The following is a 57,440-nucleotide window of genomic DNA, read 5'->3' on the forward strand; positions in this document are numbered from 1 at the left end:
GCCGAGTGCAACAGCACCAAGGCCGCCTGGAGCGCCGTCAGCGTCGCCGCCGCCTCCGGCGAGCCCGCCTGCGGCACCGCCGGCCCGGACTTCTCGCTGTCGCTCAACCCGTCCTCCGGCAGCGCCCAGCCCGGCGCCACCGTCACCACCACGGTCAACACCCAGACGACCTCGGGCAGCGCCCAGACCGTCAACCTGACCGCCTCCGGCCTGCCCAGCGGCACCACCGCCAGCTTCAACCCGGCCTCGGTGACCTCCGGCAACTCCTCCACGCTGACCCTGTCCGTCGGCGCCTCCACGGCCCAGGGCACCTACCCGATCACCATCACGGGCACCGGCTCGACCACGCACACCGCGACGTACACCCTGACGGTCGGCGGCGGCGGCCCCGGCGGCCAGGACCCGCCTGACGTCAGCGTCGCCAACGTCAAGACGCACCTGGCGCAGTTCCAGAGCATCGCCACCGCGAACGGCGGCAACCGCAGGTCCACCGGCCAGGGCTACCTGCAGTCGGTCTCCTACGTCGAGCAGAAGCTCCAGGCGGCCGGGTACACCGTGACCCGACAGGCCTGCAGCGTCTCCTACTGCACCAGCGGCGCCGGCCCCAACCTGATCGCCGACTGGCCCGGCGGCGACGCCAACCAGGTCATCATGTCCGGCGCCCACCTGGACAGCGTGTCCGCGGGACCGGGCATCAACGACAACGGCTCCGGCTCGGCCACCCTCCTGGAGGTCGCGCTGACCCTGGCCCAGAAGAACCCCACGCTCACCAAGCACGTGCGGTTCGGCTGGTGGACCGACGAGGAGCAGGGCCTGAACGGCTCCGAGGCCTACGTCGCCTCGCTCAGCTCGACCGACCGGTCCAAGATCAAGGTCTACTACAACTACGACATGGTCGGCTCGCCCAACGGCGGCTACTTCATCAACAACATCACCACCACCGGCGCGTCCTACCTGAAGGAGTTCTACGACAAGCTGAACCTCCAGCCTGAGGAGAACACCGAGGGCGCCAACCGGTCCGACGACGCCTCCTTCCGCAACGCCGGCATCGCCAGCTCGGGCGTGGCGGCGGGCGCGAGCGCCACCAAGACCTCGGCGCAGGCCACCAAGTGGGGCGGCACGGCCAACCGGGCCTACGACTCCTGCTACCACTCCTCCTGCGACACCACCTCCAACATCAACGACACCGTCCTCGACCGGGCGGCGGACGCCGCGGCGTACGCGGTCTGGAAGCAGGCGGTCGGCGGCACCACCCAGCCGCGTGACTTCTCGCTCACCGCCAACCCCGGCTCGGGCACGGTGCAGGCCGGCGCCACCGCCACCACGACGATCGGCTCGACCACCACGAACGGGACCGCCCAGACGGTGAACCTGTCCGCGAGCGGCCTGCCGACCGGCGCCACGGCCTCGTTCAACCCGGCCAGCATCACGTCGGGCGGCTCGTCCAGCCTGTCGATCGCGACCTCGCCCACCACCCCGGCGGGCAGCTACACGATCACCGTGACCGGCACCGGCGAGACGACGACGCACACCGCGTCGTACGCGCTGACCGTCCAGGGCACCTCGGGCGGCCGGACGTTCACCAACGACACCGACTACCAGATCAGGGACTACTCCAACACCCAGAGCTCGATCACGTCCACCGCGACGGGCACCGCGGCCTCCCCGGTCAAGGTGTCCATCACGATCAGCCACACCTGCGCCGAGGACCTCGACATCTGGCTCCGCGGCCCGAGCGGCACCTGGTACGTGGTCGACGCCTACGGCGGCACCACCTGCACGCAGTACGGCACCAGGACCTTCTCGATCCCGGTCAGCCAGCAGGCCGCCGGCACCTGGACGCTCGACATCGAGGACGTCTACGCCGGTGACACCGGCTTCCTGGACTCCTGGAGCATCACGGTCTAACCATCGGAATCAGGGTTGACGAGCCCCGGCCGGTCGTCCGGCCGGGGCTCCTTCACGTCGTTGCGGGTGCGCACGCCGAGCTTCTGCAGCACCCGCGCGACGTGCGTGTCCACCGTCCGCCGGGACAGGAACAGCACCTCGGCGATCTCCCTGTTCGTCCGGCCCAGCGCGACCAGCCTGGCCACCTCGGCCTCCCGCGGCGACAACACCCCGCTGCGGCCCTTCCTGCCCCGGCGCGGCGCGCTGCCCGGCCCGATCTCGCGCATCAGGTGGCGGCAGCGGGCGGCGTCGTGGGTCGCGCCCAGGCCGGCGTACCGCTCGCAGGCGTCGGCGATCAGGTCGGCGGCCCGTGCCCGGTCGCCCGTCGCCAGCCGGGCCGCCGCCTCGGACTCGGCCGTCCTGGCCACGCTGTAGGGCCTCGGCATCGCCTCGTACGCGGCCCGCGCCCTGGCGAAGCACCTGGCCGCCTCCTCGTACGCGCCCCGGTCCAGGGCCAGCGCGCCGGCCGCCGCGTCGAGCCCGGCGTGCGCGGAGGGCGCGTCGCGGCCCTCGATGCCCGCCGCGAACTCGGCCACCAGCTCCTCGGCCTCCTCCGCCCGTCCGGCCCTCAGCAGCGCTGTCGCGGCCGGGAGCACGAGCTGGTCGCCCCACACCCACATGCCCTTGCGGCGCAGCCTGGCCACCGCCCGCTCGGCCTCGGCCAGCGCCTCGTGCGGGCAGTCGCGGGTCAGGTGCAGCTCGATCAGGCCGCCCGAGGCCACGGCGGCGACCGGCAGGAACCCCGACTCCACGTCGTTGACCCCCGCCGCCACCAGGTGCTCGGCGGCCTCCTCCCACTCGCCCCTGGCCAGGGCCAGCATGCCCAGCGCGAGCCGGGCGTCCACGGCCAGCAGCGGCGCCTCGGCCGTCATCTCGACCGCCGCGACGGCCCGTTCCCGCAGGCCCTCCCAGCGGCCGGTGAGCAGGGCGAGCCGGATCGAGGACATCTCCACCAGGAACACCGGGTACTGCGCGCCCGTCTCCTCGGCGATGCGCCTGCTCTGGTCGGCGAAGCGCTCGGCCGCCGCGTAGTGGCCGAGCGCGATGGCCGAGTCGAACAGGTTGGCGTAGCCGCGCGCCACCTGCCTGCGCACGGCCGCCGACGGGTCGTTGGCGGGCAGCGTCGCGGCCAGGTCGAAGGCGTCCGGCGAGCCCAGCATCATGGCCAGGCTGATCTTGTTGGCGTGCACGGCGGCGGTCAGCTCGGGATCCTGGTCCTCGACCGTGGCCAGCAGCTTCTCCGCCCGGTTCATCCACTCCTCGTGGACGGCCAGCGGCTCGTCGCCCCAGGCCGGCATCGCCAGCAGCGCCAGCCCGCGCGCGGCCAGGCTCGGCCGGTCGTGCAGGTCGGGCAGGGCGAGCAGGATCTCCTGACGGCCGGCGGCGACCACGCCCGCCTGGTTGGACAGCAGCACGCCCAGGTTGAGCCTGGCCTCGCCGCGTACGTGCCGGGACAGGAAGTCCTCGGCCAGCAGGTGGCGCAGCGAGCGCACCACCCGCCGGTAGGACAGCCCGATCGCGGCCACCCGGCTGAGCCGCAGCGCGAGCGGGCCGCGCGCGTCGTGCGGCAGCTTCGGGTCGGCCAGCATGCCGGCCAGCACCTCGACGGCGAGCGGGATGTCGCCGATGGCGGCGGCGTGATCGGCCGCCGCCGGGCCGTGCCGCTGCCAGGACTCGAAGTCGCCCGCGCGCCTGGCGTGGTAGGCGAGCTGGACGAGCGGCGGCGGTTCGAGGGCGGACAGCGCGGTCACCGCCCGCTGGTGGGTGAGCCGCCGGTCGGGGCCGGGGATCGCGTCGTAGACGGCCTGCTGGGCGAGGGCGTGGCGGAAGCCGTACTGGCCGTCGTGCTGTTCGAGCAGCACGCCGGCCTTCAGCGCCTGGCTGAGCCCGTCGCCGAGGGGGTGGCCGGAGACGGCGGCGATGAGCTGCTCGTCGGCGGGCAGCCCGAGCACGGCGGCGGCGTGCACGGCGTGCAGCGCGGCCGGCGAGAGCCCGGTGAGCTGCTCGGCCATCGCCTCGCGCAGCAGCAGCGGCACCGCCATGCGCTCCAGGACCTCCGGCTCCTCCTCGCCGCCGAGTAACTGGCCCTCGTCGTCGAGCAACGAGCGCACCACCTCCTCGATCACGAACGGCACCCCCGCCGTGCGGTCGCGCAGTTTCGTGACGAAGTCGGCGGTCAGCGTCGAACGGCCGAGCAGCGCCCCGGTCAGGCGGCGCACCCCCTCGACGTCCAGCGGCGTCAGCGAGATCACCTCGCTGCGCACCCCCGGCGGACGCCGGTACGCGCGCCCGAACGGCAGCCCCGGCACCGGCAGCCCCTCCCGGCGGAACGTCACCACCAGCGCGAGCCCCGCCGGCGGCTGGTCGGTGAGGAAGCGCAGCAGGTCACGGGTGCCGTCGTCGGCCCAGTGGAGGTCCTCGATCACCAGCACCGCCGGGCCCGCGGCGGCCAGCAGCGCGTGCACCCCGCGGAACAGGCGGTGGCGCTCGGCGCGCGGGTCGTCCAGCGGGGGCGGCGACGGCGCCGGCGGCAGGTGCCCGGCCAGCTCCGGCAGGTAGCCGCGCAGGGCCCCGGTGACCGGGTTGAGCGTGCCCGTCTCCGGCAGCGCGCACCCGACGTGCCGCAGCGCGTCGAACACCGGGCCGTACGGGAACGGCTCGCGGATCTGGTGGCAATGACCGATCAGTACGGTGCGTTCGCCGTCGGGCAACAGGTCGAGCGCGGCCCTGACCAGCCGGGTCTTCCCGATGCCCGCCTCGCCCTGCACGAGGATGACGGCCGGAGGGCCGGTGATGGCGTCGACGAGTGAGCGTAACTGGGCGTCACGCCCGATCAACCCAGGAGAAGCCAGGCTTGTCATCGGGGTCTCCGTAACAGTGCAGGTTTACTCCCCCTGTCGGAATACTGTTATCCATCACGGGTCAGCGCGGGTCAACCCTCTGTTTTCCGGTCAAATGCCGTGCCCTGGGCGGCGCCTCAGGAGGCGACGGGGGTCCTGCCGTCTCCCGCCGGGGCGGGTTCGGCCAGGTCCACGCTGTCGCGGAGCTTGGTCGGCTTGAGGAACAGGGTGGCGATCACGCCGATCACGGCGATGCCCGCCGAGATCAGGAAGATGTGCCCGGTGGCGTCGCCGTACGCGGCCCGGACGATGCCCTTGAACGGCTCCGGCAGCGCCGCGATGTTGAGCGTGCTCTTGCCGCCCGCGGCCGCCTTGGCCGGGTCGATGCCCACCTTGGCCAGCCCTTCGGCGATGCCGGTCGCGACCTGGTTGGCCAGCACCGCGCCGAGCACCGACACGCCGACCGTGCCGCCCAGCGAGCGGAAGAACGTCACGGCCCCGCTGGCCGCGCCCAGCTCGCGCAGCGGCACGGTGTTCTGGATCGCGAGGACGAGGTTCTGCATCGACATGCCGACGCCCGCGCCGACCAGCACCATCGCGCCGGCGATGAGCACCAGCGAGGTCTGGTGGTCCATCGTGGACAGCACCAGGAACCCGGCGGTCAGCACGATCGCCCCGGTCACGATGTACGGCTTGACGTTCCCGCTCCTCGACACCATGCGCCCGGAGATCGCCGAGGACAGCAGCACGCCGAGCATCATCGGGATCGTCAGCAGCCCCGCCTCGGTCGGGCTGTAGCCGCGGCCGATCTGGAAGTACTGGCCGAGGAAGACCGAGCCGCCGAACATCGCCATGCCCACCGCGAGGCTCGCCAGGATGGCCAGCGCCGGCGTACGGCGGCGGATGACGTGCAGCGGCACGACCGGCTCCTTGACCACGGTCTCCACCCAGGTCGCGACCGCCAGGAGGGCGACGCCGCCGAGCACCATCGCGGCGGTCTGCCAGGACAGCCAGTCGAAGGAGTTGCCGACGAAGGTCACCCAGATGAGCAGCACGCTCACGCCGGCCGCGATCAGCGTGGCGCCGACGTAGTCGACCTTGACGCCCTCGCGGCGCACGTGGGTCACCCGCAGGGTCTTCTGCAGCAGGAGGAAGGCGACCACGGTGAACGGCGCCGCCACGAAGAAGCACCAGCGCCAGCCGAGCCAGGAGGTGTCCGCGATCAGGCCGCCGAGCAGCGGCCCGGCCACGGTCGCGACGGCCATGACGCCGCCGAGGTAGCCGTTGTACTTGCCCCGGTCCTTGGGGCTGATCATCGCCGCGATGATCACCTGGACCAGGACCTGCAACGCGCCCATGCCGAGGCCCTGGAGGGCGCGGAAGGCGATGAGCTGGCCGGTGTCCTGGGCGAAGCCGCAGGCCACCGAGCTGACCATGAAGATCACGATAGAGATCTGCAACAGCAGCTTCTTGCTGAACAGGTCGGCCAGCTTGCCCCAGATCGGGGTGGAGGCCGTGGACGCCAGCAACGAGGCGGTGATCACCCAGGTGTACTGCGACTGCGTGCCGTTCAGCGCGCCGATGATCTGCGGCAGCGCGACCGACACGATCGTGCCGCTGATCATCGCCACGAACAGGACGAGCAGCAGCCCGCTCAGGGCCTCCATGATCTGCCGATGGCTCATCTGACCCGGCGGCGCGGCCGGGACGGTCGGTGCGCTCATGCGCGGCCTCCTCCTACGTAAAACAATGCCCAATGGGAAAGTTTGCTCGCTGAGCATATATTCCCGGCCGGTAGGCTTGGCGCATCATGGACAGCACCGGCGGGCTGCGCGAGCGCAAGAAGGCCGAGACGCGGCAGGCCGTGCACGAGGCGGCCATGCGGCTGGTCGGGGAGCACGGCCTCGACGCCGTCACGGTCGAGACCATCGCCGACGCCGCCAACATCTCGCGCCGCACGTTCTCCAACTACTTCGCCGGCAAGGAGGACGCCGTCCTCTACGGCGAGGAGCAGCGCATCCGCGACCTGGTCGAGAAGGTGGGCGCCCAGCCGGCCGGCCGTACCGCCTGGCAGGCGCTCTGCGGCGCGATCGACGACGTGTTCGAGGAGGTGGGCGAGCCGGCGCGGGAGTGGGCCGTGCGCGCCCGCCTGGCCAAGCGGCACCCGTCGCTGCTGGCCCGGCAGCTCGCCAACCACGCGGCGCTGGAGCGCGACCTCGCCCAGGCGATCTCCGAGCGGGACAGCCCGGTGCGGCCGCAGGTGATGGCGGCCGGGTTCCTCACGGCGTTGCGGCTGGGGTCGCACCTGTGGGTCGAGGAGCGCCAGTCGCGCTCGTTGCGGGAGGTCATGGCCGAGATGCTCGACGAGATGTCCCGCCCGTTCAGCTGACCGCCCGCGGCCCCGGCAGGGGAACGCGGGCGGGAAGCGGGAGATGGAGTCAGGAGCAGGTGGTGTTCCCGGGGGTGGCGGCGGGGCCGTTGGCGGTGAAGCCGATCACCACCGACGCGCCCGGCGCCAGGTTCCGCGCCCAGTCGGGCCCCTTGGCGGTCCACGTGGTGCCCGAGACCGTCACCACCGCGTTCCAGGCGTTGTTCAGGGTGACGCCCGAGGGCAGCGTCCAGGTCGCGGTCCAGGCGTTGATCGGGGACGTCCCGGTGTTCTTCACCGTCACCTCGCCCTGGAAGCCGCCCTGCCAGGCGTTGGTCTGCTGGTAGCCGACCGTGCACTGCCCCGGCGGGTTCGCCGTCGGCGACGTCGTGGGGTTGCCCCCGCCCCCGGCCGGCGGGATCAGGTACGGCTGCAGGATGTCCTGCTTGGCCTGGTTGATCGTGGTCCAGTCGTCATTGGCGATGCCGCCGGTGTCGCCCGAGTTCGGGTTCCACGACCAGTACGTGAACGACATGCCGTTCACCCCGGTGCCGGTGTACTTCATGAGCTCCTGGAGCCAGATCTTGTCGACGTTCGAGGCCAGCGTGGTGCCGAACTCGCCCATCATGATCGGCGCGATGTTCTGCCGGTAGAGGTATCCCCAGTACTTGTCCCAGATGGCGGGCATGTTGGCGGGGTAGTCGGGGGCGTCGAACCAGGTCTGGTGGTAGACCGAGGTGGCGTACTCGTGCGGTGAGTAGACCAGGCGGTTCGCGACGTTCAGCCGTACCGGGTACTGGCCGGCCTTCGACAGGTTGCCGCCCCACCAGCCGCAGTCCTCGTCGTTGCTGGGATCGTTGTCCCAGACGTTGGACAGGCCGCCGCTCGGGCAGCTCACGCCCTCGACGAAGATCAGCCAGTTGGGGTTCACGCCCAGGACCGCGTTGCCCGCCCGCTCGGCCGCCAGGCGCCAGTCGCGGGCCTGGTCGCCGCAGCCCCAGCAGGCGCCGGTCGCGTTGGGGTTGGTGCCCTCGGCGTGCGGCTCGTTGTGCAGGTCGGCGCCGATGACCGTGGGGTTGTTCGCGTAGTGCTGGGCCAGCGTCTTCCAGTCGTTGATCCAGGTGCTCTCGGGCGTGGCGCTGACGTACCAGAGCGGCGACTGGCCGGCCGAGGTCGGGCGGTGGCGGTCGAGGATGATCCGCATGCCCTTGACGCCCGCGTAGTCCACGACCTTGTCGAGGATCTGCATGGGGGACAGGCCGACCAGGTCGGGGTTGACGTAGTCGTTGATCCCGGTGGCGGTGGCCCCCGGCTTGAGCGCGTCGTTGGAGTACGGCACCCGCAGCGTGTTGTAGCCCAGCGAGGCCATCTTGTCGATCTGGCTCTTCCAGGGGTTGCTCGACCACAGGCCGTGGAAGGTCTTGTTGTCGGTCTCCATGCCGAACCAGTTGATCCCGGTCAGCCGGACGGTCGCCCCGGTGCTGTCGAGGATCTTGTTGCCGCTGGTGTGCAGGTAGCCGGTCCCTGTTCCGGTCGCCGCGCCCGCCGGGCTGGTGGTCAGCGCGACGGCGACAGCCGCTCCGGCCACCACCGTGGCCAGGGCGGTCAGTGCCGCCTTCGAGGTCTGCATGGGGGGTGCCCTTTCCGCGAGGGGGAACGCGGCGTCATGCTCGGCCGCCGCGTTCGGGCCCGTCAATGCGGGCACCCCGGTCAACCCCGCTGACCTGCGGGAACGGCTGAAACTTTCATGCCCTGGTAGTGCCAGGTGGAGTGCGGGCCCTCGCGTCCGCGCCAATGTGCCCGGACGCGTCCGTCACTTGAATGGCGGGCATGACGATCACACGCATGACGATCCCCGGACGCTGGGTGGAGGGGGCCGGGCTGGTGCTCGGACCGGCGCTGCTGATGGCCGGAGTCCTCGTCCGCCTCGGCGCCGACGACTTCTTCCCCGGCCAGCTCGCCGCCTACGCCGCCGACCCGGGCCGCATGGCCCTGTCCTACAGCCTGTACGCCGCGGGCGCCGTGCTGCTGTGGCCGGCCGTGACCGCGCTCGGCCGGGTGATCGCCGCCACCCATCCGGTTCTGGCCAGGTGGGGCGTGACGCTGGCGGTGCTGGGGCTGTTCGGCAGGGTGTTCCACGCCGGGGTGAGCCATCTGGCGTTCCAGCTCGTGGACGCCCTCGGCCCGGAGGCGGCCGAACGGGTCGTCGCCGGCACGTACGGGGCCTTCCACGTGTTCAAGGCGGTCAACGTCTGCATCATGGGCGGCTGGGTCGTGCTGGCCGCCGGCGCCTTCCGCGCCCGGGCCTTCGGGGCCGGGCCGGCCGGCGTGGCCAGGTGCGTGGCGCTGGCGCTGGCCGCCGGGCTGCCGCTCGGCGTGCTCAAGGGCGGCAGCGACCCGGTCTCGCTGGCCGGGCTGGCCGGGCTCGCCGTCGCGCTGGCGCCCATGGGCGTCGCGGTGCTCCGGACGGGCCCCGCGCCCCGCTGGTGGGCGCTCGTCCTCACGCTCGCGCTGGTCCCGGCGGCGTTCCTGGTGGGGATGGCGGGCTGACATCTCTATAGTTGACATCAACTAGCCGACTATGGATAGTTGACATCAACTAAGGAGACTCGGATGGAGAAGCGCCGCAAGGTGGCCAACCCGCTCGCGCTGGCGGTGCTGGCGTTCCTGCTGGTCGAGCCCATGCACCCGTACGAGCTGGGCCGCCGCCTGCAGGAGACCGACAAGGACAAGAGCTTCAGGTACAACCGCGGCTCGCTCTACATGGTCGTCAAGCAGCTCGCCAAGGCGGGGTTCATCGCCGAGCGGGAGACCGTCCGCGACACCGAGCGGCCCGAGCGCACGCTCTACGAGCTCACCGGCGAGGGCCGCGAGGAGCTCTACGACTGGCTGCGCGAGCTGGTCTCGACGCCGCAGGAGGACTATCCGCACTTCGGCGTCGCGTTGTCGCTGATCAGCGTGCTCGACCCGGCCGAGGCCGTCGGGCTGCTGGAGCGGCGCGCGGCGGCGATGACCGCCCAGCGGGCCGAGCTCGCCCGGACCGCCGACGCCGCCCGCGCGGGCGGCCTGGCCTGGGTGTTCCTCGTGGAGGACGACTACCGCCTCGCGGTGCTCGACGCCGAGCTGGCCTTCGTCGGCCGCCTCATCGAGTCCCTCGGCGCACCTGACTACGCCAGGACCTGGCACGAGATGTTCGGGAGTCGGCAATGACAGCAGTGAACACGGCACTGGTGATCGGCGGGGGCATCGCCGGCCCCGTCACCGCGATGGCGCTGCGCCGCGCGGGGATCGAGGCGACCCTGTACGAGGCGTACGACCGCGGCGCGGAGGGCGTCGGCGGCACCCTCACGATCGCCCCGAACGGGCTCGCGGCGCTGCGGGCCGTCGGCGCGGAGGAGACCGTCCGGGCGGTCGGCCAGGCGGTGGCGCACACGGTCGTCCGCGACGGCGCGGGCAGGCGCGTGGGCGAGCTGGCCGGCCTGCCCGACCTGCCGCCCAGCCAGGCGATGTGGCGCTCGCAGCTCTACGGCGCGGTCCGCGACCGGGCCCAGGCCGCCGGCATCCGCACGGAGTACGGCCGGCGCCTGGTCGGCGTCGAGGAGCACCCCGGCGGCGTGACCGCGCGATTCGCCGACGGCGGCAGCGCGAGCGCCGACATCCTGGTGGGGGCCGACGGCATCCGTTCCGTGGTCCGGTCCCTGATCGACCCGGCCGCGCCGGGGCCGCGCCACGTGCCCCTTCTGAACTTCGGCGGCCTGGCCGACGTCGCCGTGCCGGCCGGGAGGCAGGCGGCCTACTTCGTGTTCGGGCGGCGGGCGTTCCTCGGCTACTGGGTGCAGCCCGACGGGCGCACGGCCTGGTTCTGCAACGTGCCGCACGCCGAGCCGACGACGTCCGCGCAGGCGCGCCGGGTGCCGGCCGGGGAGTGGCTGCGCCGCCTGCGCGAGCTCTTCGCGGGCGAGGAGCCGGGGCAGGAGCTGGTGCGGCACACGTCCCCCGGGAACCTGGCGGCGCTCGGCACGGTGGAGATCATGCCGAGCGTCCCGCACTGGCACCGCGGCAGGATGGTACTGGTGGGCGACTCGGTGCACGCCCCCTCGCCCAGCTCGGGCCAGGGCGCCTCGCTGGCCGCCGAGAGCGCCGTCCAGCTCGCCCGCTGCCTGCGCGACCTGCCCGCCGTGCCCGCCGCGTTCGACGCCTACGTACGGCTGCGCCGCGACCGCGTCGAGCGGGTCGCCGCCCGCGCCTCCCGGACGAACAGCAGCAAGACCCTCGGGCCCTTCGCCGTCACGATGATGCGGCTGATGATGCCGCTGGCCACCCGGACGTTCCTCGCCCCCGAACGCGCCCTCGGCCCCGAGCAGCGCCACCACCTCGACTGGGACGAGCCGGTGACCGCCTAGGCGGTCAGCAGCTTGACGATCGCCACCACCCCGATGCAGACGACCGCGCCGCGCAACACCGGCGCGGGCAGCCTGCGTCCCACCCGCGCCCCCAGGAACCCGCCGACCGTCGAGCCCAGCGCCACCAGCAGCACGGCCCACCAGTCGACGTCGGCCACCAGCGTGTACAGGACGGCGGCCGTGGCGTTGACCACGAGCGACAACACGTTCTTGGCGGCGTTGACGCGCTGCAGCTCCTCGTCGAGGAAGATGCCGAGCAGCCCGATGAGCAGCACGCCCTGCGCCGCGCCGAAGTAGCCGCCGTACGCCCCGGCGGCCAGGACGCCCAGCCACAGCCAGGGTCCGCCGTGCACGTGCCGCGGACGGCTGGCCAGCAGCCGGCTGATCCTGGGCTGGGCCAGGACCAGCACGCACGACAACCCGATCAGCACCGTCACGACCGCCGTGAACGTGCGCTCCGGCAGGTTGAGCAGCAGCAGCCCGCCGATCAGCGAGCCCAGCGCGGAGGCCGAGGCCAGCCGGAGCAGGCGGCCGCGCTGACCCTGGAGCTCGGCGCGGTAGCCGAGGACGCCGGTCACGCCGCCGGGCACCAGGCCGATGTTGTTCGAGACGTTGGCGGTGACCGGCGGCAGGCCGACGGCCAGCAGCGTCGGGAACGTGATCAGCGACCCGGAGCCGACGACGGCGTTGATGCCCCCCGCCCCGATGCCCGCCGCGAAGACCGCGGCCATCTCCCAAGGTGTCATGGCGGGTGACTCTAGTGCGTGGCCCTGGTGCGCTCGCTGGTCAGGTGGGGGTCAGCGGGTGAGGGTGCCCGCCCGGACCAGCCAGTCGACCGCCTCGGCGACCGCCTCCAGCGAGGTGTGCCGGGGGCGGTGGCCGAGCAGCCGCCCGGCCTTCTCCATGCTGCAGTGGGGGCTGTGCGCGATGTGGTCATAGGTGACGCGGGCGTGGTGCTCCGGCACGGTCTCCCGCCACTGCTCCCACGGCAGGTACGACAGCCGCGCCTCCCGGCCGGACCAGCCCGCCACCGCCTCGGCGTAGCCGCGCAGCGTCAGCGCCGTCACGGCCACCGAGTGGAAGCTCTCGCCCCTGGCGGCGGCCGGGTTGTTCATGGCGTCCACGAACAGCCGGGCGACGTCGTCGGCGTGGACGTGCTGCACGGTCTCCATGCCCAGGTTGGGCAGCCGCACCTCCTCGCCGTCGGCCAGCGCCTGGAAGACGGCCGGGTCGAGGTTGCCGGCCGGGTTGACCGGGATCCAGCCGGGGCCGGTGATGTGGCCGGGATGGACGATCGTGGCCGGGAAGCCCTCCCGCGCGGCCAGGTCGAGCAGGTACGCCTCGATCGCGGCCTTCTGCCGGCCGTACTCGCCGATGGGGCGCTTCGGGCGGTCTTCGGTCGTCGGGACGCGGGTGCTCGGGCCGTGCACCCAGATCGTGCCGCAGTGCAGGAACTGCCGGACCCGGCCGGCCAGCGCCCCGGCCAGGTGGCGGGCGCTGGCCTCGGTGAAGCAGATGAGGTCGACGACGACGTCGGGCTCCAGCTCGGCGATCCGCCGTCCGAACGTGCCCGCGGCCTCCTCGGCCTCCCGGTCGGCGGCCACGGCGGCGACCCGCTCCCACGCGCCGTGCGGCGTGTACGGCTCCCGCCTGCCCCGGCTCACCGCGACCACGTCGTGGCCCGCGTCCACCAGGCGCGGGACCAGATAGGTGCCGATGTGCCCACTCGCCCCGATCACCACTACGCGCATGCACCCACCCTAGACCGGCTGGTTCCGGCCGCCCGGGCGCCGGGCCCGGGGGGGCGAGTCAGGCGGGACGCCCGATCGCCAGGTCCAGGGCGTGGGCCGCGTCCTGGCCCGGCGACGGGCGCCAGGCCACGTGCTGGTCGGGGCGGACCAGGGCCAGCGTGCCGGCCGGGTCCGGCAGGTCCACCTCCCGCAGCGGCACGCCCAGCTCGGCCGCCCGCTCCGTCAGCACCTTGGCCTCCGGCGACGACAGGTCGCCCACCAGGCTGAACCCCGGCCCGAGCCGGTCGTAGAGCGACTCGCCGGGAGCGAGCCACCGGTGCGGCAGCCGCTCGCCACACCCCCCGGCCACCACCGGCGACCCCGCGTACGTGTACCCCAGCACCAGGTCCAGGCTGTGGAACTCGCTGTCCTTGGTCCGCCGCACCGCCTCCGCGACGGCCGGGCGCACCCGCTCGAACTCCGCGTCCGGGCCCATCAGGGCGGGATCGGCCAGTTCGGGCGCGAGCGTGGCCATGTTGGCGGCGGCGGCCTCGATCGTGGCCGCCGCGACCGGCCGCCGTTCGGCCTCGTAGCTGGCCAGCAGGGTCGCGGGGGCCCATCCGTTCAGCACGGCGGCCAGCTTCCAGCCGAGGTTGACCGCGTCCCCGATGCCGGTGTTGAAGCCGTGGCCGCCGTAGGGCGGGTTCTGGTGCGCGGCGTCGCCCGCCAGGAACACCCGCTCGCCGGCGTACCGGTCGGCCAGCAGCATGCGCGCGGTCCACGGGTCGGTGGCCAGGATCTCGACCTCGACGTCGGCCCCGACCAGGTTGCGGACCAGGCGCACCGGATCGGTGCCCTCCGCCGGGACGCCCTGGGCGATGCACCACCACAGGTCCTCCAGGTCGAGCCGGCCGAGCATGCCGGGCTGGGCCGGGTTCAGCACCCAGTAGTGCACGGCGGGACCGTGGGGCACCCGGCCGGCCAGGCCGGGCGCGCGGAAGACGACGTTGAAGTTGGGCCTGGCGTCCTGGCGGCCCTCGTAGCGGGCGCCGATGGCCGGGCGCGTCACGCTGCGGGCGCCGTCGCAGCCGACGACGTAGGCGGCGCGCACCTGGCGGGTGCCGCCGTCCGCGGCGGCCAGGTCGGCGGTGACGCCGTCGGCGTCCTCGCGCAGGCCGGTCACCCGCCAGCCGGTGAGCAGCGCGTCACCGACGGCCTCGCGCAGCACCTCCTCGACGATCGGCTGCGGCACCTGCTGGCCCGGCTCGGCGGCCAGGTCGGAGCCGGTCAGGTCGAGGCCGAAGCAGCCGCCGATCCTGGTGATCTCGCGGCCGAGCAGGCCGGTCGTGAACACCGCCTCGTCCGACCAGGAGACCGCGAGCGGCGCGCGGGCGCGCACCGTCTCGGCCAGCCCCCACCTGCGCAGCAGCTCCATCGACCGCGCCGACGTGGTCTTGGCGCGCGGACGCAGCCACGACACGCTCTCGCGCGGCTCGACGACCATGCTGCGCACCCCGTGGTGGGCCAGCTCCACGGCCGTCGCCAGCCCGACGGGCCCGCCTCCGGCGATCAGTACCGGTATGTCGGTCTGGCGCACGCTTGCTCCCATTCGTCATGGTGATCAGCGGCATACTCCAAGCGCCGCGCGTCCCACGTCAAGCTCGGGCCGAAACCGCCGGCCGGATCACCGATCGGGAACGATCTAGAGGACGGCCGCCGGACTTGTTACGGTCGTTCCATGACTGAGTCCTCGGCGGTGCCGCTGCACATGCGGCGGGTGGAGTTCGACCCGGCCCCCGAACTGGGCGAGGTGCGCGACCAGGAACGGATCAAGCGCATCGACACCCTCCTCGGCCTGGAGGCATGGGTGGTGACCCGGTACGCCGACGTCCGCGAGGTCCTGGGCGACGCCGACCGGTTCAGGCTCGCCAGGCAGGGCTCGGCCCGCATGCCGGGAGCGCCCGAGCTGACCGAGGAACAGCTCGCCGAGCTGCGCGCGGGCAACCTGCTCGGCCAGGACCCGCCCGAGCACACCCGGCTGCGCAGGATGCTGACGCCCGAGTTCACGATCCGCCGGATGAAGCGGCTGGAGCCCCGCATCAGGGACATCGTGCACGAGCACCTCGACGCCATGGAGGCCGCGGGCTCCCCGGCCGACCTGGTGTCGTCGTTCGCGCTGCCGATCCCGTCGCTGGTGATCTGCGAGCTGCTGGGCGTGCCGTACGAGGACCGCGCCGACTTCCAGCGGCGTTCCGGGCGCATGCTGGACCTGTCGCTGCCGGTCGAGGAGCGGGTGGCGGCCAGCTTCGAGTCGCGGGCGTACATGCGCGACCTGGTCACCCGCATGCGCACCGACCCGGGCGAGGACCTGCTCGGCATGCTCATCCGCGAGCACGGCGACGACCTGACCACCAGCGAGCTCGTCGGCATCGGCAACCTGCTGCTGCTGGCCGGGCACGAGACCACCTCCAACATGCTCTCGCTCGGCACGCTGGCCCTGCTGCGCAACCCCGGGCAGCTCGAACTCCTGCGCAAGGAGCCCGAGCGCATCGACGCGACGGTGGAGGAGCTGCTGCGCTGGCTCAGCATCGTCCACTCCGGCACGGTCAAGATCACGTCCAGGGAGGTCGAGCTGGCCGGGCGGACCATCGGCGCGGGCGAGATGATCCTTTGCTCGCTGCCCGCCGCCAACCGCGACCCCGCCTTCATCGCCGACCCCGACACCCTCGACATCACCCGCGGCGCCCCCGGCCACGTCGCCTTCGGCCACGGCGTCCACCACTGCCTGGGCGCGCCGCTCGCCCGCATGGAGATGAAGATCGCCTTCCCCGCGCTCTTCGAGCGCTTCCCCGGCCTGCGCCCGACGGAGTCCACGCCGGAGTTCCGGTCCTTCAACGTCGTCTACGGCCTGACCGAGCTGGAGGTCGCCTGGTAGCGGCGTACACGCGGATTTTGTCGGCGGCGGCGGATAACGTGCGGGTGTCATGCCAACCGAAGCCAGGCCACACGAGCTGATCGGCAGGGACCACCCCGCCGCGCTGCTGCGCGCCGAGGTCGCGCGGGTGGTCGACAGCCACGGCGGCCTGGTCCTGGTCACCGGCGAGGCCGGCATCGGCAAGACCACGCTCGTCACCAGCGCCGCCGCCGAGGCCAGGCGCAGGGGAGCGCTCGTGGTCGGCGGCGCCTGCTGGGACTCCGGCAGCGCCCCCGGCTACTGGCCCTGGGTCCAGGTCATCCGCGCCCTGCGCCGCTCGGCCGCCCCCCACGAGTGGGCCGAGGCCGAGCAGTCGGCCGGCGGCAGCCTGGCCGCCCTGCTCGGCGAGGCGGCGGCGCTCGCCCAGCCGCACCTGGAGGTCACCGCCGACCCCGACCCCGCCTCCGCGTTCCAGATCTACGACGCGGTCACCACCGCCCTGGTGTCGCTCTCCCAGCACCACCCGCTCGTGATCGTCATCGACGACCTCCACGCGGCCGACCCCGCCTCGCTGCGGCTGCTTGAATTCGCGGCCCGCCAGACCTGGTTCGAGCGCCTGCTCCTGGTCGGCACCTACCGCGACGCCGAGGTCGAGCCGGTCGACCACCCGCTGCGCGACCTGCTGTCGCCGCTCGTCGCCAAGGCCACCACCATCACGCTCACCGGCCTCGACCAGGCCGGGGTGGGCGCCCTCATGGCCCGCACCGCCGGGCTCGACCCGCCCGCCGACCTGGTGGCCGAGGTCCACGTGCGCACGGGCGGAAACCCGTTCTTCGTCGAGCAGACGGCCCGGCTGTGGCGCAGCGGCGGCTCGGCCACGGCCGTGGCGCCCGGGGTCCGCGACGCGCTGCTGCGCCGGCTGTCCCTGCTGCCGCGTCCGGTGTCGGAGCTGCTGCCCGCCGCGGCCGTGCTCGGGCGCGAGTTCCACCGCCAGGTGCTGGCCGCCACCGTGGCCGCCCCCGTCGCGCACGTCGACCGTCTCCTCGATCTCGCCGTGATCGCCAGGCTGGTGGTGACCAAGGGCGGCGGCCGGTTCGCCTTCGCCCACGACCTCGTCCGCGAGACCCTCTACGACGCCGTCGCCGACGTGCGCGACCTGCACGCCGCCGTGGTGCGCGCCCTCGACGGCGCCCCCGACCTGGCCAGCCGCATGCTGCCGAGCGACCTGGCCCGGCACGCCTACCTCGCCGGCGACCGCGTCGACCCCGAGCGCGCGATCGACCTGCTCCAGGCCGCCGCCCGCGCCGCCCGCAGCCGGCTGGCCGGCGAGGAGGAGCTCGGCCACCTGCGTCGCGCCCACGAGCTGAGCGCCGCCGCCGCGCCCCGCCGGCGCGTGCTGGTCTGCCTCGACCTCGGCCGGGAGCTGCACCACCGCGGCGAGCGCGACGCGGGCCGCCGGCTGTTCGAGGAGGCCGCCGCCGTCGCCGCCGAGCTCGGCGACCCCGAGCTGACCGCCCGCGTCGCGCTGGTCTTCCGCTCCCACCACGGCCACGACGACTCCCTCGACCGGCTGCGCCGGGCCCACGCCGCGCTCGTCGGCGAGCCGGCCCCCGACGACCGCCTGGCCCTCGACCTGGTCTTCCACCTCACCGCCCGGGCCCGCAGGGGAGGCGACGACGACGTCCTGGCCTTCAGCCTGTGGGCCCACCACGACATCATCTGGGGCCCCGGCACGGCGGGCGAGCGCGTGGCCCTGACCGGCGAGCTGCTCGACGTCGCCCGGCGCACCTCCGACCGCGAGCTCGAACACCTCGCCGGCGCCCTGCGCTGGGTGGCCATGATCGAGGAGGGCGACCCCCGCTACCTCGACCGGTTCCACGACTACGCGGCCAGGGGCCGCAGCACCGACGACGCCCACCTCAACCTCACCACGTCCGTCGACGCCAGCATCGTGGCCGCGCTCGCCGGCCGCTTCGCCGAGGCCGAGTCGCTGATGACGGGGCTGTCCCTCGACGGCAAGGACCACGACTTCGACGTCATGCTCGACCACCACCGCTGGGCGATCCGCTGGCTCCAGGGCAGGGTGGAGGAGCAGGAAGACGTCCTGCGCAGGCTCAGGGCCGGCCGCCACCCCGACCGCGGCCTGCTGGAGGCGCTGACCGCCCTGCAGGCCGGCGACGTCGGCACCGCGCTGCGCCACCACGCGGCCGGCGCGCGGGTGGGTCGCATGGCCGAGCCGCTGTGGCTGCGTTTCCAGGCGGAGCTGGCCGCCGCCACCCACGACCGGGAGCTGGCCGCCGGGGCGCGGGCCGCGCTGCTGCCGTACCGGGGCAGGTGGGCGGTGTCCTACTACGGCTGGGACATCAGCGGCCCCTACGACCTGTGGATCGCCCTGCTCGACCTGGCCGAGGGGCGGTGGGCGGAGGCGGCCGAGGGGTTCGCGCGGGCGTACCGGTCGGCCGACCGGATGCGGGCCCGCCCGTGGTCGGTGCTGGCCCGTGCCCGCCTGGCCGAGGCCCTCCTGGCCGGCGGCGACACCGACGGGGCCCGTCCCGTGCTGGCGGAGGTCCGGCGCGAGGCGGCCGAGCTCGGCATGCAGCACGTCCTCGACACCCTCCCGCCGCCGGGGAGCGCCGCCGCCGAGCCCGCGCCCCCGCAGGCCCCGGCCCGCGCCGACGGCCCCGAGCCGGCCACGGGCGACTTCCGCAAGGACGGCGAGGTCTGGGCCCTCAGGTTCGCCGGGCGGCTGGCCCACATGCCCGACGCCAAGGGCCTGCGCGACCTGCACCACCTGCTCGGCCACCCCGGCGCCGACATCCCCGCCGTCGCTCTGCTGGCCCCGGAGGGCGGCGACGTCGTGCTGGCCGCCCGCGCGATGGGCGGCGACGCCGTCCTCGACGAGGAGGCCAAGGCCGACTACCGCCGCCGCCTGTCCGTCCTCGACGACGAGATCGACCGGGCCGCCGCCCGCGGCGACGACGACCGGGCGGCCGAGTACGACCGCGAGAGGGCGGCCCTGCTGGAGGAGCTCCGCACGGCCGCCGGGCTGGGCGGCCGCTCCCGCCGTCTGGGCGACGAAGCCGAACGGGCCCGCAAGACGGTGACCGCCCGAATCCGCGACACCCTCCGCAAGCTCACCCAGACCCACCCCGAACTCGCCACCCACCTCCGCGCCACCATCTCCACCGGCGCCACCTGCCGCTACCAGCCCACCACGCCCATCACCTGGCGCCTGTAACCGGGCATTCGCAACCGCATCGAGACCTCGGGCCATCGAACCTCTCCCGCGTCAGGCGGATCTCATCCCGCAGACCGCCCCAGCAGAGGAGACGCCTGATGCCGCCGGCCTCCGGAACCACGATCGGACGACGTCCACGGCGGCGTGCCCTCGCCCTGCTCGCACTCACCGCCGCGACCGGATGCCTGCCGTTCCCGACCACGCCGAGCCTCGGCGGCCTGACCGGCGTCACGGTCAACGCCGAGGGCAGGCTGACCCTGGTCCTGGCCTGGTGCGGACGGCCGCCGGACGGTGTGGCCGTCTATCACCGGAGCGACGAGAGCCTCGTGGACCAGGCACGCCTCACCGCACCGCCGCTGCCCGGATCCATGGCCTACCTGGACCTGGAGAAGATCTCCCCGGGATGGTCGGTGGCCGAGGGCGACCTGGAGTTCCCGCGGGAGCGGAAGTACATGGCGGCCGGCTACGACGCCAAGAGGAACGCCCGCATGTACGGCGTGGTCTTCACCGGTGAGAGCGGCGAGAAGGTCCGCCCTGGGCAGGTCATCGTCACGGAGTACCGCGAGCCGGAGAAGGACGGCCACGACGTCCTGCTCTCCACCGCCGAGTTCACCGCCCGGGTCCCGCACTACTGCTAGCCCTGGGAGGGCCCGGCGCAGCGCGGATCGGGCGCGCAGGGCAGGGGATGCCTGCTCTGCGCGCCCGATCCGTGCGATGGCGGTTATTTGCGGTTGTAGAGGCGCATGGTCAGGGTGCCGAAGACGGCGATGAGCAGGACGGACGCGATCAGGACCCAGGTCAGCTCGCCCACGTCCGGGGTGCCCGCCATCAGGGAACGGACGGCGGCCACCAGCCGGGTGATCGGGTTGACGTTGACGAAGATCTGCAGCCAGCCGGGCATCGTGGCCGGGTCGACGTACACGTTGCTGAGGAAGGTCAGCGGGAACAGGACGAGCATGCTCATGCCCATCACCGACTTCTCGCTCCGCATGAGCAGGCCGAACATCGTCCACACCCACGAGAAGGCGAAGGAGAAGCCGAGCAGCAGCACGATCCCGGCCAGCACGCCCGTGACGCCCCCCTGCGGACGGAACCCCAGCGCCAGGCCGACGGCGAGGATGACCGTCGAGGCCAGGGTGTAGCGCAGGACGTCGCCGAGCAGGTAGCCCACCATGGTCGAGGGACGCCAGATCGGCAGGGTGCGGAAGCGGTCGAACACCCCCTTCTCGATGTCCTTGTTGACCTCCACCCCGGTGTACATGGTGATCATCACGACGCTGCTCACCATGATGCCGGGCAGCAGGAACTGCAGGTAGTCGGTCGGGGAGCCGGCCAGGGCGCCGCCGAACAGGTACGTGAACATCAGCGTCATCATGAGCGGGAACGCGGTCACGTCGAAGAGCTGCTCGGGCACGTGCTTGATCTTCAGGATGGCCCGCCAGCCGAACGTGACCGACGCCGACCACGCGCTCGGCCGGGGCGGCTTCACCCCGGGGGCCAGGACGGTGCCGAGCACGTCGGCGGCGGGGGAGTAGGTCGTGGCGGTCTCGGTGGTGGCGGTCATGCTGCGGCCTCCTGCGCGGTCGCGGACTCGGTGGTGCCGGTGGCGGGGTGGTCGGTGAGGGCGAGGAAGACCTCGTCCAGGCTGGGCTGGCCGAGGGAGAAGTCGTCGACGACGATCCCGGCCTCGGCCAGGCGGCCGAGCGCGCGCGAGGCCTGCTCGGCGGCGGCGGCCTCGCGGCCGTGGCCGGTGATGCGGGCGGTGAGCGACACGGGGTCGGCGTCCAGGTAGACGGGCGCGTCGAGGATCTGCGACAGCAGCCGCTCGGCTTCGGGACGGGTGGCCGGGTCGCGCAGCCGCACGTGGACCGAGCCGGCGCCGACGGACGACTTGAGCTCGCCCGGCGTGCCCTCGGCGATGACCCTGCCGTGGTCGATGACCGCGATGCGGCCGGCCAGGCGGTCGGCCTCCTCCAGGTACTGGGTGGTGAGCAGCACGGTGGTGCCGTGGGCGACGACGATGCGGACGATGTCCCAGACCTGGTTGCGGCTGCGCGGGTCGAGGCCGGTCGTCGGCTCGTCGAGGAAGAGCAGGTCGGGCGTGTTGAGGATGCTGGCGGCGATGTCGATGCGCCGCCGCATGCCGCCCGAGTACGTCTTGACCTGCCGTCCCGCGGCCTCCGTCAGCCCGAACGCCTCCAGCAGCTGCGCCGCCCGCTCCCGGGCGGCCGGCTTGCGGTGGCCGAGCAGGCGGCCGAGCAGGATCAGGTTCTCGGCGCCGGTCATGTCCTCGTCGACGGAGGCGTACTGGCCGGTCAGGCTGACGCGGCTGCGCACGGCGTCGGCCTCGCGCACCACGTCGTGCCCGAACACGGTGGCCTCGCCGCCGTCCGGCCGCAGCAGGGTGGCCAGCATGCGGACGGCGGTGGTCTTGCCCGCGCCGTTGGGGCCGAGCACGCCGTAGACGGTGCCGGCCGGCACCTCCAGGTCGAGGCCGTCCACGGCGCGGTTGTCGCCGAAGACCTTGACCAGGCCGGAGGTCTGTATCGCCAGGTCTCGCATGGGTGTTCCTCTCATGAGCAGTACGGCTGGGCGCGCCGGGCGTCGCGCAACGCCCGGCCCCACCAGGTGAGCTGGTCGAGCATGGTCGCGACCGCACGCGCGCGGTCGTCGGTGTCGTACGGTTCGCCGCTTCCGGCCACGTCGTCCCCGAGCAGGTCGAGGCCCACCCAGTCGCGCATCGTCACGACGTGCAGGGCGGAGAAGACGGTACGGAGCTGCTCGACCGCGTACAGGCCGGAAGATCCCGAGCCGTAGGCGACGAAACCGGCCGGCTTGGCCTGCCATTCGTCGTAGGCGTAGTCGATGGCCTGCTTGAGCGAGGCCGGGAAGCTGCGGTTGTACTCGGGGGTGACGACGGCGAAGGCGTCGGCCTCGCCGACGGCCGCGGTGAAGCGGCGCATCGAGGGGGTCTCGCGCTCCGGGTAGCGGCCGGGGAAGGCGTAGTCGGCCAGGTCGAGGAGGCTGACCGCCAGGTCGGGACGGTCGCGGGCGCGCCCGGCGAACCACTTCGCCACCGTCTCGCCCATCCGCCCGACGCGGGTGCTCGCGATGATCACCGCGAGGCGGAGCGGTGCGGCGCTCCCGCCGGCGGTGTCGTCCCTGCCCGTCATCGTCCACCTCCCTCGGCCCGTTCCGGGCTCTCACCAAGGAGGCGCCAGACGGCCGCCAGACGGCCGCTAGACGGGATCTAGCGGGCCGTCAGGCGGCCGGTCTGAGCACGTAGCCGACGCCGCGCAGGGTGTGGATCATCGGACGGCGGTCGGCGTCGATCTTGCGGCGCAGGTAGGAGATGTACAGCTCGACGATGTTGCCCTGGCCGGCGAAGTCGTAGGCCCACACCCGGTCGAGGATGTGCGCCTTGCTGAGCGCGCGTCCCGGATGGCGCATGAGCAGCCGCAGCAGCTCGAACTCGGTCGGGGTGAGCCTGACCTGCTGGCCGGCCCGCCGTACCTCGCGGGTCTCCTGGTCCAGGGTGAGGTCGCCGACCGACAGGGCGGCGGACAGTGCGCCGGCCGAGCGGCGCAGCAGGCCGTGCAGCCTGATCACGACCTCGTCCACGCCGAACGGCCGCATCACGTAGTCGTCGGCGCCCGCGCGCAGGCCGAGGGAGGGGTCGGGCAGGGCGTCCGGCGCGGTCAGGAAGAGGACCGGCACGCCGGGCAGCGCGGCCCGCAGCCGGGGCAGGAAGCGGCCGCCGCCGCCCCTGACGTCCAGGACGATCGCCCCCGGACGGAACCCGCGCACGGCCCTGACCGCCTCGCCGCCGCCGAGGCTGCGCACGTCCCAGCGGCGCATCGCGCGGGAGAGGGACTGGCCGAGTGGGCGCTCGTCCACGACGAGGACGGCGTACGAGTCGCGCGCGGATCCGGGCGTGACGGTCGAACCGGTCGGGTGCATGCCGGAGACGATGCCGGTCGTGCATGAGGTTTGTCTGAGGACGGCTTGTGACGCGCCTGAGGATGCCGACGCGTTGTCCCTGGAACAAGCGGAAGGGCCCGGCCGCCGGCCGAGCCCTTCCCATCCCTTGAAGCGCGATCACCGTTCCTGCCGCTACCCGGAATGTGCGGCTTATCACTCTGAAGAGTCGGTTCTTTCACTAGACCTTGACTGTTGTTGAGGTTCTAGGCTGCCTTTCATGAGCGGAATTCTGGTGACCGGCGCGACCGGCAACGTGGGCAGGCATGTGATCTCCTCCCTGGCGGAGGCCGGGCACGAGGTGCGGGCGCTGGTCCGCGACCCGGCCCGGGCGGTGCTCCCGGAGGGCGTCGAGGCCGTACGCGGCGACCTGGCCGACCCCGGCAGCCTTGAGACCGCCCTGCGCGGCGGCGACCGGGTGTACCTGATGTGGCCCGGCATCCCCGTGGATCCCCGGGTGGTGACCACGGTGGCCGGGCGCGCCGAGCAGGTCGTGTACCTGTCGGCGGACGTGCCCGACCTGGCGGACGGCGAGCCCGCCACGAGCTACCACCAGGAGATCGAACGGCTGATCAGGGCGTCCGGGACGCGGTGGACGTTCGTCCGGGGCATCGACTTCGCCACGAACACGCTGGCCTGGGCCGCCCAGATCCGGCAAGGCGTGGTCCGGCTCCCGTACGGAAAGGCCGCCAGATCGCTGATCCACGAGCGGGACATCGCGGACGTCGTCGCCCACGTGCTCACCACCCCCGGCCACGACGGCGCCAAGTACCTGATCACCGGCCCCGAGTCGATCACCCAGGAGGAGCTGGCGCGGACCGTCGGCGAGGAGATCGGCCGCGAGGTGCGCTGGGAGGACCTGCCGCCGGAGGTCGCCCGCGAGCAGCTGACGGCCGCCTGGGGGGATCCGGCGTTCGTCGAGGCCCGGCTCAGGGCGTGGGAGTCGTTCACGCACACCCCGGAACGCGTGACCGGCACGGTACGGGAGCTGCTGGGCCGGCCCGCGCGCACGTTCCGCTCATGGGCCCGCGACCACGCGCCCGACTTCCGCACGCCCTGAGGCCCGCGCCCACGGTGGCGCACGCCGGCGCGCCTAGAGGCGTGGGCGGCCCGAGACGCAAGGCGCGCCTACGCGGTCAGGCTCACCGCCGCGATCGTCTCGCCCATGTCGTCGAGCAGGTCGGCGACCACCGGCCCGGCCTGCAACCGCCAGGCGAGCGCCTGCAGGCCGTGGCCCGGCACCGGCACCTCCCGCCCGCCCAGCCTGACGGTCTCCACCTCGGCCGACAGCCGCAGCAGCCCGTAGGCCACCCACCGCTTCGGCCGGGGTAACCAGCGACCCGCGTTGGTGTCGAGACGCCCGTTCTCGTCGGTCAGCCCGTGCTCCTTGAGCACCGAGACGCCCTGCCGGTGGGCCAGCAGGTCGTCGCTGCGCGCGGCGGACATGCTGTCGCCGGCGCGCAGCGCCCAACGACCGCGGCGGAACGACAGCAGCCAGACGTCCACCCAGGACAGGCCGAAGCCGTCCAGGCGGGCGAAGGCGGTCGCCGCGATCCGGTCGCCGACGTACAGGGAGGCAGGGGTGAAGCGGAAGCGTCCGCTCAGGTTGCCGGGAAGGGACCTCGGCAGCCCGTGATCGATGAGTCGCAGGCTCTCGACGGCGGGGTTGTACCCAAAATCATGAGTACGTTCCACAGGCTCACCATACACACGGACGCCCCGGATGAAAGGCACGCTTTGTTCCCAGTTGGTGAATGATGATGCTCATGGACCGAATTGAAGCTTCTGACCGTCGCCGGGCCCTGGTGCTCGGTGGCGGCGGCGTGGCGGGCATCGCCTGGGCGACCGGCGTGCTGGCCGGGCTGGCCGACGAGGGCGTGGACGTACGGGACGCCGACCTGATCGTGGGCACCTCGGCCGGCTCGGCGGTCGGCGCCCAGGCTCGCAGCCGGCTCACCGTCGAGGAGCTGTTCCAGCGGCAGGTCGATCCCGCGCTGCAGGCCAGGGAGATCCCCGCGGTGTTCGACGCGGCCTCCTTCGCGGCCGCCCTCCAGGGCATCCTGGCCGGCGCCCACGACCGGGACGAGCTGCACCGGCGCATCGGCGCCTGGGCGCTGGAGGCCCCCACGGTCGGCGAGGCCGAACGGCGTGCGGCGGTGGCCTCCCGCCTGCCCGAGACCGACTGGCCGCAGCGCCCGCTCGTGCTGGTCGCGCTCGACGCGGCGACCGGTGAGACCCGCCTGTTCGACCGGGCGTCCGGGGTTGACCTGGTGGACGCGGTGACGGCCAGTTGCGCCGTGCCCGGGGTCTGGCCGCCGGTCACCATCGAGGGCCGCCGCTACGTCGACGGCGGCGTGCGGTCCAGCGACAACGCCGACCTGGCGGCGGGCTTCGAACGCGTGCTGGTGGTCTCGCCCCAGCCGCCCGGCGCTCCCGCCTCACCCTGGACGTCGCTCGAACAGGAGGTGGCCCTGCTGCGCAAGGAGGGCTCCGCGGTCGAGGTCGTCAGCCCGGACGAGGGCGCCGTCGCGGCCATGGGCGCCAACCCGCTCGACCCCGCCGTACGGTCACCGGCGGCCCACGCCGGCCGCGAGCAGGGCCGGCGGGTGGCCGCCGTCGTCCACAGCCTGTGGACCTAGCCGGCCGCGGCGCGCTCGGCGAGCGGGCGGCGGCGCAGCGCCGGGTCGGTCAGTGACGCCGGACGCCACGCGCCGTCCGGCTGGTACATGTCACGCCCCGGCGGGACGATCTCGTCGATCCGGTCGAGCGCGGCGTCGTCGAGCGTGAGCGCGGCGCCCTTCAGCAGGTCGTCGAGCTGCGCCATCGTCCGCGGCCCGGTGATCACCGAGGTGACCGCCGGGTGCGCGGCGGCGAAGGCCACGGCGAGCTGGGGGAGCGTGCAGCCGAGGTCGTCCGCGAGCTCGACCAGCTTCTCGACGGCGTCGAGCTTGGCGGCGTTCTCCGGGATCGACGGGTCGAAGCGGTGGGGGGTCAGCGCGGCCCGGCCGGTGGTCAGGTCGATGTCGCCGTTCTTGCGGTAGCGGCCGCTCAGGAAGCCCGACGCGAGCGGGCTCCAGGTCAGGACGCCCATGCCGTACCGGCGGCAGACGGGCAGCAGGTCCTTCTCGACGCCGCGGGCGAACAGCGAGTACGGCGGCTGCTCCGTCCTGAACCGGTGCAGCGCCCGCCGCTCCGAGACCTGGTGAGCCTCGACGATCTCCGCCGCCGGGAACGTCGAGCAGCCGAACGCGCGGATCTTGCCCTGCCGCACGAGGTCGGTCAGCGCCGACAGCGTCTCCTCGATGTCGGTCGTGTGGTCGGGCCGGTGGATCTGGTAGAGATCGATCCAGTCGGTGCCGAGCCGCCGGAGGCTCTGCTCGACCTCCTTCATGATCCACAAGCGCGAGTTCCCGGACCTGTTCGGCCCCTCGCCCATCCGGAAGTGCACCTTGGTGGCCAGCACGACGTCGTCGCGGCGGCCCTTCAGCGCCTTGCCGACGATCTCCTCGGACTCGCCCGCGGAGTACATGTCCGCCGTGTCCACGAAGTTGACGCCCTGGTCGAGGGCGGCGTGGACGATGCGGGCGCAGTCGTCGTGGTCGGGGTTGCCGACGGCGCCGAACATCATCGTCCCGAGGCAGTGGACGCTCACCTCGATGCCGGTGCCGCCGAGTACGCGGTAGCGCATTGTCATAGTCCGCGACTTTAGGTCCTGGAGTCCACTCCACCTCAAGGGCTCGACGGCAGGTGTGACAGGGGCGGCCAGGGGCACCGGAGGCGCATGGGGATGGTGACGGTGTCGTCCTGGCGCGAGCTGGACGACGCGATCAGCGCGGCCGGCCACACCGAAGGCCCGGCCCACGCGCACTCGACGCTGGTCTTCCGTGGCCTGGCGAAGAGCACGTACTCGCACGTGCACAGCCTGGCGCGGCTGGCGGGCGACTACGCCACCCTAGAAACCCACTTGATACGAAATTTCAGAAAATATGCGCACAGGGCCGCCCCTGGCCCTTCTGTCTGGGACTGGCTGGCTCTCGGCCAGCACCACGGCCTGCCCACCCGCCTCCTGGACTGGACGTTCTCCCCACTGGTCGCGCTGCACTTCGCCACCGCGTCCTGGCCCGGCGACGACGCCGTGCTGCTGGCCGTCGACTGCGCGGGCGCGCACCGCCTGCTGCCCAGGCCGCTGCGCGAGGTGCTCGACGGCGAGGGCGCGCTGCTGTTCAGCACCGAGATGCTCGCCGAACGCGCCGCCGGTCTGGCCGGCTTCGACGCGCTCGGCCGCGACCGGCCGTTCGTCGCCTTCTTCGAGCCGCCGTCGCTGGACGAGCGCATGGTCAACCAGTCGTCGGTGCTGTCGGCGATGTCGGGGGCGACGTACCAGCTCGACGACTGGCTGGCCGAGCATCCCGGGCTGTGGCGGGGCTGGTCGATCCCGGCCGGGGTCAAGGTCGAGATCCGGCGGCGGCTCGACCAGGCCGGGATCACCGAGCGGGTGCTGCTGCCCGGCCTCGACGGGCTGGCCGAGTGGCTGCGCCGCTACTACTCGCCGGGCAGCGTCGACGTGCCGGCCGGTGGCTCCAGCATGTCCGGGCCCGAGCGCCTCGGCCAGCAGGAGGGCCGCATGAACGACTGACCGCCGGGCCCGCCGCTCACCCGGGCAGCGTGCCGCGCACGGCGTCCTGGCCGGGCAGCGTGCCGCGCACGGCCTCCTCGGTGCGGCCGATCACGGTGCGCCCGTCGTCGGCGGTGATGATCGGCCGCTGGATCAGGATCGGGTGCGCCGACAGCGCGGCGATCCAGCGCTCGCGGGCGTCCGGGTCGCGCGGCCAGGCGTCGAGGCCCAGCTCGGCCGCGACCGGCTCGCCCGTACGGGTGATGTCCCATGGCTCCAGCCCGAGCCGGGCCAGGACGGCGCGCAGCTCGTCCGGCGACGGCGGGTCCTCCAGGTAGCGGCGGACCTTGTAGTCGGCCGACTCGGCGTCGAGGATCGACAGGGCCGAACGGCACTTGGAGCAGCCGGGGTTGATCCAGATTTCCATGACGCCGAGGCTCTCACGCCCGGACGCCCGGCGCGGGTCAGCCGGCCGACGAGTCGAGCCGGGCCTGCAGGCCGTCGAGCACCCGGTCGAGGCCGTAGCGGAAGTCCTCCTCCCGGACGCGCTCCGGGTCGTCGAACCCCTTGGCCTCGTACTCCGCCCGCATCCACGGGTGGTCCTCGAACGCCTGCTCGGTGATCGGCCGGACGGCGTCGATCCACTCCTGCTCGGTACGGCCGCTGCGGGCCAGCGTCGACAGGTAGGCCGCCTCGCTGATGGCCACGCCGACCACGTACGCCAGCACGGTGTTGACCGCCCGGTCGGCCTCGCCGGGGACGAACCCGGCCGAGTGCGCCAGCGCCAGCAGGTCCTCCGAGCGCCGCATCACGTTGGGCCCCAGGTTGGTGAGCCCGACCTGGCCGAGCACGGACCCCATCCACGGGTGGCGCAGGATCACCGACCGCAGGCTGTGGGCCGACCCGGCGAGCCCGTCGCGCCAGCCGCCCGCCTCCTCGACCGACGGCACCCGCAGCTCGCCGTAGACCTCGTCGACGACCAGCTCGATCAGCTCGTCCTTGTTGGCGACGTGGCGGTAGAGGGAGGTCGCGCCCGCGTCGAGCCGGGTGCCGAGGCTGCGCATGCTCAGCGCCTCCAGCCCCTCCTCGTCGAGCAGCGCGACGGCCTCGGACACGATCCGGCCGAGGCTGAGCGCGGGCCGCTCCCGCTGCCGGCGCTGACGGACCCAGACCGAGGGGACAGGAGGCTGCGATGCTGGCATGACCCGACCCTAGCGCACGCTGTACGCATCAGCGAACACCTGCTTGCGTACATCTCTTTCGTCTGCGTACAGTGTGCGCATTCTGAGAGCGACGTACGCAAGTCGAAGGGGAGAGACCCATGAACCGCCGCTGGTGGATCCTGGTGGTGTTGTGCCTCAGCACATTGGTGCTGGTCGTGGACAACATGGTGCTGACGGTGGCGGTCCCGCCCCTGGCGGCCGACCTGGGCGCCGACGCCCAGGACCTGCAATGGATCCTCGACTCCTACATCCTGGTCTTCGCCGGCCTGCTGCTGACCGCGGGCAGCCTGTCCGACCGCTACGGCCGGCGCGGGGTGATGATCATCGGTCTGGCCCTCTTCGGCGCCGCGTCCCTGCTGGCCGCCTACGCCGCCGATCCGGCGCAGCTCGTGGCGGCCCGCGCCGCGATGGGCGTCGGCGGCGCGCTGATCATGCCGAGCACGCTGTCGATCCTGATCACCGTGTTCGACGAGGCCGAGCGCCGCAAGGCGATGGCCGTCTGGAGCGCGGTGGCCATGATCGGCATGATCGGCGGCCCGGTCCTGGGCGGCGCGCTGATCGCCTGGTTCTGGTGGGGCGCGGTGTTCCTGATCAACGTGCCGGTCGCGCTGCTGGCCATCGTCGCCTCACTGCTGCTCATGCCCGAGTCGAAGGGCCCCTGGACGAAGCCCGACCCGCTGGGCGTGATCCTGTCGGCGACCGGCATGTCCGCCCTGGTGTGGACGATCATCGAGCTGCCGCACGGCGTGTCCTGGCCGGCCCTGGCCCTCACCGTGCTCTCCCTGGCCGGCTTCGTGATCTGGGAGCTGCGCACGCCGCATCCGATGGTCCCGCTCGCCCTGTTCCGCGACCGCACGTTCAGCGGCGGCAGCTTCTCCCTGACCCTCGTCCAGATCGGCAACGGCGGGCTGCTGCTGGTGCTCACCCAGTACCTGCAGTACGTGCTCGGCTACACGCCCACCGCGGCCGGGCTGGCGTTCCTGCCGATGGCGGTCGCCTCGCTGCTGTTCAACGGCCTGGGCGCGAGCCTCGGCGCCCGGCTCGGCAACCGTCCCATGATCGTCACCGGGCTGCTCGTCTGCGCCGCCGGGTTCGGCCTGCTCGCCACGGTCTCCGCCGGCAGCGGCATCCTCCTCACCGGCACGGCCCTGTTCGTGATGGGCGCGGGCGGCGGTCTGGCGATGCCCGCGGCCATCGCCGCGCTGATGGGCACCATCCCGCCCGAGCACGCCGGCGTCGGCTCGGCGCTCAACGACACCATCCAGCAGGCGGGCGCGGCGCTCGGCGTGGCCGTCCTCGGCAGCGTCCTGGCCGGGGCCTACACGCGGGGGATGCCGGCGGGCGCGCCCGAGGCGGCCCGGCGCTCGATCGGCGACGCGCTCGCGCTCGGCGACGCCGGTCTGGCCCAGGCGGCCCGCGAGGCGTTCACCTCGGCCATGTCGGCCGCCTTCGGGATCAGCGCGGCCGGGGTGGTCGCCGCCGCCGTCCTGGCGCTGGTCGTGATGCGCGGCGAACGCGAGCCGGCCCAGGAACCGTCCCTCACCGCGACCCACTGAAAGGAAGATCCTCATGAACGACGCCCCCGTCACGCTTCCCGTCACCCGCTCCGCGGGCTGCCCCTTCGACCCGCCCGCGGGCCTGGCGGAGCTGCGCGAGCAGGCGCCCGTCACCCCGCTGGCCTTCCCCGACGGCCACCGCGGCTGGCTGGTGACCGGCCACGCCGAGGTCAGGGCGGTGCTGGCGGACCGGCGGTTCAGCTCCCGCTACGAGTTCCTGCACCACCCGACGGCCGCGATGGGCCCGCTGCCGGCCGCCCCGCCCGGCGACCTCACCGGCCTCGACGCCCCCGAGCACACCCGCTACCGCAGGCTGCTCACCGGCAGGTTCACCGTCCGCAGGATGAACCTGCTCACCGAACGCGTACGCCAGATCACCGCCGACCATCTGGACGCCATGGAACGCCTCGGCCCGCCCGCCGACCTGGTACGCGTCTTCGCCCAGCCCATCCCCGCGCTGATGATCTGCGAGCTGCTGGGCGTCCCGTACGCCGACCGCGACAACTTCCAGCACCACGCCGCCGCGCTGACCGGGGTGGACACCGACGAGCAGGAGCAGTTCGCCGCCTACGGCGAGCTCCAGCGGTACATCGACGGCCTGGTCCAGGCCAAGCGCGACCAACCCGCCGACGACCTGCTCGGCGACCTGACCGCCACCGACCTCACCGACGGGGAGCTGGCCGGCGTCGGCACCTTCCTGCTGGCCGCCGGGCTCGACACCACCGCCAACATGCTCGCGCTCGGCACGTACGCGCTGCTCAGCGACCCCGCCCAGCTCGACGTGCTGCGGGCGGAGCCGGAGCGGGCGCCCCGGGCCGTGGAGGAGCTGCTGCGCCACCTCACCATCGCCCACACCGTCGTACGGGCCGCGCTGGAGGACGTCGAGCTGGCCGGCCGGCTGATCAGGGCCGGCGAGTCGATCGTCGTGTCCCTGTCGGCCGCCAACCGCGACCCCCGCAGGTACGCCGACCCCGACCGCCTGGACCTGCGCCGCGACGCGACCGGCCACCTGTCCTTCGGCCACGGCATCCACCAGTGTCTCGGCCAGCAGCTCGCCCGGGTGGAGCTGCGCACGGCACTGCCCGCGCTCGTCACCCGCTTCCCCGGCCTGCGCCTGGCCGTCGCGCCCGAGGAGGTGCCGGTGCGCGCCGGCACCGACGTCCACGGGGTGCTCAGTCTCCCGGTGCGGTGGTGACCGCACGGACTATCATCGTGATCATCCTGGCCGGGTACCACTGCGCGTCACCGAGGCGAAAGGACCGCCATGTCCGGGGAGACCAGCAGGCGAGAGCAGACCGAGGTCGTCGTCATCGGAGCCGGTCCGGCCGGGCTGACCCTGGCGAGCCTGCTCCGCCAGGCCGGCGTCGGGTGCGTGGTGCTCGAACGGCAGAGCCGCCCCTACGTCGAGCAGCGCCAGCGCGCGGGCATCCTCGACCACCACGGCGCCCGCGTCTTCGAGGAGTGGGGCCTGGCCGACGCCGTCCTGGCGGGCATGCCGCAGGAGACCAGGTTCGAGTTCCGCGTCGACGGCGAGCGGCGCTTCCTCGACGTCCCCGCGATCACCGAGGGCAGGACGGGCCGGCTCGTGCCGCAGCAGGTGCTCGTCGGCAGGCTGCTGGCACGGCTCCTGGAATCCGGCGGCGACCTGCGGTTCGAGGCGGCCGAGGTGACCCCGCGCGGCGTGGACGGGCCCGCGCCGGCGGTCACCTACCGCGACGCGGGCGGCGTCACCCACGAGATCGCCTGCTCCTACGTCGCCGGCTGCGACGGCCACCACGGCGTCAGCCGGGCCGGCGTGCCCGCGCACGCCCTCACCACCTACTCCCACGACTACGGCATCGGCTGGCTGACGGTGCTCGCCGACGTCCCGCCGCCGGGCTACCCGCTCATGGCGATCACGGCCCACGGGTTCGCCGCCCACTTCCCGCGCGGCCCGCGGGCCAGCCGCTTCTACCTCCAGTGCACCCCCGACGCCACCGCCGCCGACTGGCCCGACGAGCGGATCTGGGCCCAGTTGCGGCTGCGCCTGGCCGACGACGGCCTGCCGGACGGCCCGATCGGGGAGAAGGCGTTCGTCGAGATGCGCAGCCACGTCGTCGACCCGATGCGCTACGGCCGGCTCTTCCTGGTCGGCGACGCGGCCCACATCATCACGCCCATGGGCGGCAAGGGCATGAACCTGGCGGTGGCCGACGCCGACGTGCTGGCCCGCGCGCTGCGCGCCGCCCTGCGCGAGGGCGACGAGGAGCCGCTGGCCGCCTACTCCGCCACCTGCCTGGAACGGGTGTGGCGGCACCAGGAGTTCTCCCGCTGGATGACGGAGATGACCCATGAGGCCGGCGACGAGACGCTGGCCGGGCCGTTCCGCCGCCGGCTGGCCAGGGCGCGGCTCGACCGGCTGTTCACCTCGGGCCCGGCGGCCCGCGCCTTCGGCGACATGATGGCGGGCGGCTGAAGTTGACTTGAACCGCGGTTCAAGTACGACGATCGTCCCCATGAGGATTCATCACCTGAACTGCGGATCCGTGCGGACGATCGAAGCCACCTACGACGGCCCGCCCGCCACCCCCGCCGTGAACCACTGCCTGCTGGTGGAGACCCCGGCCGACGGGCTCGTGCTGGTCGAGACCGGGCTCGGGCTCGGCGACGTGCGCGACCCGGCCGGCACGCTGGGCGCCGACTGGGTGGCCATGGCCGAGCCCGCACTGGACGAGGAGGAGACCGCCGTACGCCAGGTCGCCCGGCTCGGCTACCGCCCGGACGACGTGCGCCACGTCATCGTCACCCACCTCGACGTCGACCACTGCGGCGGGCTGCCCGACTTCCCCGGCGCGCGGGTGCACCTGCTGGCCGCCGAGCTGGAGGCGGCGCTGGCCGAGGCCCCGAGCTTCCGCTACCGCCCGGCCCACTGGGCGCACGGCCCCGACTGGGTCACCTACACCCCGGAGGCGAACGACGACTGGTTCGGCTTCGCCTCGATCAAGCTCGACGGCCTGCCCGAGGACATCAGGCTGGTCCCCCTCGGCGGGCACACCGCCGGGCACACCGGCGTCGCCGTCCGCGACGGGGACCGCTGGCTCCTGCACTGCGGCGACGCCTACTACTACCACCGCGAGCTCCGGCAGGACCCGCATCCGCACCCGCTGATGGACGTCGTGCAGACCCGCTCCGAGGTCCATCACGACCTGCGGCTCGGCACCCAGGCCCGGCTGCGGGAGCTGGTACGGGACCACGGCGACCAGGTGAGCGTCTTCTCGGCCCACGACCCGTGGGAGCTGGCCGCCGCGGTGGCCGGTTGATCAGACGCGGTCGGCCGCGATGAGCAGGTACTGGAAGCTGCCGTTCTTGTAGGCGTCGAGGAAGGACTGCTCGATGCCCGTGGCCAGGTGGGTGCGGGCGCGCAGCTCCCAGTACGGGATCGTGGCCGCCGTCAGGTCGACGACGCTGACCGGGACCAGCCGGTTGGCCGCCATCTGCTCGAAGTACGTGCTGCGGGGGTGGATGTCGCAGATGTAGTGGGCGTTGATCTGGCTGACCGCCCGGGACGGCAGGCCGTAGGCGTCGTTGTAGCAGCCGGTGACGCAGACGTACCGGCCGCCCCGGCGCAGCAGCCGGGCGTGCTCGGCGAACAGCAGGGACAGCTCGACGTACATGGTGCTCTCGTTGTTCCAGCTCGCCTGGAACGATCCAGTCTCGAAGCCGGTCTCCAGCATGTTGCGGAAGTGGAAGCGCACCTTGTCGTCGACGCCGCGCTTCTTGGCCTGGTCGTTGGCGAAGGCGACCTGCGACTCGGAGATGGACACGCCGTCGACCTCGCAGCCGTACCGCATGTTGACCAGGAGGCTGCTGCCGCCGCGGCCGGAGCCGGCGTCGAGCACCCGGTGGTGGGGTTCGAGCGGGCCGAGATGGCTGATCAGCAGGTCGGCCTGGGCGGTCTCCAGGCGGTGGAGCTCCTTGACGATGCGGTCCTCGCGGGTGTCCTCGGGGCCGTCGAGTACCGTCCAGTTCACCTCGCCGATGCCGTAGTGGTGGTGGTACAGGCCGTCGACGTCGCCCAGGCGCAGGTTGACCGGGTTCTTCTCGGCGTTCCAGTAGCTGGCGACGGAGTGCTGGTAGTGGCTCGTGAGGACGGGGGACTGGGTGTTGACGGTCACCTGGGAAGAGCTCCTTTCCGGCCGGGGGCGGCCGGTCGTCATGAGTGGTAGCGGCTGCTGCTGCCGTGCCATTCGAGGCAACCGGCCATCCAGCCCTGGGCGCCGCGCAGGAATCGCTGCAGTTCCACGGACGGAACGGCGGCGAGCTCGCGCTGGCTGGTCTCGAAGCCTTTGACGAAGTCGTTGTGCAGCGCGACGGCGCGTTCGGTGGCCTCGCGCGCGGAGCACTTCTCCTCACCCGCGATGAGCAGGACGATGTTGGAGTCGGGCAGCTCGTCGGCCGCCTCCCGCGCGACCGAGTGGAGGTCGTTGACGATGACGCTGGCCGTGCCGGCCTGCATGAGCGCGGTGTGGAAGCGCCGGTCGTAGAACAGGTTGGCGGGCAGCTCGTAGGCGGCGACGACGTCGATGAGGGTCATGGAGGTGTAGAAGCTGTCGTGCTGCCGGGCCGCGAGGTAGCGCCAGACGGGCGGCGGGGTCTCCAGGTAGCGCCAGGCGGCGTAGGCGGTCCAGCTCACGTACATCTGGAAGGTGGTGTTGCAGGCCCGCATGACCTGCGACGGGGTGCCGTGGCGGGACAGGTGGCCGGTGGCCGAGCGCAGGGCGACCAGCACGGGGTCGGCCTCGATCGCCGCTTCGAGCTGCTCGGTGTACACGCCGGCGGGCGGGGGCGGGTCCATGGCCGACATGACGAGCGCCAGGCGCGGCGGCAGCTCCGTCGGGCTCGCGCCGAGGTCGGTCTCATCGGCGTAGTAGTCGTCGGCCGCCCACCAGGCGGTGTTCAGCTGCGCCGCGATCAGCAGCAGGTCGGGGTCGTCGCTGTCGGGGTGGGCGAGCATCGCCAGCCGGCCGAACCCGGTGGCGGCGAACTCGTCCATCCGCCCGGCGTGCAGGCCCACCTTCTCGGCCCACGCCACGAGCCGCCGGTCGACCTCCGCGCCGAGCGCCGGGTCGTCGCGGACCGTCTCGGGGCAGTAGAGCGGCGGGTAGGAGCCGTCGCCCCACTCCCGCTCGACGTAGGGGACGGGCGCCGGGAGCTGCCGCGGCGCGGGGACCGGCGCGGGGATCGATGCGGGGGGTGGAAGGTGGAGCGCGGAGGTTCCGAGGCCGGTGGGGCCGGTCGGGAGCCGCGGGACCGCGGCGTGCTGGGGCATGGCGCGCCTTCCCTGAGGAGGAGCAGGACATTACCGAAAGTAGTTATTCAGCTACTAAAAGTAGAGTAGCCAATCGGTAATGAGAGCCTTACCCTCCGGGAGGCGCACTCTGCCGGTCAGGGCCTTGCGTGCAGGCTTTCGAAGTCTTCGAGGCTCTTGCGGTAGAAGGCCAGGTCGTCCTCCAGCTTCGCCCGGGTCAGGCGCTGCGGCTCGCTCTCGCGCACGGTCCTGCCCAGGTCGCTCCAGAAGGCGTCGGGCGGCAGCTCGGCGGCCCCCGGCGGGAAGAACTTCAGCGCCTCGGCCAAGGCGTCGGCGGCGAAGCGCCAGCCGGTCGCCACGGCGTCGTACTGCTCGGGGGAGGCCGGGCCGGCGGCGTAGAACAGGCCCTCCTCCAGGGCGCGGCTCGCGTACGTGGTGGCGATCAGCACCCACTGGCCGGGGTCGAGCAGCTCCGACAGGCCGGTGCCGAACGTCGCGCCGGTCTCCCTGGCCCCGCGCTCGGCCTCGACGGGGACCTCGACCTCCACGTCGCCGAGCCGCACCCGCAGGCTCTCGGCGTCCTGGGTGACGGTGGCGCCGCGCGAGGCGCCCGGCGTGCCGGAGTGGGCCACCAGGTCGATGTAGACGTACGCCTCGACGAGCGAGCGGCCCAGACCCTGCTCAGGCATACTCACCCGCCAGCGACTGGTAGGTGTCGCGGACGACCAGCAGCCGGTCGAGCTGGAACCTGCCGGGCTCGGCCGCCCGCACCCCCTGCCCGCGTTCGGACCAGAACCCGTCGTCGGGAACCGCGTCCGCGCCCGCCGGCACGAACTTGACGACCTCCTCCACCGCCGCGGCGGCGATCCTCAGCGTGCGCAGGGCCTCGGCCCGGTCGGCCACCGGCACGTCGCTCGCCGTCAGGTCGGCCACCCACAACCACTCGCCCGCGTCGAGCAGCTCCGACGGCTCGGGGCCGCCGAACGTCGGGAACCCGGCGGGCATCACCGGACGCTCCGGCAGCCCGAACACGAACTCGCGCGGCGTTCCGCATTCCTCGCACGAGCCGAAGTAGCGGTTGACCAGCTCGCCCTCGACGTCGACCAGCCCGTTGCGCCAGGTCGTGTCGGTGGACCCGCAGGCGCAGGGGTTGAGGTCGAGGTAGAGATGCGCCTCGTCCCTCGTCCGCGCCACCGCGAAAGTCATAGCCGTCCTCTCCTCGGGGTTCTCATGATGCCCGACGTCCCGCCTGTCACACCGCCACCGCCTCGGGATCCGGCGTCACCGGCGGGGTGTCGTTCAGCCGGAGGCCGCACACGCACGGGCCGTCGTCCGGGCACACGCACTCCGCCTCGGGCCGGTGCCAGCCGGTCGCGTTCGCCAGCACGCGGATCCGGTCCAGCAGGGCGGGCAGGTCGCGGGGGCGGCGGCCGTCCGCCAGGGTGGCCAGCTCGGTGGCCACCTGCGGCGGGAGCAGCCGCAGGATCTCCGGGCGGGCCTCGGTGACCAGGTCGAACAGCACGCCGAGGCGGCCCGGACGCTGCCTGGTGTTGGCCACGCGGGCCTGGCGCACGGCCTCGTGCAGCTCGGCCAGCTCCTGGCTGTCGGCGGGCGGCAGGCCCAGCGCGCGGGCGACGGCGGCGGCGGCCGTCCCTGCGGCGGCCCGCTCGTTCGCGCCGACCGTGCGGGCCGGGTCCACGTCGTAGGTCAGCGCGCCGGGGTCGGGCTCGCCGGATCCGGGCCGCCGGACGTCCACGGTGATGGGCGCCCGGCCGGGCAGCACGATGTCGAGCAGGCCGGGGCCGTGGATCACGGCGCGCCCGCCCATGAGGGCGGCGGCCCGTGCGACGGCTCCGGCGGCGGCCGTCTCGGGGAGCGTCGCGTGGCCGCGGATCGCCGTGACGTGCGCGGGCGTGAGGTCGCCCGAGCGGGACAGCTCCGCCAGCCTGGACGGCGCGCCCTGGTGGTCGCCGGTCAGCCCCAGCCGCCGGGCCTCCTCCTGGAGCGCCGCCCGTTCGGCGCGCGAGCGGGTCGGGCCCGCCTCGGCGACCGCCCGCGCCAGCCCGCGCAGCCGGGCCAGCGCCGCCGCCTCGGCCGGTCCGGGCCGCCCGCCCTCGGCGGGACGGTTCTGCGCCGGACGGCCGGTGGCCGGGTCGCCCGCGAGCGTGGCGGCATGGGCCGCGACGTGCTCGGCCACGGCCGTCGCGGCCCGGGAGCCGGCGTCGGCGGGCACCCGCAGCGTCAGGTGGCCGGGAGCGCTCGACTCGACGGTCACCCCGGTCGCGCCGGGCGCGGCCTCGGCCAGCGTCAGCGTGAACTCGCCGCCGGGGGCGGTCACCGTGAACGTGTCCGCCGGCCCCGCGTGCGGGGTCGCGCCGGTGACGGCGCCCGGCGTGATGGCGGGCACGCCGGCGATCTCGGCCAGCTTGCCCAGGCCGGGCGGCGAGGTGTCCAGGCCGGTGGCCGAGCCGCCGCTGAGCAGGCGGGCGATCCGGCTCTGCGGCTCGGCGGCGACCGGCGCGCGCGGCCCGGTGCCCCACGGCGGGGCCGGCGGGGTGTGGCCGCGCCGGCGGATGTCCTCGGCGACGGCGTCGATCGCCGCCGCCAGGCGCTCGCGCCGGGCCGGGTCGGTGGTGGCGTGCCACTTGTCGGACAGGTGGGCGTGCTCGTCCATGCGGGGGAGCAGGCACAGGTCGGTGCCCTCGGTCTGCTCGCCCTGCGGCGACGTCCTGAGCACGCCCTGCGGCATGCCGGCGGCCGCCGCGGTCGCCGTCTGGACGACGTGCGAGAGGTCGTGGACCAGGACCGACGACACCAGGTCCGGGTGCACGCGCCCCCAGATCCGCAGCAGGTGCGGCTCCTCGGCGGTGCCCGCGCGCGGCACGGTGACCGCGTTCAGGCCCTCGCCCGGCTCCCCGACCTCCACGCGGACGTGCTGGTCGGGCGCGCCGGGCACCTGGACGGTCAGGACGTCGCCCCCGGTCCAGCCCACGTGGGCGGCGGCGCCGCCGAGGTCGACGGCGGACAGGGGCTGGCCGCGCAGCTCGTCCAGGCTCAGGTCGGGAACCCCTTCGGGGCGGGCCGACCTGCTGAACGGCGTGTTCTCGATCGCGGGGGACGGCATCCCGGCGGCCGGCGTCACGCCCTGCGCCACGCTGCCGCCCACCGGGTTCGTGTGCTCGGCGGCAGCGGCGGCGGCGGGGGCGGGCCAGGCGGGCGGCGGGGCGGGCGCGGGGAGGGCGTCGAGGGCGGCGAGCGCGGCCTGGACCTGCTCGGTGAATGTGCCCTCCGTGCTCGGGTTCATGTAGACGTCGCGCAGGTTCAGCCCGGCGCCGGCGGCCGCGTCCAGCAGGTCGGGCGCCAGGCCCGCGAACGCGTCGGCGTAGCCGCCGTCGGCCGTCTCGCTGTACAGGGAGCCGTCCGGCAGGACGCGGTAGCGGTGCAGGCCGTCGGCCTCCCGGACCGCCACCCTGGCCACCTCGCCGCGGTCGCGGGCGGCCAGGCGGGCCGCCTGGAGGGTCTGGATCGGGTTCTGGTTGTCGGAGGCGGGCACGAAGGTGAACGTCGCGGGCGGCGGGCCGCCGGGGCGCGGCGGCCCGAGCCGTACGCCCGCCGCCATGCGCTCGCGCAGCTCCTCGATCTCCTCCCCGAACATGACCACGTCCACCTCGCCGGTCGATGCGCCCGGCAGGTGCACGGGGTCGCCGACCGGGTGCTCGTTGCCGTCGCGCAGCCGCGCCATGTACTGGAAGTCGAGGTCGTAGTCCACCCGCAGACGTACGGTGTAGAGCTTGCCCTTCTCGAACATGCTGCGCTCGCGGCGCGCCCCGTGGTGGTCGCTGACGTTCTCGGACGTCTGCTCGCCGCCTTTGACGCCGCCGTTCACCCCGGTCGACTTGTCCGACCCCTTGACGCCCCAGCCCACCGGGGTCGTGTGCCCGCGGGAGACGGTCACGTTCTGGGCGTCGGCCTGCCGGTCGACCTGCCCCTTCTCCCCGTCGTACGGCCCGGCCACGATCGTCAGGTCGGACGTGCGGGCGTGGACGGTGACCGTCGCGCCCTGGTCCTTGAACTTCTGCCTGGACACCGGGACGAGCGGCTCGCCGGCGGGGTCCGTCATCCGTTCGAACGCGGTCAGCAGCGCCGACGGCGCCAGCCGCCTGATCAGCTCGGGACGGCGTTCCTGGACCGCCGCCGCGCCCAGCATCTTGGTGAGCTGGGCGGTGACGACCTCGTACAGGCTGGGCTTGGCCGGGTCCTCCCGCAACGCCTGCGTGAAGAAGCCGGGGTGCAGCTCGGCCTGCCGGGGGTCGGTGTTCCTGACGACCGGCCCCGGGTCCTCGGCGGCGGGCCTGGTCATGCCGGTCGGGACGCGCCGCACCAGCGTGGCGTTGTAGACGACCGGCGGCGTGGCGCGCGGCCTGCGCCGGAGCCTGTCGGCGGTCTTCTTGGCGCCGGCCGGGATCCTGCCTCCCCGTACGGGACGGCGCTCCACCTCGATGACGACCCGCATCTGCTGCTCCACCTGGGTCAGCCCGTTGAACAGGCCGATCCGCTGCAACCGCGTGTTCTGGTGGTTGGTGGAGCCGGAGTACCCGCGTCCGCGGTCGGTGGACAGGCCGCCGCCCTGGCCGCCGGCCGGATCGCCGGTGCTCGAATCCAGGCCGGCCGAATAGGACCCGTTGTACGACTCCGAATGCGTCTGGTCGGTGTACCGGTAGTGCTGGACGATCAGGCCGGCCTGCGACGTCTGGCTGAGGAGCCTGGCCGTGCGCGGGTCGCCGACGGGTTCCAGGCGTACCCTGACCGTCACCTCCTCGGCCTGCGTCACCTGCGCGCCCTGCTGGACGTGGTAGCTGCGTTCGAAGCCCCGCGACGACCACATGTCGGTGACGTGGATCACCGCGGCGTCCTCGGAGAAGTCGACGTTCAGCTCTTCGCCGAGGGTGGTGCTCTCCTCCAGCGCCCCGGGCACGGCGTCCTGCACGGCGCTCCGGACCGCGTCGATCACGTCGACCGGGTTGCCGTTCTCGTCCGTCAGGGTCAGCGACTCGGTCGCGCTCGCGCCCACCGACTGGTCGTACGGCGGTGCGAGCACCACGTCCCTGGAGCGTTCGAGCTGCTGGGCGGCGTCGTCCAGGGCCTGGTCGAGCTTCTCCTGCGGGCTTCCCGGGGCGGGGGAGCCGAGCCCGGCGACCTCCTTGAGCTTGGTCAGCAGGGCCTGCGGGGTATGGCGCTCGGTGTACTCGTTGGTGACCCCCGACTGCGCCATGTCCTTGACGTAGCGCTGCACCAGCGGGACCGCGATGCTCCGGTCGAGGGCCAGGCTGCCGTTGAGGAACCGCTCGACCGCGTCGCCGACCAGGTAGAGCGGCAGGTCGAGGTCGCCTTCCCCGTACATCAGCAGCGCTTCGTCCTCGGCGACGGCGAACAGCGCGGTGCCGGAGACGGTCTGCGTCCTGGGCCCGCTGACGGGGATGCGCTCGCCGGTCGGCACCCCGTGCTCGGCGCTCTCGGAGCCGGTGAGGGTGAGATCGACGGTGCTGCGCAGCATGTAGTGGCGGCCATACTTGATCACCAGTTCCTCGCTGCCCCAGATGTCCAGGAGCGAGGTGGACTCGGACGTGCCGCCGGACCGGGAGGGCAGCGAGAGCGAGCCGCCGTCGCTGGTCGTGCCGCCGTCGTCGAGGTCGGAGGCGCTCGTCGACATCCCCGCGGACAAACCGGACGAGCCGCCCCACGAGATCCCCGCGCTGCCGAGCCCGAATTTGATCTTGCCGGTGACGGGGTCGAAGAGGCCCAGCACCTCGGTCTCGCCGATCTCGCCGGACACCGACAGCGACGAGCGCGTGGGGCCGCCGTTCGGCCGGATCGCGCCGTCCGTGGTGAACGGCCGGTTCAGCAGCTTCGGATGGGCGACCAGGTTGCGCACGTTCAGGAACGTCATGAGGTGCTGGAGGGCCACGGAGTCGGCGGTGGTGCCGCGTGGCAGCACCTGGCGGGCCGCGTCCAGGGGACGGCCCACGTCCACGTGCAGCACCTGTGCGATGGACCTGAGCTTCGGGGTCATCCGCCCGATCGGCGTGGGCGGCGTCTCCTTCGTCGACGGGAGCAGGTCGGCGGCGAAGACGAGCCGGGCCGAGCCCTCGGTGGTCGCGATCGTCGTCGTCGTGCCGTTGTGCAGCAGGTCGGCGGTCATGCGGTGGCCCAGCTTCAAGATCGCGACCGGGCCGCTGCTCTCCTCCAGGGTCACGATGTTGGTCGTGCCGCCGGCGCTGGAGCCCGCCGTACGGGTGCGGTTGCCGCCGCCGTTGACGCCGACCTCGTGCGTGAGGCCGTCCTGACCCTTGTTCGGGCCGTCGCTCTCGCTGACCGACGCGCCGCCGCTGTACGTCCTGGACCTGCTGATGCCGCGGGCCGAGGTGTCGGAGCCGATGTCGAGGTTGACCACCGTCTGGGTGTCGGTGTGCCCGACGTAGGTCACGTCGTCGAAGTCCTGCTGCAGCGACAGGTGCAGCATGTAGTGCTCGGGGGCGGCGTTGAGACCGTGCAGCGTCAGGTCGAGGACGATGCCGTCCTGAGCCAGGGAGTCGTAGGCGGCGCGGATCCGCTGCTCCGACAGTTGCTCCATGAGCTCCTGCCGGTTGAGGATCTGGCTGGCGCGGGCGAGATCGTTGGTGGCGTACTCCGGCACGCCGTTCACGACCTTGGGGATGACCCCCCGCTTGGCCAGCTCCTCCAGGACCTTCTCCCGGAATTCCGCCAGCCCCTCGATCTCCTCCACCAGCGCCGGGCCCGCGCCGCGCATCTTCCCCGGCCCCTCGCCCAGCCATACGGGCAGCTCCGGCTTGCGGCCGGGCGGCGGGGCGGGGTTGGGGTCGCCGCGCAGGACCGGCACGCCGTTGGCGTCGGTGACCGGCTGTCCGTTCTTGCGGACCAGCGCGGCGCTGTCCACGGGCAGGCCGAAATCGAAGGCGGCCTTCTCGCGCATGTCGGCCAGCGCCGTGCTGCGCACCGGCGTCAACGTGACGGGCGGCTCGCCGAACCGCTCCACGGTGAACGTGGTGACCACCACGAGCCGGTAGCTCTGCATGGGGTGGGTCATGCGGCGCACGCTGGGGTGGATCGCCTGCTTGTTGGCCGTGGCCGAGTACGACCGCGACGCCCCTCTCGCCCCGTTGGCCTTGGGGCCGATCTTGGGCTGGTACCCGCCGAGATCCACGGCCGCCAGCCCGGGGGCGTTGAACCCGGCCGAGGCGCTGCCTTCGAGCGAGGCGCCCGAGGACGCGCTCGCGGGTGTCGCGACGAAGTCGACCAGCACCTCCTCCTCCCACTCCTCGGAGGTCGAGCCGCCGACCGGCTCGGAGAGCTCCACCACGACCCGGCTCTCGGCGCGTACCCGGACCTGCGGCTCGCCGTTCTTGGTGAAGACGCGCTCCAGCCCCTCGTTGACCGCGGTCCGCAGGCTGTGGGGCAGGTTGTGGGTGACGAACCCGCGCAGCGCGTCGCGGGCCGAGGTGCCGATCTCGGCGTAGTCGCCGCCGAGCACGTCCGCGAGCATGTCGACGGCGCCTTCCAGGTCGCTCATGCTCTGGACGACGACGTTGGGCATCTCCTTGCGGCGCTTGGCCCTGTCGATCCACTCCAGCCTGCGCGGCGGCTGGTCGGTGGCGGAGTGCGAGAACCACAACCGCTGGCTCGAAGAGTCACCGGGAGCGCCGGAGTCGACCGTGACGGTGCCCCGCCAGTTCTCCTCCTGGCCGGTGCGGATCTCGGCCGTCCAGGTGGCGGCGGCGTCGAACAGCAGCGACTCGCTCCGGTTGTCGGTGACCGAGCCCGTCTGGGCGAACATGCCGGCTCCGCCGCCGTTCGACCAGTTGCGCCCGATCGAGGCGCCGATGCCGACGCCCAACAGCTCGGTCATCATCCGCGTCGCGGTGTCCTCGGGCAGGAACTGGGCCAGGACGCTGGTGTCGAAGCCCATCGACAGCCCGCCGCTGCCCGCCTGGGTGACCGAGGCCGTACGGCCGGCCTGGTGGAACAGGCCCACCATCATCTCCGACCCCTTGATGGCCGGATCGAGCACCTCGACCAGGTCGGCGAGCGTCAGCTTGATGCGCACCTCGGCCGCCTTGCCGTGCTGCCCCACCTGCACGACGAGGCCGTCGGCGGAGACGGCCTTGTGGAAGTCCGCCCGGATCGCCCTCTCCAGCTCGTGCGTCGTGAACCTGTGGCCGATGCCGTTGTCGGCCAGCAGGTCGTTGACGGCGGTGGTGAGGGCGGACACGTGGGCCAGCCGGCCCGTCGGCTGGGCCGCGGCCAGGTTGATCTCCTGGGGCAACGCGGCGGCCAGCGCGTCCAGGTACGCGGCGTGCTGCCGCAGGACCTGGTTGGCCAGCCGCTCGGCGACGGGCCGCATGCCGACCGGCCCGGCGGGCGCGCTCGGGTTCTCGATCTCGTTCAACGCCGTGAGCAGCTGCTCGTACGTCTTCCGGGTCCGGGTCGCCTCGCGCAGCGCGACCTCGTACGCGTCGGCGATCCTGGTGTGCCGTTCCCGGGTGGCGCGATGGGTACGGCTCTCCGCCCGCGCCTTGCGCGCTCGCTCCGCGTGGCCCTGGTCGTGCTGCCTGTCGGCCTTCCGCGCCTCCTGCCGCGACTTGCGGATCGCCTCCTTGGCCTCCTCGGCGCTCTTCCGCTTGGCGTCGATCTGCTCCTGCATCGCCGCCTCGGCCCGCTTGAGCGCGTCGATGACGGCCGGCAGCTCCTCGCGCGCCGGGCGGCCCTGCGGCAGCGGCGGCGCGTGCGTGGGCCGGGACCCCGGCTTGGGGGCCCACGGCGGCAGCGGCGGGGTGTGGCCGCGATCGCTGAGCTGGCGGGACACGCCGTCGATGTCGAGGGCGAGCAGCCGCTGCTCCTGCGGCGTCGGCGCGGCCTGCCACTGCTCGGCCAGGAACGCCAGCTCGTTGAGCTGGGCCTGGGCGCACATGTCCTGCGTGGGCTCGCTGGTCGCCGGCTTGCGGCGCAGGAAGCCGCGCCGCTCGGGGGCGGTGTCCTCCTGGAGCTTCTGCAGGGTGTCGGTGATCTCGTGCAGCCAGACCCGGGAGACCTGGCTCGGGTTCATGCCGGGGGCGAAGTGCACGACGTGGGCGTTCTGGGCGTCCTCGCCGGTCGAGAGCTCGGTCTCGCCCATGAGCCCCTCGGTCATCTCGCCGATGACCGGGCGGAAGTGGTGGGTGCCGTTGTTCCTGGTCCGGACGACGAGCGTGCCGTCGGCCGACCAGGTGATGTCCTCGACGTCCTGGTTGAGGAAGTGGGACGTCCGCAGCGCGTCGGCGCCCGCCTCGACCTCGTCGGGCTGCAACGAGGTGCCCGGCCGGGCGTCGGGGACGTGCCGGGTGCCCGGGACGGGCCTGGACGTGACCGTGCCCGGCCTGCTCGTGGCGGGCTGCCGGGTCTCGCCCGTCTCCTGGGCCAGCAGCACCAGCGCGGTGGCCTCGGCCTGCAGCTCGTCGGCGTCGGTGACCTCGTCGGCGCGGGTGTCCAGGGCGGCGCGCACGCGTCTCATGGTGGCGGCGCGGATCACCCGTACGGTGCCGTCGGGGTAGGGGATGAGGAGGTCGCCGTTCGGGCCGACGACCGCGCCGGGGAAGTCCACGGCGAGCGAGTTCATCAGCGCGTTACGGGCCCGGACGGTCGCCAGGACGGGCGTGGGCGGCGGCGCGTCGTCGGGGGCGGCGGCCGACGTGGTGGCGGGGGTGTCGTCGTTCTGCGGGGCGGCCGCCTGCTGCTGGTCGCCCTGCTGCGCGGTCGGCCCCTGCCGGTTGTCCTGCTGCGGGTTCTGCTGGGTGTTCTGCTGGTTGTCCTGTTGCGCGTCCGGCTGAGCGTCGGGCTGCGCGTCCTGCTGCGGGTTCTGCTGGGTGTCGGGCTGGGCGTCCTGCTGGGCCGCCGGGGCGGGCTGGGCGTCCTGCCGGGGGGCCGGTCGCCGCTGGTCGTCCTGCTGGGCGTCCTGCCGGGTGTCCTGGGAGTCGTCCTGGGACCGGGAGTCGTCCTGGGAGTCGTCCTGGGTCTGGGGGGCGGCGGTCTGCGGGGCCGGGGCGGAGCTGCTCTTCGCCTTCGGGTCCGGGGTCTGCGGCGTCGTGTCGGTGTTCGCCGCGGTGTCGTCGGCGGTGTCGTCGGTCGAGTCCTCGTTCGTCTCGGCCCGGGGCTCGCGGTCGGTGTTCTGGCGGTCGTCCCGCGAGGTGGAGCCGCGGCGCGGGCCGGCGTCGGAGTCGGGGGCGGAGGTGGCCGGCGTGCCGCGCCTGACGTCGTCGTTCTGGCTGGAGGAGGGCGCCGCCCCGGTGGACACGACGGGCCCGCCGCCCGACGGGGCCGGCCCGCCGGCCGGCGGGTTCCCGACCCCGGCGCTGGGGTCGCCGCCACCCGCGCGGGCCGCGTCGGTACGGGCCGCGCTGTCGTAGGCCGAGGCCAGGGCGGTGACCGGGTTGGCCAGCGTGGTGTACACCTCGGGGTTGAACGGGCTGATCGACCCGGTACGCCCCGCGCCGCCCATGAAGCCGCCCAGGATGGAGTCGGTCGTGAACGGGTTGTCCCACTGGCCGTACACCAGGCCGTTGGCGAAGAAGCTGCCGACCGGGGAGGCGATCGTGTTGGTCAGGCCGGTGGTCATCGCGCGGCCGGGGAAGCCGGGCATGTGCCGGGTGAGGCGGGAGATGGGCCCGGACAGCGCGGTGCCGGCGAGCGCGCCGCCGCCGGCGCCGATGATCGCCGCCTGGGACTTCTTCCAGTCCCATTCCTTCCTGGTGCCCATCTGGATCTGCTGGTACTGGGCGGCGGCGTCGATGAAGAACTCCTCACCGATCTCCTCGACCAGCTCCTTGCCGATCGCGGAGCCGAGCAGCCGGGCGATGAGGCCGCGCCCGGTGGCGCCGCTGAGCGCGGTCACCCGGGCCAGCTTGCCGGCGCCCACCTCCCTGGCGCCGATCATGGCGAGCCGGACCAGGATCCGGCTGATCGCCGCGCGGCCCGCGGCCGCGTACGGCCCGATGATCGCCGTCGAGGCGCCGGCGCTGAAGAAGGCGACGAAGAGCGCGATGGCGATGGCGACGACCGTGACCCAGAACGCCACGTTGACGGACAGCTTGGAGTACTGGGTCTCGACCGCGAAGTTCTCCGACTGGCCCAGGTAGTCCTGCGACTTGCCGGCCGTGCCCGCCATGCCGGCCCCGTGGCCGTACAGGTACTTGGCGCGGGAGACGAAGTCGGCACTCGCGGGCGAGGACCAGCCGGTCGCCACGGTGCGCACGGCCGAGCCGGCGCGCGGCGCGGTGGCGATCGCCCCGGCGGCGAGCGCGTGGTAGGCATGGGCGAGCTTGGACATCCCGCTCTCGCTCGCCTCCGGCCACTTCTGACCGGCCGACAACATCGGGATCAACCAGTTGGTCACCCAGTCGGGCAGCACCTCGGTCTCCCAGACCGGCTCCACGTCCCGGTCGATGCGGACCGGGGGCTGGACGGTGGGCACACCCGACGAACCGTGGGAAGTCGGCCCCTGGGGACCGGTGGCGCTGTGCGTCACGCGTCAGACCTCTCGCGCTTTGAGGTCTTGCTCGATGGCGGCGTCCACGCCGAGGGTGTTGTCGATGCTCGCGCGCAGCCTGGCGCTCGCGTCGATCATCTGCTTGGACAGCTCGACGCACTGGTTGAGCATGCGGTTGGGGCCGTCGTCGCGGAAATGGGAGTCCTTGAACGCCTGGCCCTCGGCGCCGTTGCCCCAGGGGGCGGCGGCCAGCGCCTCGACGACCGCGGCGACCAGCCGCGCGGACTCCTTCTCCCAGTCCTCGGCCACGGTGGTCCACTGGGAGATGCCCGAGTCCACGACGGGCTTGATGATCTGGGTGCCGTCCCAGGGCCTCATCGGGCGCCTCCCATGCGGTCGGCGAGCCGGGCCATGACGGTTTCGAGGTCGCCGCTCAGATGCGCCTCGAAGTCCTCGCGCGGGATCACCGGCTCGAAGATCTCGGTGACGCGCTCCTGGGCGCGCTCGGCGGCCAGCCGGGTGGTCTCGGCGATGGTGTCGGCGAGCTGACGGGCGTCGGGGCGGCGGTAGATGCGGGGGTCGAGGTCGAGCCGGATCAGCTCGCCGCGCGAGCCGACGGTCACCGACACCAGGCCGTCCCGTGAGGTCTCGGTCACCTGGACGGCCTTGGCCTGCTGGTGCAGCTCCATGCCCACGTCCTGGATCTGGCGGAACATGTCGCGCAGCTCGTCGCCGTATGCCCGCATCCCCGCCACGTCAGGAGAATCCATGACACCCCCGCCCCCATGCCGCGTGTTTCTTACGTCACATGCACCTTTCAGGTCAGTTTCTGTCACATGAACAACAGGAGACAAGAGTCAATCTTCAAAAAGGCCCATCCTGTGGACCTATCGCCACAATTTCCTCACGGAGCTCCGTGATCTCCGCCCGCGGGGCCCAGGCCCGGTACACCCCCCGCTCGATGCGCTCCAGCCCCAGCGCGAGCGCGGCGGGCGCGGAGCCGCCCAGGTATTCGAGCAGGAGCAGGCCGTCCCGCTCGTCGTGCACCTGGAACCGCTCGCCCCGCCAGGTGCACTCCGTGGTGACGAACTGCAGGGACGCGCACTCGGTGACCGGCACCGTGCGAACGTGGCAGCCGGGCTCGACCTCCTCGAAGCCGTCGGCCGGGCCGGTGGTGCGCAGGCGCACCCACAGCTCAAGGGGGTGCGGCTCGGGGCTGGCCACGTAGTCGGCGCCCCGCCAGTGGGCGCGGTAGAAGTGCCGGCTCATGCCGCCGCCTTCCGGCCGATGAGCAGCCATCGCCGCAGGTCGCCGTGGTAGAGGGCGCGCCGGTGCTCGGTGCCCTGATGGGTGAGCTCCCAGATCTCCGCGCCGTGCGGCAGGCCGACGCCGTACACCTTGTACTCGCGGATCACCTGGTCGACGTTGGGCACCAGGCCCATGCCCACGAACGGCGGCTCCTCGACCACCCAGCCGGCGACCGCGTCCCGGCCCTCCTCGTCGAGCCCGCCGTACGGGGTGCGGTAGAGGTCGAGACCGACGGGATGCCAGCGCAGGATGTTCAGCGAGCCGCTCTCGGTCAGCATGTCGCGCTGCCCCAGCGCGTCGGCCAGCACCGTGGGCGTGGCGATGTGCGAGACGTCGAGGGCGTGGTGGCAGTAGCCCGAGACGCGCGGCTCGGCCGTCGCCAGCAGGATGCCGATGTCGGCGGGGGACAGCAGCTTCTGCACCACCGGCACCCCCGACCCGGGCGCGAGCCGCAGGTCCTGGACGAGCGTGGGCACCGCCAGCCTGGCCAGCGTCCCCGGCTCCAGCAGGAACGAGGCCGCGAGGCCCGGGTTGATCGCCAGCCCCCATCGCGGGTCCGGCCAGCCGGCCGCCAGCTCGGCGGGCGAGACGATCCGGCAGTGCGTGGCCAGGCCGCCGGTCGCGGTCACCATCGCCTCGACCGAGGTGAAGGCAAGCACCCACGTACGGCCGGAGTCCGTGGCCGTCGCCCAGGCGGGCGGCTCGGTCCCGGCCGCCGCGGCGGCGGTGATGGGCAACGCCAGGTCGGCGTCGCGGAGCAGGCCCAGGCACAGGGCGGTCCGCCCGTCCTGGTGGGCCGCCCACAACTGTTCCTCGAACGGCGTGGCCGGCAGATGATCAGTGGACGTCATCCGCCCAGTGTGCCCGCTACAGCTCCAGGCGTACGCCGTAGGTGGTCAGCCAGACGTTCAGATCGAGCGCCAGCTCCAGGCCGTACCTGCTCATCGTGGTCGTCACCTTCTCGGCCGGCGCGAAGGCGGCCTCGCGGACGGCGTCGGCGTCGAGCAGTTGCAGCACCGGGGCGTCCTGGTCGGCGGCCAGCTCGCGCAGCGCGTCCCGGAGCGCCTGCTCGTAGCCGACGTCCTGGGTCACCGGGTACGGGGCCTTGACCCGGCGCACGATCGGCTCGGGCAGCAGGTCGGCCCCGGCCGCCCGCAGCAGGCTCTTCTCCCTGCCGTCGAACGTCTTCATCGACCAGGGCGTGTTGAACACGTACTCGACCAGCCGGTGGTCGCAGAACGGCACGCGCACCTCCAGCCCGACGGCCATGCTCATCCGGTCCTTGCGGTCGAGCAGGAAGGGCAGGAAGCGGGTCAGGTGCAGGTAGCAGATCTCGCGCATGCGCCGCTCGCGGGCGTCCTGCCCGGCCACGTGGGGCACCTCGGCCAGCGCCGTGCGGTAGCCGTCGGCGGTGTAGGCGTCCAGGTCGAGCTGCCGGATCAGCGACTTGTCGAGCATGTCGGTCGGCTGCTGCTCGCGCATCACCATCGCCAGCCACGGGAAGGTGTCGGCCTCGACCGTCTGCGGCAGGTGGAACCAGGCGTACCCGCCGAAGATCTCGTCGGCGGACTCGCCGGACAGCGCCACGGTCGAATGCTCGCGGATGGCGCGGAACAGCATGTAGAGGGAGGAGTTCATGTCGCCCAGGAAGCTCGGCGCATCCCAGGCGCGCACGACCGAGGCCCGCAGCCCGGGGTCGGCCAGCTCCGCCGGCCCGAGGACGATGTCGGTGTGCTCGGAGCCGACGTGCTCGGCCAGCATCCGCACGAACGGCCGGTCGGGGTCGCCGCGGTACTCGTCGGCCCGGAAGTGCTCGGCGTAACCGGCGTAGTCCACGGCGAAGGAGCGGATCGGGCCGTGCGTCCTGGCCAGCGCGGTGACGACGCTGGAGTCGAGGCCGCCGGAGAGCAGCGTGCAGAGCGGCACGTCGGAGATGAGCTGCCGGCCGACGATGTCGTCGAGCAGCTCGCGGACCGTGCGCACGGTCGTGTCGAGGTCGTCGGTGTGCTCGCGGCCCTCCAGCGACCAGTACCGGCGCAGCCGCGCGCCCTGCCGGCCCACGCGCAGCAGGTGGCCGGGCGGCAGCTCGCACAGGCCCTTGTAGACCGACCGCTGCCGGACGGTGGCCATGCTGAGGAGCTGGCGCAGGCCGTCGAGGTCGACCACGGGCGGGGCCAGCGGGTTGGCCAGGATCGCCTTGGGCTCGGAGCCGAACAGCACGCCGTTGGGCAGGGGGTAGTAGTACAGCGGCTTGATGCCCATGCGGTCGCGGATCAGCACGAGCTCCTGCGTGCGCTCGTCCCAGACGGCGAAGGCGTACATGCCGTTGATCCGGTCGGCGACGCCCTCTCCCCATTCCAGGTAGCCGCGCAGCACGACCTCGGTGTCGGTCCTGGTGCGGAAGCGGTGGCCCTTGGCGGCCAGCTCCTCGCGCAGCTCGCGGAAGTTGTAGACCTCGCCGCTGTAGGTGATGACGGCCAGGCCCTCGGCCTCGATCGGCATGTGGCCGCCCTCGACGTCGATGACGGCGAGCCTGCGGTTGCCGAGCGCGGCGTGCGGTTCGAGGTGCAGGCCCTGGTCGTCGGGGCCCCGGCAGCTCATGGTCGCGGTCATGGCGAGGGCGGTGGCCTCTTCGCCGGTCAGGTCGCGGTCGAAGTCCACCCATCCGGCGATGCCGCACATGCGAGGGTCCTCTCAGACGCAGTCCTGGTAGTGCTCCCCGGCGTCGGTCTGACAACTTGCCTGACGCTCTCGCAACATAACCGCGCGGAGCTGATCGGTCCATACCCGATCAATTGCCCCCGAAAGCGGTCTGGGCCCGCACCCCCGAAGAGGTGCGGGCCCAGACGCGGGCTGCGTGAGGTCAGGCGGGAACGATGTTCTCGGCCTGCGGGCCCTTCTGGCCCTGCACGACGTCGAAGGCCACCTTCTGGCCCTCGGTCAGCTCACGGTAGCCACCGTTGGAGACGATGTTGGAGTAGTGGGCGAAGACGTCGGCGCCGCCGCCGTCCTGCGCGATGAAGCCGAAGCCCTTTTCCGAGTTGAACCACTTCACGGTACCGGTAGCCATAACGATCTCCTTCAGATGACGTGCAGAGACGGGATCCGCACCGTGCGGATCCCCGTGTCGCCGCGATGAGCCCATCCCGGAGATGACCGGAAAACAAAAACGCACCTGAAAGTCCAGCTAGGTCAGGTGCGCACAAAGTCTTTTATGGGTACCACAACTGCAACGGAATTAAAGCTAGCACACGATCTGCTCCGGAGGCAAACGCGGGGCGGTTCACCGCGGGTCGCGGCGCAGCGGATGGCCGGGCGGCACCTCCACCAGGACGATGCGATGCCCGTCGGGGTCGGCGATCCACATCTCGACCAGGCCCCACGGCTCCAGCCGCGGCTCACGCAGCACCGTGACGCCCGCCTGCCGCAGGCGCTCCTCCTCGCGCCCGACGTCGCGCACCTGCAACCAGATCGACAGCGTGCCGCCGGTCGCGGGGCCGTCGGAACGCCCGGCGACCTCAAGGAAACCCTGGCCGAGGAAGAACACCACGCCGGGATCGTCGTCGGGGCCGAACTCGCGGTAGACCGCCAGGCCGAGGGTGTCGGCGTAGAAGCGGCGGGTCCGGGCGGGGTCGGTCGGCCGCAGGAGCACGCGGCTGCTCAGCACGTCCACGAGGTCATCGTAGGCCGCGGCGGGCGCGGCGGCCCGGAACCGCCGGGAACACGTCGTGGCCCCGGAACCCGTCATGGGGTTCCGGGGCCGCGCACCCTGACGTGTCTGGCGGGACTCGGCTCACGCGGGCCCGTCAGGCGTTCGGGGGCTGGTCGCCGAGCCGGCGCTGGAGGTCGGCGATCTGCCGTTCCAGGTCCGCGACCTGCCCGGACCTGGGGTCCGCGGGCGGGCTGAACTGGCCGTAGCGCACCGACCTGGTCGGGTCGCCGCCGGGCTGGTCGTAGGAGGGCTGCTGGTGAGGGGGCTGCTGGAAGTGGGCGTCCGGGGCCGAGCCGTACGGGCTCGCGGCGTGGCCGTTCGCGCCGTACCCGCCGGGGCCATAGCCGTCGCCGCCGTGGCCGTACGGGCTCTGGGCCGGCTGCACCGGCTGCATCGGCGGCGAGAGCTGGGCCTGGGCCGCCGGGAGCTGCTGCCACGGGGGCGGCGGCACCGCGCCGTACCCGGGCTGGGGCGAGATGACGGCCGGCTGGGGCCGCCGGCGTCCGCGCAGGACCTTGACCACGACCGCGACGAGCACCAGGAGCAGCAGCACGCCGGCGCCGATCAGCACCCACATGAGGATCGGCTTGGGCGTCTCGTCCTTGCCCGCGGAGATCGCCTGCTGGGAGTCGCTGATGTACTTGGCCACGTACGGGTGGTTCGGGAACAGCGCCTGGACCTCGCGGAACTTCGGCAGCGCGTCGGAGTAGTAGTGCCGGAAGAAGTCGTTGAGCGCCTCGTTGTACCGGGTCGTCGTGACGGCCTGGGCGGGCTTGACGTTCTTCTCGCCGAGCTTCTCCTTGATGATGCCGACCGGCAGGACGAAGCTCTCGCTCTCCGACGCCTCGCCGCCCTCGCTCACCGTGCCCGCGATCAGCATGCCGACGACCTTGCCGTCCTTGCTGAACACCGGCCCGCCGGAGTTGCCGTGGTAGGACGGCGCCTGCGTCTGGATGTACGGCACGCCGGTCTGCGTGGTGCGCTTGGCGTTGTACGGGCCCTCGGTCAGGGCCGGCTCCAGCTTCGACTCCAGGCTGAAGAACGGCGTGTTGGTGACCAGGCCGGGGAAGCCGCTGATGTAGAGCGTGTCACCGGTGCGCACGTCGGCGTCGTCGCCGAGCGGCACGGTCGGCAGGTTCTGCTGGCCGTTCACCTTGAGCAGCGCGAAGTCCTTGCCCGGGTAGCTCTCGCCCACCGAGACGAGCTCGGCCGGGACCGCCTTGGCCGTCTTGTCCACGCCGCCGCCGGGCAGGCTCTGCATGACCGACAGGCTCTGCTTGAGGTTGCTGAGCTGCATGTGGGTCGAGTTGAAGGTGACGTAGATCTGCTGGGCGAGTTTGAGGATCTCCTCGTCGTTCTTCAGGTCGCCCAGGCCGCTGATGATCTCCTTGGCGTCCTGCTTGTTGAACTTGGCCAGCGCCTGCTGGGCGAAGAGCTGGCTGAGCTCGGTCTCGCCGACCTGGACGCAGTGCGCCCCGGTGACCATGTAGCCGTCGGGGGTGACCCACCAGCCGGTGCACATGCCGCCGACCTCGGCCTCGACCGTGCGCATCGGCGTGGTCGAGGACACGTAGGTGTCCACGTTGGCGGCGATCTGCTGGAAGACCCACTTGCCGATGCTGCGCTCGTCCGAGGAGATCTTGCCGGACTGGACGGCGGCGACGGCCTCCTGGACGATCTGGTTGTAGGCCGCCTCGTTGATCGTGTTGGACGGGACGGACACCGTCGCCGTGTAGGTGAAGCTGGTCAGCTGCACCGCGGGCTGCGTGCGCGCCGCCAGCCAGGTGCCGACCGGGATGTCGGGCCGCTCGTCGGGGGCGCCGTCGGCGGCCGCCGGCAGCGCGGGCAGCATGACCGCCGCGACGACCGCCGCACCCGCGGCGACCCTCATCAGCCTTTTCCTGAAATATCCGCTCACAGGCGGTAATGATGAGTCAGCCCTCTTGTTCCTGGCTTGGAGCCGACTGGGAGCCCCCTCCAAGCCCTGCCAGGACCGGCGCCGGAGGGGGCCGGCGCGTCAGGACGCCGAGGGGCCGGTGACCACGGTGAGGTCGGCGTCGAAGTCGCGGTCGAGGGGGAAGACCGGCCGGGCCAGCCGCTCGTACGGCAGGCGCTGCAGGTCCTGGTCGACCCCGCCCGGCGTGAGCGCGAGCAGCCAGTCGCCCGCCGCGTCGAACAGCTCGGGCTCCAGGTAGCCGATCTTGACCGTCACCACGTCGACGTCGTCCACCCGGACGCCCAGCCGGGCGTAGGAGGCCAGCTCGCGGTACTGCATGCGCCGGGAGGTGACGAACACGCTCAGACCGCCCACCCGCACGCTGACGCACCGCCCGCCGTCGGGGTCGTCGGCGACCGCCTCCAGCACGCCCTCGATCGGCAGCGGCCCCGGCTCGCGGGCGTCGATCCGGCCGCCGACGCGCAGGCTGACCGGCGAGCCCGGCGCGAGGCCGGCGACCTGGGCCACGGCCTCGGGATCGACCAGCGAGGCGTACACCGCGCGGACCGAGCCGCCGGCGATCTCGGGACGGGCCAGCATGCGTTCGAGGGCGAAGGTGACGTCGTCCGCGCCGCCCGCGCCGGGGTTGTCGCCCGAGTCGCTGATGAAGAACGGGCGCCGGGCCGGGTCCTTGACCGCGATCAGCGCCTGGTCGAGGCATTCGTCCATGGAACCGGTGGGCGCGACGAAGGTGAAGGCGTCGCGCGCCGCCCAGAACTCCTCGCCCAGCTCGCGGGCGGCCGCGGCGGTGGCGGCGGCGTCGGTGCCGGTGGCGACGACCGCGCCGCGGCAGCGGGGCTCGTCGGCCCAGGCGAAGCCGATCCAGACGGCCGCGTCGATGACGCCGTCCCTGGCCTCGATCTCGGGGACGCGGGCGTAGAGGCCCTTGGCCGGCTCGACGCGCGTGCTGGTCATCTCGCCGGGCAGCAGGATCGGCACGTGCACGAGCGCCTTGTGCGGACGCTGCCCGCGGCGCAGCGCCGCCACCAGGTTGCGCGCGGCGCGCTCGCGGGTCTCCCACACGTCGACGTGCGGGGCGGTGCGGTAGCAGGTGAGCAGGTCGCAGCCGGCGAAGAAGCGGTGGGAGACGTTGCCGTGCAGGTCCATGGCCGCCGAGACGAACGGCTGCCCGCCGGTCACCGAGCGGACCACCGTGATCAGGTCGCCCTCGGCGTCCTCCAGCCCGACCACGCTCATCGCGCCGTGGATGTCGAGCAGGACGCCGTCCACCGGGCCGGCGGCGGCCAGCCCGGCGGCGGTCTCGGCCGCCCAGGCGTCGTAGGTCTCCCTGGCCACGGCCCCGCCGGGCAGGGCGCGGGCGTGCACGAGCGGGATCCACTCGACGTCGGCCGCCCACGGCTCGGCGAGCCAGCCGTACCGCGCCAGCAGGGCGTCACCGCGGGTGACCTCGAAGTCGGCGGCGGTGCTCAGGTGCGGGGAGAAGGTGCTGGACTCGATGTGCACGCCGCCGACGGCGACGCGGAGGGGACGGGACACGGGCGGGGGACTCCTTGCCTAGGAAGGGCGGACGTCGGCCGAGGCGCGCACGAGGTGCCCGAGGCCGATCAGGGCGGCGTCCGGGCCGGCGGCGCTGGCCTCGATGGACAGTGACTGGGTCATGGACGGCAGGCAGCGCTTGTAGAGCATGCTCCGGGCGGCGGCCACGTAGACGTCGAGGCTGGACAGCGCGCCGCCGATGACGACGGCGTCGGGGTTGAGGAAGTTGACCAGGCCGGACAGGGCGACCCCGAGCAGCTCGCCGGCGTGGCGCACCAGGGTCACGACGGACGGCTCGGCGTCGACGGTGGCGGCGACGACGTCGCGCGGCGTGCTGACCCGCAGGCCGCGGTCCTTGAGCTGGCGGACCAGGGCGGCGCCGCTGGCCACCGTCTCCAGGCAGCCGCGGCTGCCGCAGGAGCACTCGCGCTCGCCGCTGTCGGCCACCCGCACGTGGGTGACGTCGCCGCTGAGGCCGCGCCCGCCGCGGTAGATCTGGCCGCCGCTGACCAGGCAGCCGCCGATGCCGGTGCCGGCCTTGACGTAGATCATGTCGCCGGGGTCGCGGCCCCGGCTGACGTACTCGCCGATGGCGGCGGCCTTGGCGTCGTTGTCGACGACCGCGGGCACGCCGAAGCGCTCCCTCAGGTGGGTCTGGGCGTCGAAGCCGCTCCAGCCGGGCATCCGGGCCGGGCCGATCAGCCGGCCGTGCGGGTACTCGACCGGGCCGGGCAGTGCGACGCCGATGCCGAGCAGCGTCTGGCCGGGGGCCTTGGCCGTGCTGAGCTGCTCGTACGCCCGCCAGATGGCGTCGAAGACCCGGCCGGGCCCTTCCGCTATGTCGGTGGCGATCTCCCGTACGGCCATCAGCCGGCCGTCGGGCGCGCACAGCCCCACGCGCGCGTGCTGGGCGCCCAGCTCCGACACCGCGAAGGCGCCCGGGACGTCGCGCAGCCGCAGGATGCGCGGCCGCCGCCCGCCGGTGGAGCGGCCGACGCCCTCCTCCAGGATGGCGCCCTCCTCCAGCAGCCGCCGGACCACGCTTGAGACCGTGGACGGAGCCACCTGGAGGGTCTCCACCAGATCGGCGCGCGACGTCGCCGCACCGCTGGCCAAGAGGCTGAGCGCCTGCTCGCGCAGGTTGGCGGGACTCGATGGCTCCGGCATGCCGCTCCTCTTTCAGGCCGGTTCCCCGGCAGGCCCGTCGTCGCAACAGAGCCCCATCATGAGGCACCGGCGACTTCGACTCTAAACCGAAAGAAGTCAGCGAACAAAGCTAATTAGTTCCGTTG

At 73.0% G+C, this 57,440-nt stretch carries 44 protein-coding genes; 15 read left to right on the plus strand and 29 right to left on the minus strand.

The features are described 5' to 3' along the window. Positions 1 to 1,908: M28 family peptidase (locus ACIBST_RS42260; RefSeq protein ID WP_397179140.1), on the plus strand; the 1,908-nt coding region annotated here is incomplete at its 5' end. On the opposite strand, the gene ACIBST_RS42265 is transcribed toward ACIBST_RS42260, so the two are convergent. Next, entirely contained in the window at positions 1,905 to 4,808 is a 2,904-nt protein-coding gene (locus ACIBST_RS42265) for an ATP-binding protein (RefSeq protein ID WP_397179141.1), read from the minus strand. The genes ACIBST_RS42260 and ACIBST_RS42265 overlap by 4 nt on opposite strands. Positions 4,809 to 4,924: 116 nt before the next feature. Further along, entirely contained in the window at positions 4,925 to 6,454 is a 1,530-nt protein-coding gene (locus ACIBST_RS42270) for an MDR family MFS transporter (RefSeq protein WP_397179270.1), read from the minus strand. Positions 6,455 to 6,597: 143 nt separating this feature from the next. Between ACIBST_RS42270 and ACIBST_RS42275 the strand changes: the two genes are divergently transcribed. Then, entirely contained in the window at positions 6,598 to 7,176 is a 579-nt protein-coding gene (locus ACIBST_RS42275) for a TetR/AcrR family transcriptional regulator (protein WP_397179142.1), read from the plus strand. 49 nt (positions 7,177 to 7,225) lie between these two features. Here the strand turns inward: ACIBST_RS42275 and ACIBST_RS42280 are convergent, their stop codons facing one another. Beyond that, positions 7,226 to 8,785 carry a cellulase family glycosylhydrolase gene (locus tag ACIBST_RS42280; protein ID WP_397179143.1) on the minus strand — a complete coding sequence of 520 codons (1,560 nt, stop codon included), beginning with the start codon at positions 8,783 to 8,785 and terminating at the stop codon, positions 7,226 to 7,228. Positions 8,786 to 8,985: 200 nt separating this feature from the next. On the opposite strand from ACIBST_RS42280, the gene ACIBST_RS42285 reads away from it, so the two are divergent. From ACIBST_RS42285 to ACIBST_RS42295, 3 genes are all read left to right on the plus strand, one after another. Continuing rightward, complete coding sequence (locus tag ACIBST_RS42285) at positions 8,986 to 9,705, plus strand: hypothetical protein (RefSeq protein WP_397179144.1); 720 nt, start codon at positions 8,986 to 8,988, stop codon at positions 9,703 to 9,705. A gap of 63 nt (positions 9,706 to 9,768) precedes the next feature. Further along, entirely contained in the window at positions 9,769 to 10,365 is a 597-nt protein-coding gene (locus tag ACIBST_RS42290) for a PadR family transcriptional regulator (protein WP_397179145.1), read from the plus strand. Beyond that, complete coding sequence (locus tag ACIBST_RS42295) at positions 10,362 to 11,558, plus strand: FAD-dependent monooxygenase (RefSeq protein ID WP_397179146.1); 1,197 nt, start codon at positions 10,362 to 10,364, stop codon at positions 11,556 to 11,558. The genes ACIBST_RS42290 and ACIBST_RS42295 overlap by 4 nt, the downstream gene beginning before the upstream one ends. Here the strand turns inward: ACIBST_RS42295 and ACIBST_RS42300 are convergent. From ACIBST_RS42300 to ACIBST_RS42310, 3 genes are read right to left on the minus strand one after another with little or no spacing between them, the layout of a single operon-like run. Continuing rightward, positions 11,555 to 12,304 carry a sulfite exporter TauE/SafE family protein gene (locus ACIBST_RS42300; RefSeq protein WP_397179147.1) on the minus strand — a complete coding sequence of 250 codons (750 nt, stop codon included), beginning with the start codon at positions 12,302 to 12,304 and terminating at the stop codon, positions 11,555 to 11,557. The two genes, ACIBST_RS42295 and ACIBST_RS42300, sit on opposite strands and share 4 nt — an antisense overlap. Before the next feature lie 51 nt (positions 12,305 to 12,355). Next, positions 12,356 to 13,309 (minus strand): NAD-dependent epimerase/dehydratase family protein, encoded by a 954-nt coding sequence (locus ACIBST_RS42305; protein ID WP_397179148.1) that lies wholly within the window; start codon positions 13,307 to 13,309, stop codon positions 12,356 to 12,358. A 58-nt stretch (positions 13,310 to 13,367) separates the two neighbouring features. After that, complete coding sequence (locus tag ACIBST_RS42310) at positions 13,368 to 14,885, minus strand: FAD-dependent monooxygenase (RefSeq protein WP_397179149.1); 1,518 nt, start codon at positions 14,883 to 14,885, stop codon at positions 13,368 to 13,370. Positions 14,886 to 15,026: 141 nt separating this feature from the next. Here ACIBST_RS42310 and ACIBST_RS42315 point away from each other — a divergent pair, with 141 nt between their 5' ends. From ACIBST_RS42315 to ACIBST_RS42325, 3 genes are all read left to right on the plus strand, one after another. Further along, positions 15,027 to 16,223: a cytochrome P450 gene (locus ACIBST_RS42315; RefSeq protein WP_397179150.1), complete on the plus strand. Its 1,197-nt coding sequence runs from the start codon at positions 15,027 to 15,029 to the stop codon at positions 16,221 to 16,223. Positions 16,224 to 16,272: 49 nt separating this feature from the next. Continuing rightward, entirely contained in the window at positions 16,273 to 19,440 is a 3,168-nt protein-coding gene (locus ACIBST_RS42320) for an ATP-binding protein (protein ID WP_397179151.1), read from the plus strand. Positions 19,441 to 19,538: 98 nt separating this feature from the next. Further along, the gene (locus ACIBST_RS42325) at positions 19,539 to 20,078 is read left to right on the plus strand and encodes a hypothetical protein (RefSeq protein WP_397179152.1); all 540 of its coding nucleotides are present in this window, start codon (positions 19,539 to 19,541) and stop codon (positions 20,076 to 20,078) included. A gap of 83 nt (positions 20,079 to 20,161) precedes the next feature. On the opposite strand, the gene ACIBST_RS42330 is transcribed toward ACIBST_RS42325, so the two are convergent. The 4 genes from ACIBST_RS42330 to ACIBST_RS42345 all read right to left on the minus strand — a co-directional run bounded on the left by ACIBST_RS42330 (position 20,162) and on the right by ACIBST_RS42345 (position 23,400). Further along, complete coding sequence (locus ACIBST_RS42330; RefSeq protein WP_397179153.1) at positions 20,162 to 21,004, minus strand: ABC transporter permease; 843 nt, start codon at positions 21,002 to 21,004, stop codon at positions 20,162 to 20,164. Then, positions 21,001 to 22,002 carry an ATP-binding cassette domain-containing protein gene (locus tag ACIBST_RS42335; RefSeq protein WP_397179154.1) on the minus strand — a complete coding sequence of 334 codons (1,002 nt, stop codon included), beginning with the start codon at positions 22,000 to 22,002 and terminating at the stop codon, positions 21,001 to 21,003. Before ACIBST_RS42335 ends, ACIBST_RS42330 begins: the two co-directional genes overlap by 4 nt. Positions 22,003 to 22,013: 11 nt before the next feature. Continuing rightward, a complete protein-coding gene (locus ACIBST_RS42340) occupies positions 22,014 to 22,613 on the minus strand; it encodes an NADPH-dependent FMN reductase (protein ID WP_397179155.1) in 600 nt (199 codons plus the stop codon). A gap of 88 nt (positions 22,614 to 22,701) precedes the next feature. After that, positions 22,702 to 23,400 carry a response regulator transcription factor gene (locus ACIBST_RS42345; RefSeq protein WP_397179156.1) on the minus strand — a complete coding sequence of 233 codons (699 nt, stop codon included), beginning with the start codon at positions 23,398 to 23,400 and terminating at the stop codon, positions 22,702 to 22,704. 238 nt (positions 23,401 to 23,638) lie between these two features. On the opposite strand from ACIBST_RS42345, the gene ACIBST_RS42350 reads away from it, so the two are divergent. Then, the gene (locus ACIBST_RS42350) at positions 23,639 to 24,478 is read left to right on the plus strand and encodes an NmrA family NAD(P)-binding protein (protein ID WP_397179157.1); all 840 of its coding nucleotides are present in this window, start codon (positions 23,639 to 23,641) and stop codon (positions 24,476 to 24,478) included. A 68-nt stretch (positions 24,479 to 24,546) separates the two neighbouring features. Here the strand turns inward: ACIBST_RS42350 and ACIBST_RS42355 are convergent, their stop codons facing one another. Continuing rightward, positions 24,547 to 25,113 carry a hypothetical protein gene (locus tag ACIBST_RS42355; protein ID WP_397179158.1) on the minus strand — a complete coding sequence of 189 codons (567 nt, stop codon included), beginning with the start codon at positions 25,111 to 25,113 and terminating at the stop codon, positions 24,547 to 24,549. A gap of 71 nt (positions 25,114 to 25,184) precedes the next feature. On the opposite strand from ACIBST_RS42355, the gene ACIBST_RS42360 reads away from it, so the two are divergent. Beyond that, complete coding sequence (locus tag ACIBST_RS42360) at positions 25,185 to 26,057, plus strand: patatin-like phospholipase family protein (protein ID WP_397179159.1); 873 nt, start codon at positions 25,185 to 25,187, stop codon at positions 26,055 to 26,057. On the opposite strand, the gene ACIBST_RS42365 is transcribed toward ACIBST_RS42360, so the two are convergent. Continuing rightward, the gene (locus ACIBST_RS42365; RefSeq protein WP_397179160.1) at positions 26,054 to 27,112 is read right to left on the minus strand and encodes an aldo/keto reductase; all 1,059 of its coding nucleotides are present in this window, start codon (positions 27,110 to 27,112) and stop codon (positions 26,054 to 26,056) included. The genes ACIBST_RS42360 and ACIBST_RS42365 overlap by 4 nt on opposite strands. Positions 27,113 to 27,199: 87 nt before the next feature. Here ACIBST_RS42365 and ACIBST_RS42370 point away from each other — a divergent pair, with 87 nt between their 5' ends. Then, positions 27,200 to 28,054 (plus strand): FRG domain-containing protein, encoded by an 855-nt coding sequence (locus ACIBST_RS42370; protein ID WP_397179161.1) that lies wholly within the window; start codon positions 27,200 to 27,202, stop codon positions 28,052 to 28,054. Positions 28,055 to 28,070: 16 nt separating this feature from the next. Here the strand turns inward: ACIBST_RS42370 and ACIBST_RS42375 are convergent, their stop codons facing one another. Together ACIBST_RS42375 and ACIBST_RS42380 are read right to left on the minus strand one after the other, a co-directional pair. Further along, a complete protein-coding gene (locus ACIBST_RS42375; RefSeq protein ID WP_397179162.1) occupies positions 28,071 to 28,460 on the minus strand; it encodes an arsenate reductase family protein in 390 nt (129 codons plus the stop codon). Positions 28,461 to 28,497: 37 nt separating this feature from the next. Continuing rightward, positions 28,498 to 29,235 (minus strand): TetR/AcrR family transcriptional regulator, encoded by a 738-nt coding sequence (locus ACIBST_RS42380; RefSeq protein ID WP_397179163.1) that lies wholly within the window; start codon positions 29,233 to 29,235, stop codon positions 28,498 to 28,500. A gap of 119 nt (positions 29,236 to 29,354) precedes the next feature. Here ACIBST_RS42380 and ACIBST_RS42385 point away from each other — a divergent pair, with 119 nt between their 5' ends. From ACIBST_RS42385 to ACIBST_RS42400, 4 genes are all read left to right on the plus strand, one after another. After that, the gene (locus ACIBST_RS42385) at positions 29,355 to 30,812 is read left to right on the plus strand and encodes an MFS transporter (protein ID WP_397179164.1); all 1,458 of its coding nucleotides are present in this window, start codon (positions 29,355 to 29,357) and stop codon (positions 30,810 to 30,812) included. 13 nt (positions 30,813 to 30,825) lie between these two features. Then, entirely contained in the window at positions 30,826 to 32,007 is a 1,182-nt protein-coding gene (locus ACIBST_RS42390) for a cytochrome P450 (RefSeq protein ID WP_397179165.1), read from the plus strand. 69 nt (positions 32,008 to 32,076) lie between these two features. Continuing rightward, entirely contained in the window at positions 32,077 to 33,267 is a 1,191-nt protein-coding gene (locus ACIBST_RS42395; protein ID WP_397179166.1) for a 4-hydroxybenzoate 3-monooxygenase, read from the plus strand. Between the two features lie 40 nt (positions 33,268 to 33,307). Further along, entirely contained in the window at positions 33,308 to 34,111 is an 804-nt protein-coding gene (locus ACIBST_RS42400) for an MBL fold metallo-hydrolase (protein WP_397179167.1), read from the plus strand. Here ACIBST_RS42400 and ACIBST_RS42405 read toward each other — a convergent pair whose 3' ends face one another. The 15 genes from ACIBST_RS42405 to ACIBST_RS42475 all read right to left on the minus strand — a co-directional run bounded on the left by ACIBST_RS42405 (position 34,112) and on the right by ACIBST_RS42475 (position 57,315). Then, entirely contained in the window at positions 34,112 to 35,008 is an 897-nt protein-coding gene (locus ACIBST_RS42405; protein ID WP_397155697.1) for a geranyl diphosphate 2-C-methyltransferase, read from the minus strand. After that, the gene (locus ACIBST_RS42410; protein ID WP_397179168.1) at positions 35,005 to 36,120 is read right to left on the minus strand and encodes a family 2 encapsulin nanocompartment cargo protein terpene cyclase; all 1,116 of its coding nucleotides are present in this window, start codon (positions 36,118 to 36,120) and stop codon (positions 35,005 to 35,007) included. The genes ACIBST_RS42405 and ACIBST_RS42410 overlap by 4 nt, the downstream gene beginning before the upstream one ends. A gap of 116 nt (positions 36,121 to 36,236) precedes the next feature. Then, positions 36,237 to 36,788, minus strand: a complete 552-nt coding sequence (locus ACIBST_RS42415; RefSeq protein WP_397179169.1) for a hypothetical protein — start codon at positions 36,786 to 36,788, stop codon at positions 36,237 to 36,239. Beyond that, positions 36,781 to 37,305 (minus strand): hypothetical protein, encoded by a 525-nt coding sequence (locus tag ACIBST_RS42420; RefSeq protein WP_397179170.1) that lies wholly within the window; start codon positions 37,303 to 37,305, stop codon positions 36,781 to 36,783. The genes ACIBST_RS42415 and ACIBST_RS42420 overlap by 8 nt, the downstream gene beginning before the upstream one ends. Before the next feature lie 46 nt (positions 37,306 to 37,351). Beyond that, complete coding sequence (locus tag ACIBST_RS42425) at positions 37,352 to 47,620, minus strand: hypothetical protein (RefSeq protein ID WP_397179171.1); 10,269 nt, start codon at positions 47,618 to 47,620, stop codon at positions 37,352 to 37,354. Positions 47,621 to 47,677: 57 nt separating this feature from the next. Then, the gene (locus ACIBST_RS42430) at positions 47,678 to 48,013 is read right to left on the minus strand and encodes a hypothetical protein (protein ID WP_397179172.1); all 336 of its coding nucleotides are present in this window, start codon (positions 48,011 to 48,013) and stop codon (positions 47,678 to 47,680) included. Continuing rightward, entirely contained in the window at positions 48,010 to 48,405 is a 396-nt protein-coding gene (locus tag ACIBST_RS42435; protein ID WP_397179173.1) for a YbaB/EbfC family nucleoid-associated protein, read from the minus strand. Before ACIBST_RS42435 ends, ACIBST_RS42430 begins: the two co-directional genes overlap by 4 nt. A 94-nt stretch (positions 48,406 to 48,499) precedes the next feature. Further along, complete coding sequence (locus ACIBST_RS42440) at positions 48,500 to 48,904, minus strand: hypothetical protein (protein ID WP_397179174.1); 405 nt, start codon at positions 48,902 to 48,904, stop codon at positions 48,500 to 48,502. Next, the gene (locus tag ACIBST_RS42445) at positions 48,901 to 49,794 is read right to left on the minus strand and encodes an SseB family protein (RefSeq protein WP_397179175.1); all 894 of its coding nucleotides are present in this window, start codon (positions 49,792 to 49,794) and stop codon (positions 48,901 to 48,903) included. Before ACIBST_RS42445 ends, ACIBST_RS42440 begins: the two co-directional genes overlap by 4 nt. Positions 49,795 to 49,810: 16 nt before the next feature. Continuing rightward, on the minus strand, positions 49,811 to 51,625 hold the full coding sequence (asnB, locus tag ACIBST_RS42450) for an asparagine synthase (glutamine-hydrolyzing) (protein ID WP_397179176.1): 1,815 nt from the start codon (positions 51,623 to 51,625) through the stop codon (positions 49,811 to 49,813). A gap of 181 nt (positions 51,626 to 51,806) precedes the next feature. Next, on the minus strand, positions 51,807 to 52,013 hold the full coding sequence (locus tag ACIBST_RS42455) for a cold-shock protein (RefSeq protein WP_055509312.1): 207 nt from the start codon (positions 52,011 to 52,013) through the stop codon (positions 51,807 to 51,809). A 213-nt stretch (positions 52,014 to 52,226) separates the two neighbouring features. Further along, the gene (locus ACIBST_RS42460) at positions 52,227 to 52,616 is read right to left on the minus strand and encodes a VOC family protein (RefSeq protein WP_352320544.1); all 390 of its coding nucleotides are present in this window, start codon (positions 52,614 to 52,616) and stop codon (positions 52,227 to 52,229) included. 133 nt (positions 52,617 to 52,749) lie between these two features. Beyond that, complete coding sequence (locus tag ACIBST_RS42465; protein WP_397179177.1) at positions 52,750 to 54,546, minus strand: trypsin-like peptidase domain-containing protein; 1,797 nt, start codon at positions 54,544 to 54,546, stop codon at positions 52,750 to 52,752. A gap of 126 nt (positions 54,547 to 54,672) precedes the next feature. Continuing rightward, positions 54,673 to 56,148, minus strand: coding sequence for a M81 family metallopeptidase (locus tag ACIBST_RS42470; RefSeq protein ID WP_397179178.1), 1,476 nt, complete (start codon positions 56,146 to 56,148; stop codon positions 54,673 to 54,675). A gap of 18 nt (positions 56,149 to 56,166) precedes the next feature. Continuing rightward, positions 56,167 to 57,315 (minus strand): ROK family protein, encoded by a 1,149-nt coding sequence (locus ACIBST_RS42475; protein ID WP_397179179.1) that lies wholly within the window; start codon positions 57,313 to 57,315, stop codon positions 56,167 to 56,169. Between the last annotated feature and the right edge of the window lie 125 nt (positions 57,316 to 57,440).

It is taken from the genome of Nonomuraea sp. NPDC049684 (genome assembly GCF_044465345.1).
Classification (GTDB): Bacteria; Actinomycetota; Actinomycetes; order Streptosporangiales; family Streptosporangiaceae; genus Nonomuraea.

Coding starts and splice junctions, on each gene's coding strand:
- ACIBST_RS42300 (WP_397179147.1), bottom strand. CDS start 12,304: ATGACACCTTGGGAGATGGCCGCGGTCTTCGCGGCGGGCATCGGGGCG.
- ACIBST_RS42340 (WP_397179155.1), bottom strand. CDS start 22,613: ATGACGGGCAGGGACGACACCGCCGGCGGGAGCGCCGCACCGCTCCGC.
- ACIBST_RS42475 (WP_397179179.1), bottom strand. CDS start 57,315: ATGCCGGAGCCATCGAGTCCCGCCAACCTGCGCGAGCAGGCGCTCAGC.
- asnB (WP_397179176.1), bottom strand. CDS start 51,625: ATGTGCGGCATCGCCGGATGGGTGGACTTCGACCGCGACCTGACCGGC.
- ACIBST_RS42285 (WP_397179144.1), top strand. CDS start 8,986: ATGACGATCACACGCATGACGATCCCCGGACGCTGGGTGGAGGGGGCC.
- ACIBST_RS42270 (WP_397179270.1), bottom strand. CDS start 6,454: ATGGAGGCCCTGAGCGGGCTGCTGCTCGTCCTGTTCGTGGCGATGATC.
- ACIBST_RS42325 (WP_397179152.1), top strand. CDS start 19,539: ATGCCGCCGGCCTCCGGAACCACGATCGGACGACGTCCACGGCGGCGT.
- ACIBST_RS42455 (WP_055509312.1), bottom strand. CDS start 52,013: ATGGCTACCGGTACCGTGAAGTGGTTCAACTCGGAAAAGGGCTTCGGC.
- ACIBST_RS42290 (WP_397179145.1), top strand. CDS start 9,769: ATGGAGAAGCGCCGCAAGGTGGCCAACCCGCTCGCGCTGGCGGTGCTG.
- ACIBST_RS42415 (WP_397179169.1), bottom strand. CDS start 36,788: ATGCCTGAGCAGGGTCTGGGCCGCTCGCTCGTCGAGGCGTACGTCTAC.
- ACIBST_RS42385 (WP_397179164.1), top strand. CDS start 29,355: ATGAACCGCCGCTGGTGGATCCTGGTGGTGTTGTGCCTCAGCACATTG.
- ACIBST_RS42315 (WP_397179150.1), top strand. CDS start 15,027: ATGACTGAGTCCTCGGCGGTGCCGCTGCACATGCGGCGGGTGGAGTTC.
- ACIBST_RS42405 (WP_397155697.1), bottom strand. CDS start 35,008: ATGACGACCGGCCGCCCCCGGCCGGAAAGGAGCTCTTCCCAGGTGACC.
- ACIBST_RS42350 (WP_397179157.1), top strand. CDS start 23,639: ATGAGCGGAATTCTGGTGACCGGCGCGACCGGCAACGTGGGCAGGCAT.
- ACIBST_RS42430 (WP_397179172.1), bottom strand. CDS start 48,013: ATGAGGCCCTGGGACGGCACCCAGATCATCAAGCCCGTCGTGGACTCG.
- ACIBST_RS42400 (WP_397179167.1), top strand. CDS start 33,308: ATGAGGATTCATCACCTGAACTGCGGATCCGTGCGGACGATCGAAGCC.
- ACIBST_RS42435 (WP_397179173.1), bottom strand. CDS start 48,405: ATGGATTCTCCTGACGTGGCGGGGATGCGGGCATACGGCGACGAGCTG.
- ACIBST_RS42365 (WP_397179160.1), bottom strand. CDS start 27,112: ATGACAATGCGCTACCGCGTACTCGGCGGCACCGGCATCGAGGTGAGC.
- ACIBST_RS42335 (WP_397179154.1), bottom strand. CDS start 22,002: ATGCGAGACCTGGCGATACAGACCTCCGGCCTGGTCAAGGTCTTCGGC.
- ACIBST_RS42280 (WP_397179143.1), bottom strand. CDS start 8,785: ATGCAGACCTCGAAGGCGGCACTGACCGCCCTGGCCACGGTGGTGGCC.
- ACIBST_RS42320 (WP_397179151.1), top strand. CDS start 16,273: ATGCCAACCGAAGCCAGGCCACACGAGCTGATCGGCAGGGACCACCCC.
- ACIBST_RS42275 (WP_397179142.1), top strand. CDS start 6,598: ATGGACAGCACCGGCGGGCTGCGCGAGCGCAAGAAGGCCGAGACGCGG.
- ACIBST_RS42410 (WP_397179168.1), bottom strand. CDS start 36,120: ATGCCCCAGCACGCCGCGGTCCCGCGGCTCCCGACCGGCCCCACCGGC.
- ACIBST_RS42330 (WP_397179153.1), bottom strand. CDS start 21,004: ATGACCGCCACCACCGAGACCGCCACGACCTACTCCCCCGCCGCCGAC.
- ACIBST_RS42440 (WP_397179174.1), bottom strand. CDS start 48,904: ATGAGCCGGCACTTCTACCGCGCCCACTGGCGGGGCGCCGACTACGTG.
- ACIBST_RS42375 (WP_397179162.1), bottom strand. CDS start 28,460: ATGGAAATCTGGATCAACCCCGGCTGCTCCAAGTGCCGTTCGGCCCTG.
- ACIBST_RS42305 (WP_397179148.1), bottom strand. CDS start 13,309: ATGCGCGTAGTGGTGATCGGGGCGAGTGGGCACATCGGCACCTATCTG.
- ACIBST_RS42420 (WP_397179170.1), bottom strand. CDS start 37,305: ATGACTTTCGCGGTGGCGCGGACGAGGGACGAGGCGCATCTCTACCTC.
- ACIBST_RS42445 (WP_397179175.1), bottom strand. CDS start 49,794: ATGACGTCCACTGATCATCTGCCGGCCACGCCGTTCGAGGAACAGTTG.
- ACIBST_RS42465 (WP_397179177.1), bottom strand. CDS start 54,546: ATGAGGGTCGCCGCGGGTGCGGCGGTCGTCGCGGCGGTCATGCTGCCC.
- ACIBST_RS42345 (WP_397179156.1), bottom strand. CDS start 23,400: ATGCACCCGACCGGTTCGACCGTCACGCCCGGATCCGCGCGCGACTCG.
- ACIBST_RS42295 (WP_397179146.1), top strand. CDS start 10,362: ATGACAGCAGTGAACACGGCACTGGTGATCGGCGGGGGCATCGCCGGC.
- ACIBST_RS42390 (WP_397179165.1), top strand. CDS start 30,826: ATGAACGACGCCCCCGTCACGCTTCCCGTCACCCGCTCCGCGGGCTGC.
- ACIBST_RS42370 (WP_397179161.1), top strand. CDS start 27,200: ATGGGGATGGTGACGGTGTCGTCCTGGCGCGAGCTGGACGACGCGATC.
- ACIBST_RS42380 (WP_397179163.1), bottom strand. CDS start 29,235: ATGCCAGCATCGCAGCCTCCTGTCCCCTCGGTCTGGGTCCGTCAGCGC.
- ACIBST_RS42265 (WP_397179141.1), bottom strand. CDS start 4,808: ATGACAAGCCTGGCTTCTCCTGGGTTGATCGGGCGTGACGCCCAGTTA.
- ACIBST_RS42360 (WP_397179159.1), top strand. CDS start 25,185: ATGGACCGAATTGAAGCTTCTGACCGTCGCCGGGCCCTGGTGCTCGGT.
- ACIBST_RS42395 (WP_397179166.1), top strand. CDS start 32,077: ATGTCCGGGGAGACCAGCAGGCGAGAGCAGACCGAGGTCGTCGTCATC.